This is a genomic window from Kitasatospora sp. P5_F3 (genome assembly GCF_054049135.1).
This window is the reverse complement of sequence record NZ_JBFUMY010000021.1, coordinates 1-51,477: the sequence shown is the minus strand read 5'-3', so window position 1 is coordinate 51,477 and position 51,477 is coordinate 1. Positions and strand designations below refer to the sequence as shown.

Here is a 51,477-nt window from a genome sequence, read left to right as displayed (position 1 = left end):
GAGTTCTTCACCGCGGTGACGAACTCCTCCGCCCCCGCCTTCCCCGTCCGCCCCAGGTCGAAGCCGTCCTGCGCACCGAAGCCCTGGTTGACGGTCTGCGCGATCAGGTCACTGATCATCGCCTGCACCGCCGAGACCACCGGCTCCTTCAACGTCTCCAGGATCGCCTCCACCAGCGCRTCCCGAAGCTCCTTCAACAACCGCCGCACGATCATCTTCGTCGCCTGCACCGCACCCGCGGCACCCAACTCCGACAACCCCAACGTGAACGGCGCAGCCGCCTGCGCAGCGATGATCTCCACCGCCAGSAGCACCAACTGCGCGATCACCGCGATCTTGCACGCGATCACGATCATCGCCGCCGCRTCGAACGCCGCCGCGATCAGCCGCGACGCCGTCGCCGCRTCCGCCAGATACCCGTCACTGCCMCCGGCGGAGAACTTCTCCCACGCCACACCTGCGCGGACTCCATGAGCTTGTCCTCGTCCGCCTTCGGCCAGTCGAAGCCGAGCATCTCCAGGACCCACTCAACACTGTCCGGCAACATCAGCGACACTTCGTCAAACCCCCAGTAATGACGACCACTTCACGGCAACACGGAACCCAGCAAGAACGGCAGACGCCGAACGACGAACCCTCAGATCAGACGAACCCTCAGATCACCTGCGGCCGGTGCAACGCACCGATCCGGCCCCCGACCATCCCCTGCGAACCCTCCATCGTCCGGAACGAACCATCCGTCGCCGACTCGTTCGCCTCGTGACTGGCCGCCATACCCTGCAACTTCTGCCCGATCTCCCCGATCCGCGTCCCCAAAGAAGCCATCGACTCCTTCATCCCGTCCCGCAGACCCTCGTACACAACACCGAACTTCTCACCCAAGTCGTCGTCACCCCACGGCGGAGTATCACCCTTCTCCAGGGCCTCCAACTTCGCCGACAAATCCTTCACAGCAGCCGAGAAATCGTCACCGACCGCCGCCATACTCTTCCCCTCAGCCCGAAGACTGACCGGGTCCACCACGATCTGCTGCGACATCAAATCCCCCTGCTGCGACCAGAGCTGTCCCCTTGCTCGGCATCCCCGGCGCCAACTGAATGAGCAGCAACAGCATCGCCCATCTCATCATATGAGCGGTGGATTAGCTGTCCTCATAGCGTATCGACCTTGCAACAAGGCCAACACATCACGAACCGGCAGTGCTCGTCCTGGCCCCGGGCCGGGTGCGGGCGTGGGGGTGGGTGGCACCGGGTCGTTCGGAGGGAACGTCATGGCAGACTCCCGCTGGTGGTCTCGCCGGGCGCCTACCCGGCTCGGACCAGCTCACACAGCCGGCTTACGGGATGCCGAGCTCGAACAGCACGTACCCCGCGTACCACCCGCTGGCCACTGCCGTGACGCCGAACACGGCGACCAGCGAAGGCAGCGACACCCGCCGGAGGGCGACCGCGATCGGCAGGAAGAGCGGGAAGCAGGGCAGCAGGTAGCGGGAGGTGTTGCCGAAGATCTGGGCGCTGCCGAGCACCAGCACGACCGTGATCAGGGTGAAGACCAGCAGGAAGACCGGCACCCGCAGGCGGATCAGCAGGAACAGCAGGATCGGCAGCAGCACCACCAGCCCCAGCGCGATCATGTCCTCGGTCGGGTACGTGAAGGCGTACCCGCCCCGGCCGAGCAGGATGGTGCGCAGCACGTTGAAGGTGTGCTCGCCGTAGTCGAAGAAGTGCAGCCAGCCGCCCTTCTGGAGCTTGAAGTAGGCGCTCCAGTCGCCCATCCGCCAGTTCGCCCAGGCCAGGTAGCCGAAGATGCCGAGCGGGGCGATCAGGACGGCGGAGACCGGTCCGATCCAGCCGTCCTTGCGCCGGTACAGCGCGATCAGGGCGGCCACGCCGAGGGCGGCCACCAGGGCGGCGGCGGTGGGCCGGTTGAGACCGGCCATGAAGACGGTGACGCCGGCCGCCMGCCAGCGGCGCTCCAGCACGAAGTAGCAGGACCAGGCGGCCAGCGCGACGAAGAGCGAGTCGGAGTAGACCGCCCACTCGACGCCGGAGCCGGGGAAGACGGCCCAGACGGCGGCGGCGATCAGGCCCGTCCGCCGGTCGAACAGTCTGGCGGTCAGGGCGTAGATCCCGGCCGCGGCGACGAACGAGGCGACCACCGAGACCAGCATGCCCGCGCCGTAGGAGCCGAGGCCGGTGACGCTGGAGACCAGCTTCACCATGCCGGGGTAGAGCGGGAAGAAGGCGACCGAGTTCTGCTCGAACTCGAAGGGCGGCGGGCCGATCTTCACCAGCCGGGGGTCGTAGCCGTTCTCGGCGACCTGCCGGTACCACCAGCCGTCCCAGCCGGCCACCACGTCCCAGGGCCGCGCGCCACCGCCGAACCGGGGGTTCTTGGTCAGGTACTCTCCGGACCAGGTGAGCAGCCACATGAAGACGGTGAACCCGGTCAGCTTCAGCAGACCGAACAGGGCCAGCGCGGGGCCGTACTCCTCGGAGACACGGCGGAACCACTCACGGAGCGACTCCCGGGGGCGGTCCCCCGGCTCGGCCGGGCCCTTCCCGGAGTCCGGGTGCTCGTCCAGGTCGTCCAGCTCGGCCGGCTCGGTGCCGGGGATCGCGGTCAAGGGTCCTGGTCTCCTGACTGGCTGTGCGGCGGGGCGCGTGGCGTCGTGTCGGGCTCGTCAAACTTTCGGAAGCGTACGCCATCGACCGGAGGTCCAGACCAGTCCGGCGGCGGACCCGGGCGGTATCCGACCTACCCCCGGCAGGGGCTGGGTCACGAGGCCGTCCGCCGCTCGAACACCTCCGGCCGGGCGGTGTCCAGCGCCGTCGCGMCGGCGCCGAGCAGCACCGCCTCGTGGCCGAGCCGGCTCGGTACAAGCTTCGGCCGCAGCGGGGTGAGACCGTGCAGCGCCCGCTCCACCGGCTCCAGCAGCAGGTCGGCGCTGCAGCCGATGCCGCCGCCGAGCACCACCAGGTCGGGGTCGAGCACCGCCGAGACCAGCGCGACGGCGTACGCGAGGCGTTCGGCCTCGACCCGCACCACCTCGAGGGCGGCGGGCACCCCGTCCCGGGCCGCCTCGAAGACCTGTTCCGCCGTCAGCGAGCCGGACAGGCCGAGCTCCTGGGCCGAACGCACCACCGCCTCGGCGCAGACGGTCTCCTCCAGGGTGGCCCGCTGCCCCGGCGCCGGGAGCGTACCGATCTCGCCGGCCGCGCCGTGCGCTCCGGCCAGCAGTTCGCCGTCCTTGACCACGCCGACCCCGAGGCCGGTGCCGACCAGCAGGTAGACGAAGACCCGGCCGCCCGCGCCGGCCCCGAAGGCGTACTCGCCCAGGGCGGCCAGGTTGGCGTCGTTGCCGACGGTGACGGTGGTGGCCAGGCCCTCGGCGATCCGGTCCAGCAGCCCGGGCCGCCCCCAGCCCGGCAGGTTCCCGGCGTAGCGGACGCTGCGCCGCTGCTCGTCCCAGACCCCCGGTGTGCCGACCACCGCGTGCACGATCCGGTCCGCCGTGAGTCCGGCCTCGGCGGTGGCCTCCTGGGCCGCCGCCACCACCGCGTCGGCCACCTCGTCCGCCGAGCGGCCGTGGTTGGGTACGTCCCGACGGGCGATCAGCTCTCCGGTCAGGTCCGCGACCGCGACCCTGAGTCGGCCCCGGCCGATGTCCACACCGAGCACGTGACCGGCCGCCGGATCCGGCTCGTAGAGCACGGCGGTCCGGCCGCGTTCGGGGGCGAAGAGGCCCGCCTCCCGGACCAGCCCGCCCTGCTCCAGAGTCGCCAGTGCCGCCGACACGGTGGGCTTGGACAGCCCGGTGTCCCGGGCCAGTTGGGCCCGGGAGGAGGGGCCGTCGGTACGCAGCCGTTCCAGCAGCAGCCACTCGTTGTTGCTGCGCAGCCGTTGCCGGTTCCACGGCTGGGCAGCGGCCTGCCCGCCCGGTCCGACGGGCAACTGGCGGCTCATGGCTTCCTCCGGTCCTGATCATTTCGATGCAGGACTAGGAAGTTACCTCACGCCCGGTCGGGCGACCGTCGGATCAGAGCGTGGTGAACCAGCCTCCGAGCAGTCGGGCGTCGGCGCTGTCGGGGTCGAGCGGCGGCAGTTGGCCCGCGTACGCCTCGGCGTCGTCCTGCGGCTGGTAGCCGAGCTTCCGGGCGCCGGAGAGATCCCACCAGGCGCGGGTGTTGGCGCTGATGCCGTTGACGACGGTGTGGCCGACGTCGGGTGCGGTGAGCGCGGCGTGCACCAGCCGGGCGCAGTCGGCGGGGCTGAGCCAGGTGGCGAGCGCGCGGGCCGAGCGGGGCTCGGGGAAGCAGGAGCCGATCCGGATCGACACCGTCTGCACGCCGTACTTGTCGGCATACAGCGAGGCGAGGCCCTCGCCGAAGACCTTGGACAGGCCGTAGTAGGTGTCCGGCCGGCTGGGGATGTCGGTACCGATCAGCTCGGACGAGTCGAGCGAGGGGTCGAGCGGGGTGTAGCCCACCGCGTGGTTGCTGCTCGCGTAGACCACCCGCCCGACGCCCTCGGCCCGGACGGCCTCGTACAGCTCGTAGCTGCCCTGGATGTTGGCGCCGAGGATGTTGGCGAAGCTGTCCTCCACCGAGATCCCGCCCAGGTGGACCACCGCGTCCACACCGCGCACGGCCTCCCGCACCGCCGCACCGTCCCGCAGGTCGAACACCAGCGAATCGGTGTCCGAAATCGGCCGCAGATCGGCGAGCCGCAGGGTGTGCCCGTAGCCGGGCAGCAGCTCGCGCAGCATCGTACCGACGCCACCGGCGGCTCCGGTCAGCAGAATGTGCATGAACGTCAACTCCTCTGTACGGCCGGGTGGTCACGGAACTCCTTGGCCAGTGCGGCCAGCAGCGGCTGCTGCCGGGCGGGCAGCAGGCCGAGGTGGTACAGGCTGAGCCGTTCGGCGCCCGCCGCCCGCAACCGCCGGACGTGGGCCGACAGTTCGGCCGGGTCGGCCGGGGGCAGCACGGTCACGTACGCGTCGACCGGGCGGCCGGACTCGGCCGCGCTGCGGACCAGGTCGGCACTGGCAGGGGTGGTCGGCCAGCACGGCACCAGCAGCGCGTCCACCTCGGCGGACGCGGCCGGGGTCAGGCCGGGCGACGGGCCGGTGGCCCAGGGGTCGGGGTGGGCGTGCAGGGTGACGGGCACTCCCGGAAGCAACTGCCGCACTGCCGACAGTACTTCACGGCGCAGCAGATCCGCCGACAGCTGCCGGGCCGCGAGCAGGGCGGCGGCGAGCGGCGCCGGCAGCCACTCGTCCCGCTCCACCGCGGCCCGCAGCCGCCCGGTCACGTCCCCGATGTCTCCCCAGCTCTGCCGGCAGCCGGAACAGCAGCACACCGACAGCGCCCGCAGCGCGGTCGGCGAGTACGCGCCGTCGGTCTTCTCGTGGCAGCCGAAGTGGCTCGCGCCCAGCTGCCCCGCCGACTCCAGCGAGACGCCGCGCAGCGCCCCGCCGGGCAGCCCGCGCAGCGCCTCGACGGCGAGCGTGACGCAGTGCTCCCGGACCTCGGGGCGGCTCGGGCAGAGCGCGTACGGGTAGCGCTCGCCGTAGCAGTTGAGCACCGTCAACTCCGGTGCCATCAGGCCGAGTCGACTGTTGTGCGCGAGCACCACCCAGGCGTTCACCGGGATGCCGGCCGCCGTCAGCGCCGCGATCGCCTCGCCGGCCGGATCGGGCTCGGTCAGCCAGTCCGGGGCGAGCGGCGCCAGCCGCCGCCCGGCCCAGGCCGACGGCCGGACCGGCCGGTAGAGCGCGGCGTACCGGGCGTCCACCAGCCGCCGGTGCGGGTGCTGCGGGGTGGCGGCCCGGGTGGAGTGGTAACTGACGGCGAGCGTCACGGCGTCCAGGCCGGCCTCCGACACCCGGCCGGCGAAGGCCGGGTCGCCGAGCACGTCCCACGGGAAGGCGTGGGCGGAGACGGTCACCACTTCGGCCGCCGCTTCTCGAAGGTCGGGTCGATGCTGCGCAGGTACGCGGTGTCGTCGCGCTCCCGGATGCCGCAGCGCAGGTAGTTCTCGTGCAGCCGGGCCAGCGCGTCGGGGTCGAGCCGGACGCCCAGGCCGGGGGCGTCGGGCACCCGGACGGCGCCGTCGACGATCCGCAGCGGTTCGGCGAGCACGTCCTCGCCGTACTGCCAGGGGGTGTGGGTGTCGGCGGCGTAGGTGAGTTCGGGCAGGGCGGCGCCGAGGTGGGTCATCGCGGCCAGACTGATGCCGAGGTGGCTGTTGGAGTGCATCGAGACCCCGACGCCCCAGGTGCGGCAGGTGGCGGCGAGTTCGGCCGAGCGGCGCAGCCCGCCCCAGTAGTGATGGTCGGCGAGCAGCACGCCCACCGCGCGCTGCCCGAAGCCCTCGGGCAGGTCGGCGGGGCTGACCACGCACATGTTGGTGGCCAGCGGCATCGCCGCGCCGCGGGCCACCTCGGCCATCCCGGGGATGCCGGGGGTGGGGTCCTCCAGGTACTCCAGCAGCCCGTCGGTCTCGGCCGCGACCCGGAGCGAAGTGGGCACCGTCCAGGCGGCGTTGGGGTCGATCCGGAGCGGGTGGGCGGGGAAGGCGGCGCGCAGTGCGTGGATCGCCTCGACCTCCTGCTCCGGCGGGAACACTCCACCCTTGAGCTTGATCGAGCCGAAGCCGTACCGCTCGACCAGCTGCCTGGCCTGGGCCACGACCCCGTCCGGGTCCAGCGCCGCGCCGTACTCGTCCTCGGCCGCGCCCGGGTGGCCCGCCCACTTGTAGAACAGATAGGCGGAGTACGGTACTTCGTCCCTGACCCGGCCGCCGAGCAGATCCACCACCGGGCGTCCGACGATCTGCCCCTGCAGGTCCAGGCAGGCCACCTCGAACGGGCTGAGCACCCGAAGCGCGGTCTTCTGCGGGGTGGAGCCACCGGTCAGGCCGTGCTTGTCCGGGGCGTCGGTATCACCGAGCACGGCCCGGATCCGGCGCAGCAGCCCGTTGGTGTCGAACGGGTCGAGCCCGGTCAGCGTCGGGGCGACCGCGCGCAGCAGCGCCAGGTGCGGCGCGTCCCCGTAGGTCTCCCCCAGACCCACCAGGCCGTCGCCGCACCGCAGTTCGACCACCGCCCGGAGGGCCCAGGGCTGGTGCGCCCCGGCCGAGTTGAGCAGCGGCGGGTCGGCGAAGGCGAGCGGTGTGATCACCACTTCCCGGATACGCATCATTCCGCCACGGTAGCCAGGGCGGCCCGGCCGCGCGCCAGAATGCGGCCCAGTTCCCGGACGTGTTCCGGCGAGGCGTCCACCAGCGGCGGCCGGACACTTCCCACCGCCAGACCGGCCAGCCGGGCCCCGGCCTTGACCAGCGCGACCGCGTACCCGGGGACCCGGTCGCGGAGCGCGACCAGCGGCAGGTAGAACTCGGCCAGCAGCAGCCAGACGGTGTCGTGGTCACCCCGCTCGACCGCCCGGTGGAAGGCGGTGGCCAGGTCGGGGGCGAAGCAGAGCACCGCCGAGGAGTAGCACTCCACGCCGATCGCCCGGTAGGCCTGGACCGAGAGTTCGGCGGTCGGCAGCCCGTTCAGGAAGCCGAACTCGGCGGCCCTGGGGTGTCCGCTGGTGCGGACGGCGGTGACCAGCCGGAGCATCGCGTCCACGTCGCCCCGGCCGTCCTTGATGCCGGTCACGGTCGGCAGATCGAGCAGCGCCAGGGCGGCGGCCTCGTCGAGTACGGCGTTGGCGCGCTGGTAGACCACCACCGGCAGGCCGGTCGCCGAGGCGACGTAGCGGACGTGCTCGACCAACCCGCCCGGAGTGGAGGTGACCAGGTAGGGCGGCAGCAGCAGCAGTCCGTCCGCACCGCACTCGGCGGCGACGAGGGCGAAGTCCCGGGCCATCCGAGGGCCGCCGCCGCAGCCTGCCACCACCGGCAGCCGGCCGTCGGCGACCCGGACCGCGGTGGCCACCAGGTCGCGGTACTCGTCCAGTGCCAGAGCGGTGAACTCGCCGGTGCCGCAGGCCACGAAGAGCGCGGCGGGCCCGGCGGCGACCTGCTGCTCCAGATGCTCGGCGAAGACCGCCAGGTCCACCTTGTCGTCGTCGGTGAACGGGGTCAGTGGAAACGACAGAAGGCCGTGCAGGCGCATGAAATCTCCTGATGAGAAAGGTGATTGAGGGTTAGCCCTTGACCGCGCCGGAGGTGAGCCCGCGCATGAACTGCCGCTGCATCGCCAGGAAGGCCAGCACACTCGGCAGCAGGGCGAGCAGCGCGGAGGCCAGCAGCACGCCGACGCCGACCTGTTCGTCGGCGCGCAGGGTGCGCAGCGCGAGCGGCAGGGTGAACTGCCTGGCGTCGGTGGCGACCAGCAGCGGCAGCATGTACTGGTCCCAGATCATGGTGAAGCCGAAGATGCCGATCACGCCGAGCGCGGGCTTGCACAGCGGCAGCACCACCGACCAGAAGATCCGCAGGTCACCGGCGCCGTCCAGCCGGGCGGCCTCCTCCAGCTCGAGCGGGATCTCCTTCATGAACTCGGCGGTCACCAGGATCGAGAACGCCCAGGCACCGACCGGGACGATCATGCCCCATAGGCTGCCGGTCAGCGAGAGGTCGGAGAGCACCAGCGAGAGCGGGATCGCCAGCACCTCCTCCGGAAGCATCATGGTGGACAGGATCAGCAGCAGCACCAGCCGCATCCCCGGGAACCGCTTACGGGCCAGTGCGTAGCCGGCCGAGATGCTCACCCCGACCTGGAGCAGCAGCCCACCACCCACCACCAGAAAGGAGTTGAGCAGGTAGCGCAGCACGTCCCGGTCGAAGGCGGCCCGGAAGTTGGCCAGCGTGAAGTCGGTCGGCAGCAGGGTGAGCGAGGTCGGGTCGCTGACCGGGCTGAACGCGCTGACCAGCAGAGCGAGCAGCGGGCCGGCGAAGACCAGTACCAGCAGCCCGTAGAGCACCAGCTTGCCGATCAGGGCGAGCGGACCGTTCCGGGTCTCCAGGCCCAGGGCGGTGTCGAGTTGACGGTTCTTCATGTCCCGGCCTTTCCGGAGTGCACGGCCCGGGCCCGGCCGAGCCTGACCAGCAGAGTGAGCAGCACCGAGACGCCGAGCAGCACCATCGACCCGGCCGCCGCCACGCCCAACTCCCCGCGCTCCAGCCCGAGTCGGTAGATCAGGGTCATCAGCACCTCGGTCGAGCCGTTCGGCCCGCCGTTGGTGAGCAGGAAGATCTCGGTGAAGACCCGCAGGCTGCGGATGGCCGCCAGGGTGAACAGGATGACGAAGGCCGGCCGCAGCGCGGGCAGCGTCACGTGCCAGACCCGCCGCCACACCCCCGCACCGTCGGCGGCGGCGGCCTCGTAGAGGGTGCGGTCCACCCCGGCGAGCGCGGCCAGGAAGATCATCATGTCGTACGGCGCACCGCGCCAGACCCCGACCGTCATGACCGACCAGAGCGCGCTGTCCGGGCTGTTGAGGAACTGCGAGGGCCCCACCCCGACCCAGCTCAACAGGCCGTTCACCATGCCGTCGGGCGCCGGGTAGTAGAGGATCCGCCAGACCTCGGCGACCACCGCCATCGCGGTGACGGTCGGCAGGAAGACCGCGGTGCGGACGATCCACAGCCGCCGCGCGGTGCCCTCCAGCACCAGCGCGAGGGCCAGACCGAGCAGCACCGAGCCGCCGGTCTGGCCGACCGCCAGCAGCAGGGTGTGCCAGATCGCGCTGAGGAACGCCTCGTCGGTGACCACCTGTTGGTAGTTGGCCCCGCCGACCCAGCGGTCCCCCAGGTAGGGCCGCACCTCGTGGAAACTCATCTCGACCGCCCGCCACATCGGCAGGAACTTGAAGAGCGCGAAGAGCACCAGCGCCGGGGCCAGGAACAGCCAGGGAGTGAGCCGGCCCCGGCGGTTGAGCCGGCTCCACCCGCCCGAGGGCCTCAGCCACATCAGGAGCCGGCCCCCTGCTTCGTCAGCTCTGCGGCGAAGGTGCCCGCCAGCTTGGTGAGCACCGCCTTGGGGTCGGAGCCGCAGTCGGCCACCATGCCGTTCAGCGCCTCGGCGGAGGCCTGCCGGAACGGGGTCCACTCCTTCACCACCGGCGCGTACCGGCCGGCCTCCCGGTAGACCTTGTCGAAGACCAGCCAGCGCTGGTCCTTGCGGACGGTCGCCAGGTCCACGCCCTTGTTGACGGGCAGTCGGACCACGTTGCCGTCGGTGTCACCCGCCATCCCGATGGTCTGCCCCTCGGCGGAGACCAGGAACTCGGCGTACTTCTGCTGCCCGGAGCGGTTCTTCGAACCGGCCATCAGGTAAGCGTTCTCCCCCTCGGCCAGCGAGACGCTCCGGCCACCCGGACCGGCGGGCAGCGCGATCACCTCGTACTTGTCCTTGCCGAGACTCTTGTCGAACCGCGCCATGTTGTACGGGCCGGTGAAGTAGATGCCGCCCTTGCCGGTCTCGAACAGCGGGTGCGCCTGGGTGGTCTCGGCGGTGGCCGCGCCCGGCACCACGCTCTTCGCGGTGCAGAACTGGTCCTTGAGCCGCTGCGCCGCCAGCACCGAGGCCGGGTCGGCGATCGCGGGCGTCTTCCCGTCCTTGGCGAAGTAGTCGCCACCCGCCGACCACAGGAAGCTGGAGAAGTACCAGTCCAGGTAGCCGCGCTTGGTGGAGCCGGGGACCACGTAGCCGTAGCTGTCGGCCTTGCCGTTGCCGTCCGGATCCCGGGTGGTGAACGCGCCTGCCAGCGCGTCGAGTTCGTCCCAGCTGGTGGGCTGCGGCAGACCGAGCTTCTCCCGCCAGTCCTTGCGGATGAAGAGCCCGAAGGTCTGCGCCGAGAACGGGACGCCGTAGTACTTGCCGTCGGTCCCCTTGGCCGCGTCCCAGGACGCGGGTATCAGCTGGTCGCCGCCCTTGGTGGCCGACCGGTCGACCTCGCGGACCAGGCCCTGCTTGACCAGGGTGCCGAGCTGGGCGGTGTCGTTGACGATCAGGTCCGGCAGCTTCTTCTGCGCCGCGGCCTGCTGCAGCTTGGTCTCGAAGTCGTCGAACAGCGCGGTGACGTGGACCGGCACGCCGGTCAACTCGGTGAACTTCGCGGCCAGTTGCTGGTGGGTCTTCTCGGTGTTGGAGCCCGGGGGCTTGCGCACCCAGATCTCCAGCGGCGACTTGTCGTCGGTGGCGCCCGGGCTGTCGCCGGAGCCGCACGCGGTCAGGGTGGAGAGGGCCACGGCGGCGGCCAGAACGGCCGCAAGGGTGGCTGCGGATCTGCGGAGCATCGAAGTCCTGTCTACGTATATGGACAGAATCTGAGAGTGTGGCAGCGCTGCAAGGGAAAGTTAGCGTCCGTTACTATGGCGGTCAACACTCCTGCGGCACTTATCTGGATGGTGGACATGCCCGCTGCCCAACCGGACGCCTCGACGGTCAAGTCGGCCGAGCGCACCGTGCGCATCCTGGAGGCACTCGCCGCCTCCCCCGACCGACTGACCGTCAGCGAGCTGCAGGAACGCCTCGGTTACCCCCGCAGCAGCCTGCACGCCCTGATCCGGACCCTGCGCGAACTCAAGTGGGTGGAGGCCGACGACAGCGGCTCCTCCTTCGGCGTCGGGCCGCACGCGCTGCTCTCCGGCACCGCCTACCTGGACCGCGACCCGGCGCTGCCGTACGCCAACGAGGCCCTGGAGGACCTCCGGGCCGAGACCGGCTACACCGTGCACTTCGCCCGCCGGGACGACGCCTACGTGCTCTACCTGGCCAGCCGGGAGGCCCGCGACACAGTCCGGCTGGTGTCCCGGGTCGGCCGGCGCCTGCCGGCTCATCTCACCGCCCTGGGGCAGGCGTTGCTCGCCGAGCTGACCACCGCCGAGGTGGACGCGATACTGCCGGCCGAGCTCACCGCGCTCACCCCGCACACCGTCACCGACCGCGCCGCACTGCACGCCGAACTGGCCCGCACCCGGGACCGGGGCTGGGCGCTGGAACGCGAACAGGGCACCCCGGGGGTCAGCTGCCTCTCCGCCCCCGTGCACTACCGGATTCCCGCCACCGACGCGATCAGCTGCTCGATGCCGGTCGCCGCCGCCACCGAGCAGGAGGTGGCACGCGTCGCGAAGGCGGTGGTGTCCCACACCACCGCCCTCGCCAGTACGCTCCGCCGTCACGGCATCAGATAGCCGGCCGGCGTCCCCGTCGCGCTACGGCGTGACGGGGACGTTGGTCAGGCCGCTCACCGCCCTGGTGACGGTGTTGGAGGCGTAGACCACGTTGGGCCGGGCCGAACAGCTCGACGCCGAGGTGATCTTGATGGCGTAGGCCCCCACCCCGCCCAGGTCCGAGGAGTTGTTCCGCCACACGTTGCCGCAGCCGTTCGGGAAGGACGGCGTGCTGCTCGGGTTGTGCGTCTCGTACCCGTTGGCGAAGGTGCCCGGTGCGGCGAAGCTTCCGGTGTTGCCCTCGATCAGGTAGTCGATGCCCTTGACGTCGATCCAGGAGTCGGCCGAGTTCTGCCCGCTGATCCCGCGCCCGTCGAAGGTGTTGCCCCGGATGATCCCGGCGTACGTGCCCTCCTTGACGTCGATCGGCTCGGCCGCGATGTACGGGCCGATCCGGTTGTTCTCCACCAGCACCCGGTCGGAACGGTCCGCCCCGCCGGTGTTGCCGTGGCAGCCCCAGTTCGAGCCCGCCGAACCGAGGTAGACCCCTTCGCCGTACCCGGGCTGGACCAGCCCGGTGTACTCGATCACCGAGTTGCGGATCACCCCGTCGGCCGAGGACCGGCGGAAGTGCACCCCCTCCTCCTCGACGTGGTGGACGTACACCCCGTCCACCGTGACGTGGTGTGAACTGTCCAGCACCACACCCTTCTTGGAGTCCTTCACGGTGAAGCCGGTCAGGTTCCAGTACGGCGCCCCGGCCAGCCAGAGGCCGTAACCCGGGTCCCAGCCGGCCGTCGGCTCCGGACAGGCGGGCGGGTCACCCGAAGGCCCGTCGTTGACCAGCACGGCCGTCCGCGGCCCGGTCAGCGTGATCCGCTGCGCCGCCGTGCCGGGCCGGGTGACGGCGAACGCTCCGTGGTACTCGCCCGGCGCCAGCCGGATGGTCTGGCCCGGCGCAGCCGCCGCCAGCGCACCGCTCAGCTGGGCGGCGGTCGAGACGTCGACCACCGGACCGGGCGGTGTCGTGGGCGTCGGGGTCGGGGACGGCGTGGGCGATGCCGTGGCCGTCGGGCTCGGGCTCGGCGTCGGACTAGGGGTGGTCGAACCCCCGCCGCAGGGAGCCCCGTTGACAGTGCAGTTCAGCGGCAGCCCGAGCCCGCTCGCGTTGAAGCCGAAGCTCTCGGTGGCTCCGACCGCGATGCTCCCGTTGTAGCTGACGTTGACGAACCTGTAGTGCTGACCGCTCTGCGTCCTGGTGGACGACCAACTGCTGGAGACCGAAGTCCCGGACGGCAGATCGAACTCCACCGTCCAACTCGTCGAAGCGGCATCCCCGTTGTTGGCGATCACCACGTCGGCTCCGTAGCCGCTGCTCCACACCGACCCCTGCACCACCTTGGCGGTCAGCTTCGGCGCCGCCGCGTGCGCGGGCAGCGCCAGCAGGCTCGCGGCGGCCAACGCGGCGGCGGTGAAGCCGCCCAGTACTGTTCTGCGCATCCGTACGGCTCCCATCAGCGGGCGGTGAGGTTGGACGGCAGGCCGAGACCGGCGGCGTTGAAGCCGAAGCTCTCCTCCTGGCCGGGCGCGATGGCGCCGTTGTAGCTGACGTTGACGAACCTGTAGTGCTGACCGCTCTGCGTCCTGGTGGACGACCAGCTGCTGGAGACCGAAGTCCCGGACGGCAGGTCGAACTCCACCGTCCAACTCGTGCTCTTGACCGCACAGTTGTTCTTGACGAAGACGTCCATGCCGTACCCGCTGCTCCAGCTCGACCCCTTGACCGTCCGCGCGGTCAGGCAGCCGGCACCGGTCGGCGACGGGCTGACGGTCGGGCTCGGGCTGGGACTCGGGCTCGGGCTCGGGCTCGGGCTCGGGCTCTGGCTCTGGCTCTGGCTCGGCGAGGGTGAAGGAGTGGCCCCGTTCACCGACTTGAGGAAGAGCGAGGCCCCCGCATCCGTCCGGGTCGCGTCCACCCCGTGCCCGCCGGTGAAGTCCAGCTGCTCCCGCCCGGCCCAGTCCGGGATCGGCGTGCCCCCGGAGTCCAGGTGCTGCCAGGCCGTACCGTTCCAGCCGAACTGGTAGATCCGCTGACGGTCGGCGTAGTACGGGGTGTACGCCGCCCCGGCGGTCGCCTGCTTGGTCATGGTGTTGTTGAAGAAGACGTTGTGCGGCCCGCTGGAGCCGGACCACTTCACCGCCTTCTTGCCCGCGCCCCACCAGATCGGGAACCAGGTGGAGGCGTCCGGCCCTCCCCCGCCCTCCTCGCCGCAGTTGGAGCGGCAGTTGGCGGACCGGTGCTCGTACGGCACGGTCACCGTGTTGAACTCGATCAGGTTGTTCCGCTCCCACCCGCCGTGCAGGTTGATGTCGGAGTCGAAGTCGTTGCCGATCACCACGTTGCCGGAGGCGGACCACTGGAAGGTGAAGTGCCGCAGGTTGCGCGAGGTGTTGCCCGCGTACAGCGAGTCCCAGACCCGGGAGCCCCTGAAGTACCCGTTGCCGCCCTTGCCCTTGTTCCAGGAGCCGTCCAGCTGGTTGTTCACGATCTGCAGGTGGTACGCCTCCTCGGTGACGATCGGGTGCGACCCGGTCATCTCGGTCCGGATGCCCCGGACCCAGGAGTTGGCGGCCCACTTGAAGACGATGCCGTGCATCTCGTCGGCGGGCGACATGTTGCCGTAGTTGTGCACCGCATCCGCGGCGTTCAGCCCCGGCATGTCCTGGGTGAGCGCGAAGTTCTCGAAGCCGACCCCGAGCACCGGGTCCACGATCGGCGCGGCCTTGGAGTCGTAGACCGCACCGTCGATCGCGGCCGAGCCGTCCGAGGTCGAGGTGACCGGGACGTCGTACTCCAGCGGCTTGTCCAGCGTGATGGTCCGGTTGGTGGTGTCGACGGCGGTGACGGTGAAGATCTGCTGCCGCATATGGATGTTCTGCAGCGTGCCGTCGGCCGGCTGGATGTCCTGCTGGGCGTAGAACTTCAGCGAGTTGGCGGCCCGGATGTTGACCAGTCCGCCGACCTGGAGGTTGGTCAGTGCGCCGCTGGTCGCCAGCGGCACCACGGTGTCGCCTGTCCTGGCCGCGAACCCGGCACCGCCGGTCTTCTCCCGAAGCTTCAGGCCCGCCTTCCAGTGCACGTTGACCGTGCCCTCGAAGAGGTCCTTCCGGTTGGCCGGCGCCGCCGCGTACTCACTGGCGTAGGCGCTGTTCACGCCGCGCGACTGCACCCGGAACAGCCCGCGTCCCGGCCAGATCCAGCCGCCCTTGGCCGAGCCCGAGGTCATCCCGTCCTCGTCCCAGTCCGAACCGTCCGGCGTCAGCGCGTCGTACCGGGTGTCGGCGTCCGGCCGGAACACGATCCGGCTGCCGCCGGCTCCGCTGCCCGCGCCACGGATCGTCAAGTAGTCGGCATCGACGCCGAGTTGCCGGGAGACCTGGAGCACACCGGTCGGCAGGGTGATCAGCGAGAGCTTGGTGTAGCTCGCGCTCGGCGAGCAGGCGGTCCGGATCTGGTCGATGGCGGACTGCAGGCCCGCCGAGTCGTCCACCCCGTCGTCGGGGCGCACCCCAAGCGCGGCCAGCTCGGCCGGGGTGATCTGACAGGCGGCATCCGGGTTGGTGTCGGCCGCACCGGGCAGGTCCGCGCCGCCCCGGTAGCCCGCCTTGGACCAGTCGTACAGACCGGTCACGGGCGCTCGGCGGTTGGCCTTCGAGAGGTCCAGCGAGCTGCTGGACTGTTCCTGAACTCCGTTGGGTGACATGCCATTTGCTTCGACGGCGAACCCGCCGGCAGCCAGCAGCACCGTCGCCGCGCAGGCGAGCGCGACGAGATTTCGTGGGGACAACGTACCTCCAGAGCAGTGGGGGGAGAGGCAGCCGCCCATCATGGTGCTGACAGGTATCCAGCAGGTCAATAGTTATCCTAAATTACGTATCCCTTCCACATATGTGGACGCGATGATCCCACTCGATCTGACACACCATCAGACCCCCGTCCCAGCACTAGGATCGGAGCATGTCGACTCTCGCTGACTCGCCACTGTCGCTCTGGTCCAAGGACTCCGTACTGTCGATCGGCTCGGTGGGCTCGGTGCTCTCCGTCGGGTCCGTCGGCTCCGTGCTGTCCGTCGGCTCGGTCGGCAGCGTGCTCTCGCTTGGCTCGATCGGCTCCGCGCTCTCGCTGATCTCGGCCGGGTCCTGGCTGAGCACCGGCTCGCTGCTGTCCGCCCAGTCGCGCTGGTCGGTGCTCTCCTGGCGCTCCAACGGCGGCTTCCTCGCCGCCGGCGTGGTGGCGGCCGCCGCCGGAGCCGTCCTGGTGGCGGGACACCGGCCGTCGACCACCCGCCGACCCTCCTGAACGCGGCGTCCGATTTCCGCCGGTCGACCGTCCGGCCACCGGGCAGACTGGGTCAGGTACGAACACCCCGATCCCTGGGAGAGACCGTGATCACCGTCTGGACCACCCTCGAGAGCCCGCTCGGCGACCTGCTGCTGGTCGGCGAGGAGTCCGCCACCGCCAAGGGCGGCACGGCGCTCGCCTCGGTGTCGATGACGACGGGGCAGCGGAACGCGGCTGTCGTACAGCCCGACTGGGTCGAGAAGGCCGAGGCCTTCGCCGAGGTGGCCGAGCAGCTGCGGGCGTACTTCGCGGGCGAGTCGACCTCCTTCGACCTGGAGTTCACCGGGCACGGCACCGACTTCCAGCGCCGGGTGTGGGCCGCCCTGGAGCAGGTCCCGCACGGTCACACCGTCACCTACGGCGAGCTGGCCGAGCGGGCGGGGCTCCCCCGCAAGTCGGCCCGCGCCGTCGGGACGGCCAACGGGTCGAACCCGCTGCTGGTGATCCGGCCCTGCCACCGGGTGATCGGGGCGGACGGTTCGCTCACCGGCTACGCGGGCGGGCTGGAGCGCAAGCAGCAGCTGCTGGAGCTGGAGGGCCGCGCCTGACCCGCTCCCGTTCGGGCCAGCCCGGCGGGCGGGCGGCGGCGGCGCCTGCGATCTTCGGAGCAGGAGACTGCTGACGAAGCCTCAGGGAGACACCATGTGGGACGCATCCGCCACGCTGCCGGCGCCCGGCCGTGAGTGGCTTCCGGCGCTGGACGTGCCGGAACCGAAGCAACAGAGCCGACTCACCGTGTTCTTCCGGCTCCTGCTGCTGATCCCGCAGTTCATCGTGGTCTGGCTGCTCTCGATCGTGGCCTTCTTCGTCATGGTGATCGGCTGGTTCGGGGCATTGTTCACCGCCCGCCTGCCGGAGTTCGCGGCCCGCTTCCTGACCGACTACGTCGCGTACACCACCCGGGTGGAGGCGTACGCAATGCTGCTGGTCGACACCTACCCGCCGTTCCGGTTCGACGCCCCCGAGTACCCCGTCCGGATCGAGGTCCGCCCCGGTGAGCTGAACCGGCTCGCGGTCTTCTTCCGCATCATCCTGCTCATCCCGGCGGCGATCATCCAGGCCGTGCTGATGGTCGGCTGGTGGACGGTCTCGTTCATCAGCTGGCTGGTGGTGCTGTTCCTGGGACGGATGCCGCGCCCGCTCTTCGAGGCGACCGCGGCCATCGTCCGCTACCGGTACCGGTACCAGGCGTACTACCTGATGCTCACCTCCGCCTACCCCAAGGGCCTGTTCGGCGAGACCGCCATCGACACCCCCGTCGGCGGCGCCCCGGTCTCCGCGACCCGGCCGCTGGTGCTCAGCAGCGGGGGGCGCGGCCTGCTGGTGGTGTTCATCGTCATCGGTGTCCTGTCGTATGTCGCCAGCTCGGTCACCACCACGGTGACCTCGGACGACGACGACACCGTCCGGTACTCCCGGCCGGTCACCTCCACCTACTGACCGGCCGTCACCCCCGGCCCAGCCAGGCCAGCGCGACGGTCACCAGCGCGGTGACGCCCGTGCTCAGGGTCGGCTCGATCACCGGCGCGAAGTGCGGCGAGTGGTTGGACGGGATGTCCTGGGCCACCCGGCCGGCCGCCTCGGCGCGGGCGTACTCGGCCGGGTCGGTGCCACCGAACAGCCAGTAGCAGGTCGGCACCCCGGCGGCCGCGCCGAACGCGCCGACGTCCTCGCTGCCGGTCACCGGGCCCGGGTCCGCCACGCACCGCTCCCCCAGCTGCGCCACCAGCGCCGCCCTGGCCCGGTCCGCCGCGGCCTGGTCGTTGACCAGCACCGGGAAGCTGTCCAGGGGCGTGAACGCGGGCTCCCGGGTCGCCCCGGAGGCGGCCGCCTCGGCCCTGACGATCCGTTCGACCCCGGCCAGCAGGGCCGTCCTGACCTCCGGCGTGTAGCTGCGGATGTTGACTCTCAGCTCGGCCTCGGCCGGGATGATGTTGTCCTTGGTCCCGGCGTGCAGCGAGCCGACCGTGACCACGGCGGTCTCGGTCGCCGCGATCTCCCGCGACACCAGGGTCTGCAGGCGCAGCACGGTCGCGGCGGCCATCACCACCGGGTCGATCGACGACTCCGGCCGCGAGCCGTGCGCGCCCTTGCCGAACATCCTGATCCGCAGCGCGTCGGTGGCCGCGAACGCCGGTCCCGCGTGCAGCCCCACCATCCCGGCCGGGTACGGGGCGACGTGCTGCCCGAGCACCACGTCCGGGCGGCCGAACCGCTCGAACAGGCCGTCGTCCACCATCGCCCGCGCGCCCGTCCCGGTCTCCTCGGCCGGCTGGAACACCGCCAGCACCGTCCCCGACCAGGCGTCGAGCGACCGGGCCAGCAGCCCCAGCGCCCCGACCAGGCAGGTCACGTGCATGTCGTGGCCGCAGGCGTGCATCACCGGCACCTCCCGGCCGTCCGGGTCCACCCCGGTGGCGGTCGAGGCGTACGGCAGCCCGGTCTCCTCGCGGACCGGCAGCCCGTCGAAGTCGGCCCGCAGCAGCACGGTCGGCCCGGCGCCGTTCCGCAGCACCCCGACCACCCCGGTCCCGCCGACCCCGGTGGTGACCTGGCAGCCGAGCTTCTCCACCCGGCGGGCGATCTCGGCGGCGGTCCGGTGCTCGGCCGAGGAGAGCTCCGGGTTGGCGTGCAACTCGCGGTAGAAGGAGGCGAGTTCGGACAGTTCGGCGCCGTCCAGTCCGTTCAGTACCGTTCGCGTCGTGCCCTCGCCCATGACCGTGTGCCCCTCAGCGCTCGTCCGATCCCCCGCCGCACTCCTTCCACTCCCGCACCACCCGTAACCGGCCGAAGGCCCCGGACCCCTCGGTCGGGGGTCTCCGGGGTCAGAACGTCACGGACTCGCCGAGCGGAACCCGGGCGTACTCGGTGCCGCCCTTGAAGTCCATCCAGCCGTCGAAGTTCCCCCGGCCGAGCTCGCTGAGGAAGGCGTCGTGGATCGGGAACGCCCGGACCGGCTTCACCGCCCGGACGAAGTCCAGTGCCTCGCCCAGCTTGAGCCACGGCGCAGCGGCGGGTACCAGCAGCGTGGTCACCGGCTGCTCCGGGACGAACAGCGAGTCGCCGGGGTGGTAGACATCGCCGTCCACCACGAAGCCGACGTTCGCGCAGCCGGGCAGGCCGTCGTAGATCTCGGCATGGGCCCCGCCCACCACGTCGACGGTGAACCCGGCCGCGGTGAACCGCTGCCCCACCTCGACGACGACCGCCGAGTCACCCAGCTCCGGGAGCTGCTCGGCGGCCTGCCGCGGCAGGTGCACCCGGAGCGCCGGGTTCTGCTCCCGGGCCGCCACCAGCTTGGCGATGTCGATGTGGTCGGCGTGCTCGTGGGTCACCAGCACGTCCGAGACCGAGTCCAGGGCTTCGGCCTCGGAGAACGTACCCGGGTCGATCACCAGCACTCGGCCGTCGGTCTCCAGGCGCACACAGGCGTGGCCGTACTTGATCAGACGCATCCGGCCACTATGTCAGCGGACCGCCCCGGCCCGCCGGAGGTTTTCCGGAGCCGCACCACAGCCGCAATTCAGTGGCGGCGCTCCGAGCGGAACCTGGCCGCCAACTCCTCGGTGCCACCGGGTCAGTCGTCCTTGGCACGCCCAGCTCACTGAGCAACAGCTTCAGCTCGGTCTTGCCGATCCCGCCGACCCCGAAACTGTCCCGTGAGCGACCTCACAGCAGCCCCGTGAGGCGGCTCACAGGCTCACGCACGCCATATCTCCGCTGTGGCAGACTCGTCGGCATGAAGGGCAGTCAGGCAACCAGGACGGTGCGCGCGGCGGTGTTCGCCGCGCTCGTCGTGCCGCTTGCCGCCCTCGGCCAGGTCGTGCTGACCGGGCAGCCGCTGCCGGTCTCGGTGATGGCGCTCGCGGGCGTGGCCGCCTTCCTGGTGGCGTTCGCCGTCCTCCGCTCGGGGTGGGGCTTCGGCCGGATCCTCGCGGTCCTGCTCCCCACCCAGCTCGCCGTCGGCGTGCTGTTCGACCTCGGCCAGCTCACCTGCGCCGTGCCGGGCGGCACCCGGCCACTGGCCGGCTTCGAGCCGCTGGTCTGCTCCGGCGGTTCGATCGGCGAGTTCCTGCTCAGCCCGGGCAGCACGCCCGCGCCGCTGGCGGGGCTGCCGGTGCTCTTCGGCCACCTGCTGGTCGCCCTGCTGGCCGCTCTGGCGCTGCGCCACAGCGAGGCCGCACTGACCGGGCAGGCCACCACCTCCCGACTGCTCGGCGAACTGCTCGCCGGTGCCTGGCGGTTCCTCCGCCTGCCGGCCCCGCGCCCGGCCCGTCCGGTGCTGCGGCTGCCCATCCCCGAGTCGAGCCGGGCCCGGATCCCGGCCGACGACATCCTGCTCCGGCCCGCCCTGCGGCGTGGCCCGCCGGTGTTCGCACCGGCCTGCTGAAGTACACCTCGCGTAGGCCGTCCGACCGCCCTGGGCCCTTTGCCGCCCGGGCGTCCCGCCTCCCCCCAGGTACCCGCGCGCCTTCGGCGTGCGCAGCGACAGGATTCGACACCGTCATGAGCAGCAACCAGCAGAAGAAGCAGTCCGCCACCTCCCGTCTCAAGGAGGAGCGCGCCCGCGAGGTGCAGGCCGAGAAGCGCCGTCGCCGGGTGGTGATCGGCGTCTCCTCCGTCGCCGTACTGGCCCTGGTCGGCGGCGTGGCCTTCGCCGTGAGCGGCAACAGCGGTGACGGCGCCGCCGACAGCGCGGCCGCCGGCCCGCTCGTCGTCCCGGCGAACGTCTCGGGCGCCGACGGCACCCTGGTCACCTACGGCAAGGCCGACGCCCCGCACACCCTCAAGGTCTACGAGGACTTCCGCTGCCCGGTCTGCGAGCAGCTGGAGAGCAGCGCGGGCAAGACCATGCAGCAGCTCGCGGACGACGGCACATACAAGATCGAGTACCAGCTCGCCACCTTCCTGGACAAGAACCTCGGCGGCAAGGGCTCCAAGACCGCGCTCAACGCGGCGGGTGCGGCGCTCAACGAAGGCGTGGACAAGTTCAAGGCCTTCCACGACGTGCTCTACGCCAACCAGCCCGACGAGCGCAAGGACGGCTTCGGCGACGTCAACACCATCCTCGACCTCGCCGGCCAGGTCCCCGGCCTGAAGACCGACGCCTTCGTCAAGGCGGTCAAGGAGGGCACCTACCTGCCCTGGGCCGCCAAGGTCTCCACCGCCTTCGACAACAGCGGCGTCAGCGGCACCCCGACCGTCCAGCTCGACGGCAAGCAGCTGAACGTCTTCCCCGGCAACCAGCCGATCACCGGTGACGCCTTCAAGGCCCTGGTCCAGCAGACCACGGGGGCGAAGTGACCACCCCCGTCGCGGCCGGCAGACGGCTCGGCTGGCTGTTCGTCGTCACGGGCCTGCTCGGGCTGTTCGCCTCGGCCGTGCTGACCCTGGACAAGATCAAGCTGCTGGAGGACCCGTCCTACGTCCCCAGCTGCAGCATCAACCCGATCATCAGCTGCGGCTCGGTGATGCTCAGCGACCAGGCCTCGGTCTTCGGCTTCCCCAACTCGCTGATCGGCCTGGCCGCCTTCGCCGTGGTGGTCGCCGTCGGCGCGGGCATCCTGGCCGGAGCGGTGTACGCACGCCGGTTCTGGCTCGGGCTCCAGCTCGGCACCCTGTTCGGGATCGGCTTCGTCACCTGGCTGATGACGCAGACCCTGTACTCGATCGGCGCGCTCTGCCCGTACTGCATGGTGGTCTGGGCGGCGATGATCCCGCTGTTCTGGTACACCACGCTGCACAACCTGAAGTCCGGCGTGATCCGCACCCCGGGTGCCCTGCGCCCGGTCGTCCGGGAGGCGGCCCGCTACCACTGGGCGGTCCCCGTCCTCTGGTACGCGGTGATCGCGGTCCTGATCCTGCAGCGGTTCTGGTACTACTGGCAGACCCTGGTCTGACCTGCGTTCAGGGGCCCGGCCGGGCCCCTGAACGGCTGTCAGCGCGTCCGGAGCACACGCGGCAGCTGCTCGGCGACGCCGTCGGCGAGCCCCTCGAACGCGGGGCGCAGGAAGGGTGCCGCAAGCCGGGCCAGGCCCTTGAACCGCAGGTGGGCTTGGTAGACCACCACCGTCCGACCGTCCCAGGGGCGGACGGTGATGTCGTCCGTGGCGGTCACCGTGCGGTTCTCCCCGACGAACACCAGCCGGTCGTCCTCGTACCGTTCGAGCCGGTAGGTCAACCGGGTGCGACGGCCCCGGAAGCGGGAGACGTTGATCCACCGGCTGCCCCGGACCACCGCGCCGTCGTCCACCCGGACGCAGCTCTCGGTACCCGGGTCCCACTCCGGGGCGTGGCCGAAGTCCGCCAGGTACCGCAGGACCTCGTCGGCGGGCCGGTCCACGGTGATGCTGCGCTCCACACTGACCATCGGGTGCTCCTTCCGGCGCTGCGGCGCGCTGCCGACCGCCGACCGGTATTCGGGGCGGACCGGCGATCGGATGGGACGGGTCAGTCGGTCAGCAGCCGTCCGATCCGGTCCAGGGCCGCCGCCAGGTCGCGCGGGCGCAGCAGGCCCGGCCCCGGTGGGGTGCCGGTCCAGCCCGGGCCCGCCGTCAGGACCACCGGCCGGCTCCGGGCGCCGCGCCCGCCCCAGGCGGTCTCGGCGGTCCGGCGGGCCAGCACCCGGTCGGCGGTGGGCCTGCTCTGTGACCAGATCATCACGGCGGCCGGACCGGTCCGGCGGACCGCCTCCAGCAGCGCCTCGGCCGGCACGGAGGGGCCGAACATCCGGTACGGCAGGCCCAGTTCGGCCAGTCCGGCGGCAACCGCCTCCAGCGGGAGGGTGTGCTGCTCGCCGGGCATCCCGGCCAGCAGCACGGGCGGCCCCTGCGGTGCCTGCCCGGGCCGGTCGGCGACCCGGCGCAGCGCGGTGGAGACGTGCCAGGAGAGCAGGTGCTCCACCTCGACGTACCGCTCGCCCTCGGCGGCCCACTTCCGGCCGGCGGCGCGCAGGGCGGGCATCATCACCTCGGTCCAGGCGGTCACCGCGCCGAGCCCTTCGGTCGCCTGACGCAGGATCAGCGAGACCTCGGCGGTGTCCAGCCGCACGGCCGCCCGGGCCAGGCCCCGGCACTCGGGCCGGACCTGACCGACCGGCAGTGCGTTGCTGCCCCCGGGCGCCGTCCGGCCGCCGGGCTCCTCGGGCTCCGGCACCAGGGGTGCCGCGCCGCGCGCGAGCCTGGCCGCCTCGCCGGGCGGCACCCCACGGGCCGTCAGCCGGCACATCGCCTCCAGCACCGCGACGTCCGCCGGGCTCCAGCGCCGGTGGTGTCCTGACTCCCGCTCGGCCGGGCCGATGCCGTAACGGCGTTCCCAGGAGCGCACGGTGGTCGGCGAGACGCCGAGGCGCCGGGCCACCCCGCCGGTGGTCAGGCTGGCTTCGGCGAGCGGCGGGACGCCGGTGGGTTCGGGCACGGTTGGGAGCGTACGGCCGCCTGCGGCGGGGCCGCCCACCGGCTCGCCCTGCGCACCGGTCACGGTCACCATCCGGCGATCCGGCCGGCCGCGAACCCCGCACAGCTGAGCACCGGCAGGCCGATCACCAGCAGCGGGGCCCAGTCCGGCCAGGCGGTGTGCAGCTCCACGGACTCGGGGGTGGAGATGGCGGGGCAGGTGGACGCCTCGCACTCGGGGGTCACGCCGGCGGGCGGGCCGGTCGGGGCGGGGGTGGGGGTCATGACTTCCTCCGGGGACAGTCCGCTCAGCGGCACTGGAGGCGGGCGAGCTGACGGAAGGTCAGGGCCGTCGCCACCGCGGCCAGCACGGCCGGCACCACGGCGAACAGGGCACCGGCGGCGGCGCACAGGGCCGAGGCCACGGCGAGGGTCGCGAGTACGGCGACGGCCAACACGAGCATCCGCGGCCGCCGGGCGAGCCGTCGCAGGCGCCCGGGATTACGGCCCAGCCGCCGGTCGAGCACCGGGTCGGTCCGGCGCAGGGTCTCCTCGATCCGGGCGAGGAGCAACTGTTCGTGCGCCGTCAGCGGAGCGGTCACGACGTTCACCTCCTGGGGCGACCGCACTCGGGCGGCGCCGTGCCGAAGTGGTGTGCGGGGACCGGACCCGGTCCGGGCGCCGGTGGCCGGGAGCCGAGCAGGCCCGCCACCGACAGGGCGCCCCAGCCGACCGAGACGCCGAGCGCCATCAGGCGGTGCCGTCGGCCGGGCAGGGTGCCGGAGAGCAGCGCCGCGTCACCGAAGTCCGAGGCGATCCGGAGCAAGGTGGCGGTGCGCAGACTGCGGTCATCCGGTGCCAGCAGCATGGCCAGGCCGCAGGCCGCGTCCCGCAGGGCCAGCGGCCGGAGGCAGGTGGCGGTGGACGGGGGCACAGAGCCGTCCGGGTCGGCCAGTCCGGACGGCCCGGCCAGCAGGCCGGGCCGGGCCGTGACCGCCAGGCCGTACAGCGCGGTCGCGGCGCCGATCGCCCGGAGCAGAGGTCGGTGCATGAGGGGACTCCTGGTGTGGACGGTGGACGGTCAGCCGAGGCTGCGCCTGGTGGTGGTCGCCAGGGGAGCCGGGGCGGTCGCGTGCGGGTGCCGGGCCTGCCAGTACGGGTTGTCGCGCGGCAGCCTGGAGCTGACCCGGCCGTACATCCCGAAGGTGGCGATGACGAAGCCCATCACGAAGCTGAAGATCACGTTGGAGATCCCGAAGGCCAGGAAGTTGGCGCCGGAGTCCAGCAGCGTGAGGTTGACGAAACCGCTGAGCACGAAGAGGGTGCCGACCACGATGTTGATCGTCGACGCCGTGTTGCCGCCGATCACCGCACCGGTGATCAGCACCGCCGCGGTGACGATCGAGACCAGGCTCAGCAGGCCGTTGCTGGAGAGCCCGGCGACGTGCTCGCCGTTGGTGCTGAAGAAGGCCAGCCCGTCCGCCAGGCCGAGGCAGCCGAATACCAGCAGCGCGGCACCACAGAGTCCGGCTCCGTACCGGTAGACCCGGGCCAGCCGGTGGTCGAGGGGAAGTTCGTCGCGAAGGTCCATGAGCTCGCTCCGTTCGGTGCGGGAGGCCGATGCCACTGTCCCCACCGTCGGCCCCCGGGGCGGGCCGGGCGACTCGCAGCGTTCCCGCGTCGCTTGGCCCGGGTGTGGCACCTGCTCAGACCGTTCGCCGCCGGAGCGCGACCGGACGGCCCGGCACCCGCCGCGCCTCGGCGGTCAGGGCGTCCCGCATCCGGATCAGCCCGTCCCTGGTCCGGGTCTTGACCGTGCCGAGCGGGGTGCCGAGCAGCTCGGCGATCTGCGCCTGCGAGTAGCCGCCGTAGTAGGCCAGGGCGATCGACTGGCGCTGCACCTCCGTGAGCCCTCGCAGGCAGCGCCTGACCAGCTCCTGGTCCGCCCGGGCCTCCACCCGCTCGGCCACCTCGTCGTACGGACGGGTGTACGCGGCGGCGGCCTCCCGACGGTCCCGGTCGGCGGCGGCCTGCGCGGCGCGGACCCGGTCGACGGCGCGTCGGTGCGCGATGGTCAGCACCCACGGCAGGACCTGGCCGCGCTCGGGCCGGTAGCGGGCGGCGCCGCGCCAGATCTCCAGCAGCACCTCCTGGGTGACCTCCTCGGCCTGGGCGCGGTCCAGCACCACCTGCCGCACCACGCCGAACACCGGCCCGGCGATCACGTCGTAGAGCCTCCCGAACGCCGCTTCGTCGCCGAGGGCGACCCGGTGCAGCAGTGCACGCAGGCCCTCGCCCGGTGCTCCGGCCTCCGGTTGGCCGCCCTGGCCGGTCTGATCTTCGGAGCCTCGCTGGTGCCATGGTGCAGTCACCCCTTCACGGTGCGCGCCGGGGCAGGCGGGCGGAAACTCGCAGCGTTGCTGCATCGTTCCGGGCGCCCGTCATTCCGGCAGGCGCCCCCGGTGGCGGGGCCGGGTCAGGTCGGCCATCGGATCACGACGGCGTGCCAGCACCTGTTCGGGGCTGAACTCCAGCTCCTCGGGGCGACGGCAGTCCCGAACGGCCGTCCAGCTCACCGGAGTCGAGACCAGCGGGCGGTCACCGGCCCGGATCGAGTACGGGGCGACGGTGGTCTTGGCGCTGGTGTTCTGCGACCAGTCGACGAAAACCTTGTTGCGGCGCAGCGACTTGTCCATCCGGTCGACCACCAGCGCCGGGTCGGCCTGCCGCAGCCGCATCGCCAGCTGCCTGGCGTAGCCGGTGGCGGCCCGCTCCGGGGTGGGTTGCAGCGGTACCAGCAGGTGCAGACCCTTCGAACCCGAGGTCTTGGCCCAGGCCGTCAGCCCGTCCGCCGCCAGCGCCCGGCGGGCGGCCAGCGCGACGGTGCAGCACTCCACGATCGAGGCGCCCGGGCCCGGGTCCAGGTCGATGATCAGGCGGTCGTGCTCGGCGGGCTCCAACTGCCACTGCGGGACGTGCAGTTCGAGCGCCCCGAGGTTGGCCGCCCAGACCAGCGTGGGTAGGTCGGCCACCACGACATGACGGAGCGTCTCCTCGCGGTGCTCGACATCAAGCGTGGTCAGCCAGTCCGGCGACCCGGCGGGTACCCGCTTGGCCCAGAACCGCTGCCCCTGGACGCCTTCGGGGAAGCGCAGGAAGGAGGCGGGCCGCCCGGCCAGGTGCGGCAGCAGCCGGGGCGCGATGCTCGCGTAGTAGTGCACGGCGGCGGCCTTGGTCCAGCCGGTCTCGGGGTAGAGCACCTTCTCCAGGTGGGTCAGCCGCAGCCGCCGCCCCTCCACCTCCGTCAGCGTCACCTCGGGCATTACCGCCGCCTCGGGACTCGCCGGGTGTCCGCCCAGGTGCGCAGCTGCTTCGCGGTCCAGGTGGTGACGACCCGCTCGGCGCCGATGCCCGCAGCCGCCGCCCGGGCACAGCCGTACGGCTGCCAGGCCAGCTGCCCGGGGGCGTGCGCGTCGGTGTCGATCGAGAACAGGCAGCCCGCCTCGACCGCGAGCGCGATCAGCCGGGACGGCGGATCGCGGCGCTCGGGGCGGCAGTTGATCTCGACGGCGGCGCCCGCCTCGGCGCAGGCCGCGAAGACCCGCTCGGCGTCGAACCGGGACTCGGGGCGCGGCTTGTCGCCGAGCAGCCGCCCGGTGCAGTGGCCGAGGATGTCCAGCCGGGGATTGCGCACCGCGTTCAGCAGCCGACGGGTCATCAGCAGCGGGTCCATCCGCAGTTTGGAGTGCACCGAGCCGACCACCAGGTCCACCCGGTCGAGCAGTTCGTCCTCCTGGTCGAGCGAGCCGTCGTCGAGGATGTCGCACTCGATCCCGGTGAGCAGCTCGAACGGGGCCAGCCGGGTGTTCAGTTCGGCCACCACGTCGAGCTGCCGGCGCAGCCGTTCGGGACTCAGTCCGTGCGCGACGGTCAGCCGGGGCGAGTGGTCGGTGAGCACCGCCCACTTGTGGCCGAGCTCGATCGCGGTCCGGGCCATGGTCTCGATCGGGACCTGGCCGTCGGACCAGTCGGAGTGCAGGTGGCAGTCGCCACGCAGCGCGGCGAGCAACTCCTCGCCGCCGGTGGCCAGCGGTTCGTCGGCCCTGGTCTCCAGCTCGGCCAGGTAGACCGGGGTCCGGCCGGCCACCGCCTCGGCGATCACCTTCGCGGTGGTCGGGCCGATCCCGGGCAGCCGGCTCGCCCCGGCGGCCAGCGCGGCCGGATCGGGGTGCTCGGCCAGGTGCGCCCGGGCTGCGGCGGCGGCCTGCCGGAAGGCGCGCACCCGGTACTCGGTCGCGTGCTCGCGCTCCAGCAGGTAGGCGATCCGCTCCAGTGCACGGACGGGGTCCATACGGCTGCTGGTCCCCCGTCCGGCCCGACCGGAAACCGGTTTGACAGCTCCTGAACCGGTTTGCCCGGTTTCCGCCGCCCGCACGGGGGCACTCGGTAGAACGAGGGGATAACACCAAGGAGGAGGAACGATGCTGCACTCCGACACCCGCACGGGAGGCATCCCGGCCACCGACCTGGAGACGGACATCCTGCTCCACGAGCTGGAGCAGCTGCACCGCACCCGGCACGAGACCTTCCTGTACGGCTCCGAAGAGGCCCTCTACCGGCACACCCTCCGCTCCGGGCAGCTGGAGGCGGAGTACCTGCGCCGCTTCCCCTACCGCCACGTCGCCCCGGGCCGGACCAGGACCGGCGCCCGGGCCCGGGAGGCCGCCACCCGGATCGCCGAGCATCCTGCGTAACCGTCCCCAGGAGGCACCCCATGCCGATCGCGACCGTCAACCCGGCCACGGGCGAGACCCTGGAGACCTTCGACCCACTGGACCAGGACGCCGTCGAACTGGCCCTGGCCAAGGCGGCGAACGCCTTCCGGACGTACCGCACCACCAGCTTCGAGGAGCGCGCGGAGCTGCTCCGCCGGGCGGCCGGGCTGCTGGACACCGAGCGCGAGCAGATCGCCCGGACAGTGACCACCGAGATGGGCAAGCCCCTGACCCAGGCCAGGGCGGAGGCGGCCAAGTGCGCGAAGGCACTGCGCTGGTACGCCGACCACGGCGCCGCGCTGATCGCCGACGAGTACCCGAACGACCTGGACGTGGCCGACTCCGGGGCCGCGCTGGCGTACGTCAGGTACCGCCCGCTCGGGGCCGTGCTGGCGGTGATGCCGTGGAACTTCCCGCTCTGGCAGGTGGTCCGGTTCCTGGCGCCCGCCCTGATGGCGGGCAACGTGGCACTGCTCAAGCACGCCTCCAACGTGCCCCGCACCGCGCTCGCGCTGGCCGACCTGTTCCGCCGGGCCGGGGCGGCCGAGGGGTGCTTCCAGTCGCTGCTGGTCGGCTCGGACGCCGTACCGCAGCTGATCGCCGACCCGCGGGTGGCCGCCGTGACGCTGACCGGCAGCGAGGGCGCGGGCCGGGCGGTCGGCGCGGCGGCCGGGGACGCACTCAAGAAGAGCGTGCTGGAACTCGGCGGCAGCGATCCCTTCCTGGTGCTGCCGAGCGCCGATCTGACAGCCGCGGTGAGCACCGCCGTCCGGGCCAGGATCCAGAACAACGGCCAGTCCTGCATCGCCGCCAAGCGCTTCATCGTGCACGAGCAGGTCTACCCGCAGTTCGCGGCTGCCTTCGCGGAGGCGATGCGGGCGCTGCGGGTCGGCGACCCGATGGACCCGTCCACCGACCTGGGCCCACTGGCGACCCGTCAGGGCCGGGACGAGCTGGCCGCACTGGTCGCCGACGCACTGGCCCACGGCGCGATCGCCGAGACCGGTGGCACCCAGGCGGCCCTGCCGTCCGCCGGCTGGTACTACCCGCCCACCGTGCTCACCGGCGTGACACCGGCGATGCGGGTGCACCGGGAGGAGACCTTCGGGCCGGTCGCGGTGCTGTACCGGGTACAGAGCCTGGAGCAGGCCGTCGAACTGGCCAACGCGACACCGTACGGCCTGAGTTCGAACATCTGGACCACCGACCCCGGTGAACGTGACTACTGCCTGCGGGAGTTGGAGGCGGGCGGGATCTTCTTCAACGGGATGACCGCCTCGCACCCGGCGCTGCCGTTCGGCGGCGTCAAGCACTCGGGGTACGGCCGCGAGCTGGCCGGCCACGGCATCCGGGAGTTCTGCAACGTCACCACGGTCTGGCTGGGCAACACCTGATCAGGAGACCGCCTTCAGCCTCCGCTTGCCGGCCGTTGTTGAGGCGGTGGCCTGCTGGACGGCCCGCTGGAGCTCGTCCCGGGTCATCGTGGAGCGGTGCGGGATCTTCAACTCGCTTGCCTTCTCGTACAGTTGCGCCTTGGTGAGATCGTCGAGACCCTGCTTCTCCTGCTTCCCCCCGCCGCCCGCCGCCTCCATGCTCCGGTTCAGCGCATCCATCAGGTCGACGACGTTGGTGGCCACCATCGGGCTCTCCGGCCGGACGATCTCCTTGCCCTCCACCTTGGCCTCGACCAGCTCCCGCACCCGGTCCTCGTACTCGTCCCGGTAGGCCTTCGGGTCCCAGTCCATCGCGAGCATCTCGACCAGCTGCTCGGCCGCCTTCAACTCCCGTTCCTGGACGGTCGCGTCGGCCTCCGGCAGGTTGTCCACCTCCTGGCGCGGGTCCCGGATCTCGTCGGCGAAGTGCATGGTGTGCAGGGTCAGCGTGTCGCCCTCGGCGTGCACGGCGGTCAGGTACTCCCGGCCGCGCATCGAGAACTTGGCGATCCCGGCCTTGCCGGTCCGGCCGAGCGCCTCCCGCAGCAGGGCGTAGACCTTGGTGTACTCCTTGCCCTTCGGGCCCAGGTAGTAGGTCTTGTCGAACAGGATCGGCTCCACCTCGCCGAGCTCGACGAAGCCGATGATCTCGATCGTGCGGGACCGCCCGGGCGCCAGCTCGTCCAGCTCGTGCGGCTCGACCACCACGTACTCGCCCTCGGACAGCTCGTAGCCCTTGACCACGTCGGAGTACTCCACCTCCTCCCCGGTGCGCTCGTTCACCCGCTGGTTGCGCACCCGGTCCGAGGTGCCGCGCTGGAGCTGGCGAAACCGCACCGAGTGGTCCTCGGTGGCCGAGTACAGCGCCACCGGCACCGTGACCAGCCCGAAGCTCAACGTCCCCGACCACATCGCCCTGGCCATCCGGGCCTCCTCAGCGCGTACCGACCCCCGTGCCTCCAGCTTCGCTGCCCGGACCCCGGATTCCCACTCGGACGTGGCGACCGAGTACGGCGAGGAACGCCACGGTGAGCGGATCGGGCTCCGGCCGGCAGTACGCGGCCAGGGTGCGGCGCACCGGCGGCTCGGGGCGCAGCACCCGACCATCGAAGCCGGGCGGCAGCAGGTCGGCCGGGACCAGTGCCGGGCCGAGCCCGGCCGCGGCGAGCAACGGGGCGGCGGCGGTCTGCTCGGTCCGCACGGCGGCCCGGGGGCGAAAACCGGCCGCTGCGCAGACCTGGTCGAGCAGCTCGGCCAGGCCGTTGCCGTGGGCGTAGTGCACCCAGTCCCGGTCGGCGAAGTCGGCGAGCGCCGCCCGGTCCACCCCCGGACCCACCGCCGGGTCGTTCCCGGCCAGCACCAGCAGGAACTCCTCCGTGCCCAACTCCCGGACGGGACCGTCCCATTCACGCGGCACCGGCCCGATCGCGAGATCCGCCCGGCCCGCCGTCATGGCCGCCGTCAGCGCCTCGGCGTGCGGGAACTCCAGCAGCCGGACCCGGACCCCGGGGTGCTGCTCGCGCCAGGCCCGCAACACCGGAGGCAGCACCCCGAGAGTGACCGAGTAGACCACCGCGAGCTGGAGCTCACCGCCGTCAAGACCGGCGGCCCGGCGGGCGGCCGACCTGGCCCGCTCGGCCTCGGCCAGCGCGGCCCTGGCGTGCGGCAGCATCGCCCGCCCCATCGGGGTGAGCCGGACGGCCCTCGGCAGCCGCTCCAGCAGCCGCCCGCCGGCGTCCCGCTCCAGTGCCTGCACCTGGTGCGAGAGCGCGGGCTGCGAGACGTGCAGCAGCTCGGCGGCCCGGGTGAACGAACCGGTGTCCACGACGGTGACCAGGTACTCGAGCTGACGAAGCGTTGCCATGCAGAGAGTCTATGGCTGGCGAAACAACCATGTCTTGGACATATGGCAGGCCGTGGACCAGGCTCGGAGGCACCAACCGGAACGGACAAGGACATCACTCATGAGCAAGGACTCCCTCGACGGACGCCGCCTGGTCGTGGTCGGCGCGGGCTCGAACATCGGGCGCGCGATCGCCAGGACCGCCTCGGCCGCCGGAGCCGACCTGGTGCTGGCCGGGCCGGACGCCGGCCGGCTCCGGGCCACCGCCGACGAGCTGGCCGGCCCCGCCCTGATCCAGCCGGTCGACCTGGCCGACGAGGGTTCGATCGCCGCGCTCGCCGAGCGGGTCGGCCCGTTCGACCACCTGGTGTCCACCGCCGCGATGCCCGCCAACGGCCCGGTCGCCACCCTCGAACTGGCCGATGTGCAGCGGGCGTTCGCGGCCAAGGTGATCGGCCCGCTGCTGCTCGCCAAGCACCTGGCGGGCCAGGTCGACGAAGGCGGCTCGTTCGTCTTCTTCTCCGGCGTGGCCGCCTGGCGCCCCGTGCCGGAGCGCGTCGTGATGGCCACCACCAACGGCGCGCTGGCCTTCCTGGTCGAGGCCCTGGCCGTGGAACTGGCACCCGTCCGGGTGAACGCGGTCTCCCCCGGCATCGTCGACTCCGGAGCCTGGGACGGCCTGGCCGCACGCAAGGACCAGTTCCTGCGCGGCGTCGCCGAGCGCAACCCCGCCCGCCGGGTGGGCAGCCCGGACGACCTGGTCCAGGCCGTGCTGTACGCGATCGGCAATCCGTACGTGACCGGCACCGTGCTGCACGTGGACGGTGGTCACCGCCTGGTCTGACCTGCCGTCGGCCGTGGTCCTGACGCACTCTTGAGGGGTGACACTCCAACGGTTCAGCCCCATGCTGGCCACCCCGAGCGAACGCCGGACCTTCGGTCCCGGCTGGCTGCTGGAGCGCAAGCTCGACGGCATCCGGGCGATCGCCTACCGCGACGGCGACGACATCCGGCTGCTCTCCCGGAACGGGAAGTCGCTGGAGGCGGGCTACCCCGAGCTGGTCGAGGCGCTCGCCGCCCAGCCCGTCCGCCGGTTCGTGCTGGACGGCGAGATCGTCGCGCTGGACCACGGCCGGACCAGCTTCGAGCTGCTCCAGCGCCGGATGCAGCTGCACGACCCGGTCCGGGCCAGGGCCAGCGGGGTGACCGTCACGTACTACCTGTTCGACCTGCTCCAGCTGGAGAACTACGACACCACCGGGCTGCCGCTGCGCGAGCGCAAGGAGGTGCTCCGCCGGGCGGTGCACTACGGCGGGCCGCTGCGGTACACCATGCACCGGGAGGTCGAGGGCCCGGTGCCGCTCGCCGACGCCTGCGCCCGGGGCTGGGAAGGGCTGATCGCCAAGCGCGCGGAGGGGCCGTACCTGCAGCGCCGCTCCCCCGACTGGCTCAAGCTCAAGTGCTCGGCCGCCCAGGAGCTGGTGGTCGGCGGCTTCACCGACCCGGCGGGCACCCGGGCCGGCTTCGGCGCCCTGCTGCTCGGCCACTACGAGGGCCCGCTGCTGCGCTACGCGGGCAAGGTCGGCACCGGCTTCGACACCGCCACCCTGCTGCGGCTGCGGACCCGAATGGACGAGCTCGCCCGCCCGGCCTCCCCGTTCGCCGACCCGGTCCCCGAACGGCACTCGCACTGGGTCGCCCCCGAGCTGGTCGCCGAGCTCGCCTTCACCGGCTGGACCAGGGACGGACGGCTGCGCCACCCGCGCTTCCTGGGCCTGCGCGAGGACAAGTCGGCCCGCGAGGTGATCCGCGAGCACAGCGCCGGCTGAACCACCGCCGACCTGCTGCCGAGACCCCGGGGGCCGACCGCGCGACACTTGAGGCATGAACGACATCTTCCACCCCCCGGTCGTGGTCCGGGCCCCCACCAGCGGCGCCCGGCCGTACCGGCGGGTGGAGATCTACGGCAACCCGGTCGGCAAGGCCACCAGCGAGCAGGACGTGGCCGAGTTCATCCGCCGGGCGGGCGTGGCCGACCCCGACCTGGACGACCCCGACCTGGTGGCCTGGGTCGGCGGCGACCGGACGGCCTGGGCCGCCGAGTAGCGAGTCGGCGCCGTCGGTGTTCGAGTAGGAATCGGCCGCGGGGCCGACCGCCGGCCGACTGGTACGCGAGTACCTCAAGGAGGCCCTTCCCCATGCCCGAAGCAAGCGTCCCGTACACCACCAACAACGCCGGCGTCCCGGTCGAGAGCGACTCGGATTCGCTGACCGCAGGTCCGGTCGGCCCGATCCTGCTGCACGACCATTACCTGATCGAGAAGATGGCCCAGTTCAACCGCGAACGGGTGCCGGAGCGGGTGGTGCACGCCAAGGGGGCGGGGGCGTACGGATTCTTCCAAGTCACCCAGGACGTCAGCCGGTTCACCAAGGCCGACCTCTTCCAGCCGGGCAAGAAGACCGACATGCTGGCCCGGTTCTCCACCGTCGCGGGCGAGATGGGTTCACCCGACACCTGGCGCGACCCGCGCGGGTTCGCGCTGAAGTTCTACACCGAGCAGGGCAACTACGACCTGGTCGGCAACAACACCCCGGTCTTCTTCGTCCGGGACACGATCAAGTTCCAGGACTTCATCCGCTCGCAGAAGCGCCGCCCGGACAACGGGCTGCGCGACAACGACATGCAGTGGGACTTCTGGACGCTCTCCCCGGAGTCCGCGCACATGGTCACCTGGCTGATGGGCGACCGTGGCATCCCGAAGAGCTACCGCCACATGAACGGCTACGGCTCGCACACCTACAGCTGGGTCAACGCGAGCGGCGAACGCTACTGGGTCAAGTACCACTTCAAGACCGACCAGGGCATCGACTTCCTCACCCAGGCCGAGGCCGACCGGCTGGCCGGTGTCGACCCGGACTGCCACCGGCGCGACCTCTACGAGTCGATCGAGAACGGCAAGCCGCCGTCCTGGACGCTGTACGTCCAGGTCATGCCCTTCGACGAGGCGTGGGACTACCGGTTCAACCCCTTCGACCTGACCAAGGTGTGGCCGCACGCCGACTACCCGCTGCACGAGGTCGGCCGGATGACCCTCAACCGGAACCCGGACGACTACTTCATCCACATCGAGCAGGCCGCCTTCGAGCCCGCCAACCTGGTGCCCGGCATCGGGGTCTCCCCCGACAAGATGCTGCTCGGCCGGATCTTCTCCTACCCGGACACCCACCGGTACCGGATCGGCCCCAACTACGCGCAGCTGCCGCCGAACCGGCCGCACGTGCCGGTGCACTCGTACGCCAAGGACGGGCCGATGCGCTTCGACGCAGCGCGCACCGCGCGGCCGTACGCGCCGAACTCCTACGGCGGGCCGGCCGCACAGCCGGAGCTGTGGGGCGAGCCGCTCGGCTGGGACGTCCAGGGGAAGATGGTCCGCGAGGCGTACCCGCTGCACCGCGAGGACGACGACTGGGGGCAGGCCGGGACGATGGTCCGGACGGTGCTGGACGACGCGGCGCGCGAGCGGCTGGTGTCGAACGTCAGCGGCCATCTGCTGGCCGGGGTCTCCGCGCCCGTGCTGGAGCGGGCGCTGCAGTACTGGCGCAACATCGACAAGGACCTCGGCGACCGGATCGCCGCCAAGGTCAACGGGCAGTAGTCGCAACCGTCGGCCGCTCCGGGTCCGCCCGGGGCGGCCGTCGTGCTGCGCGGGGAGCGTTGACAGGGGCGGGGAGCGTTGACAGCGGCGGGGCGGCGGGCAATGCTAAGCAAGCGCTTAGTCACCAGTCCGGCTCTCCCGTGAGGACCTCCCTTGAGCGATGACCACGCCGACCCGCCCGGCCTCGACCTCGACCGGCTGCGGGCCCACCTGGACACCGCACTGCCCGGTCTGGTGCACGGGCCGCTGCGGGCCGAACTCTTCGAGGGCGGGCGGTCCAACCTCACCTACCGGGTGACCGACGGCACCGGCAGCTGGGTGCTCCGGCGGCCGCCGCTCGGGCACGTCCTGGCCACCGCGCACGACATGGCCCGCGAATACCGGGTGCTGGCCGCGCTCGGCCCGACCGCCGTACCGGTGCCCGAGGTGCTGCTGCTGGTCGAGGACCCGGAGGTGCTCGGCGCGCCCTGGTACCTGATGGAGCACGTGGCGGGCACCCCGCACCGGGACCCGGCGGTGCTGGCCGCGCTCGGCGAGCAGCGGGTGTACGGGCTCGGCCTGCGCCTGGTGGAGACCCTGGTGGCGCTGCACGCGGTGGACCCGGCGGCCGTCGGGCTGGCGGACTTCGGCCGCCCCGAAGGCTTCCTGGAGCGTCAGCTCCGGCGCTGGGAACGGCAGTTGGAGGCATCCCGGAGCCGCGAGGTGCCCGGCATCGCCGAGTTGCGGCAGGCACTCACCGAGACCCTGCCGGTCTCCCCCGCCCCAAGTCTGGTGCACGGCGACTACCGCCTGGACAACGTGCTGATCGGCCCGGACGACGAGATCACCGCCGTGCTGGACTGGGAGATGTCCACCCTCGGCGACCCGCTCACCGACCTCGGGCTGCTGGTGATGTACACCGAACTGGCCCGCCAGTACGACGGGATACTGCCCGGCGCCGCCCTCGCCCCGGGCTTCCCCTGCACCGCCGAGCTGGTCGGCCGGTACGCCGCGAGCTCGGGCCGGGACGTCTCGGCGCTCGGCTGGTACGTCGGCTTCGCCTCGTTCAAGCTCGCCGTGGTGCTGGAGGGCATCCACTACCGGTACAGCCAGGGCCGCACGGTCGGCCAGGGCTTCGACCGGGTGGGTGAACTCGTGCCGCTCTTCGTACAGTTCGGCCTCACCTCGCTGAAGGAGCGCTGACCGTGGACTTCTCCTACGACGCCCGGACCGAGGAGCTGCGCGAGCAGCTGCTGGCCTTCCTGGACGAGGCTGTCTACCCGGCCGAGCCCGTGCTGGCGGCCCAACTCGCCGACCCCGCCCGGCCCGAGTGGTCGATCCCGCCGGTGGTGCGCGAGCTCCAGGCGCAGGCGCGTTCGCGCGGGCTGTGGAATCTCTTCCTCCCTGGCGAACTCGGTGCCGGCCTGACCAACCTCCAGTACGCGCCGCTGGCCGAACTCACCGGCCGATCCGTGCTGTTGGCCCCGGCCGCGCTCAACTGCGCGGCGCCGGACACCGGGAACATGGAGCTGCTGGCCCAGTTCGGCGACGAGGCCCAGCGCAAGCAGTGGCTGGAGCCGCTGCTGAACGCCGAGATCCGCTCCGCCTTCGCGATGACCGAGCCGGAGGTGGCCTCCTCGGACGCCACCAACATCACCACCCGGATCGAGCGGGACGGCGACGACTACCTGGTCACCGGCCGCAAGTGGTACATCACCGGGGCGATGAACCCGGACTGCAAGGTCCTGATCGTGATGGGCAAGACCGACCCGACCGCCGAACCCCGCCGGCAGCAGAGCATGATCCTGGTGCCGCGCGACACCCCCGGGGTGACCGTCCGGCGTGGGATGACCGTGTTCGGGTACGGCGACGCGGACCACGGCGGGCACGCCGAGATCCTGTTCGAGAACGTCCGGGTGCCGGCCACCAACCTGATCGGCCCGGAGGGCGCCGGCTTCGCGATCGCCCAGGCCCGGCTGGGCCCGGGGCGGATCCACCACTGCATGCGCGCGATCGGCATCGCCGAGCGGGCCTTGGAGCTGATGTGCCGTCGGGTCACCGAACGGGTCGCGTTCGGACGGCCGTTGGCCGAGCAGGGGGTGGTCCAGGAGTGGATCGCCGAGTCCCGGGTACGGATCGAGCAGGCCAGGCTGCTGGTGCTGAAGACCGCCTGGCTGATGGACACCGTCGGCAACCGGGGCGCGCACACCGAGATCCAGGCCATCAAGATCGCGGTGCCCGCGATGACCGAGTGGGTGCTCGACAAGGCCGTCCAGGCGCACGGCGCGGCCGGGGTCAGCCAGGACACCCCGCTGGCCCAACTCTGGGCGGGCAACCGGACCTTGCGGCTGGCGGACGGCCCGGACGAGGTGCACCGGCGGTCGCTGGCCCGCCGCGAGCTCAAGCGCTACCGGGAGGAATGAGATGGACGTGAAGGAACTGACCCGCGCACTGCTCGCCGAGCACGACCCGGCCACGACCGACCGCCTCGACTTCCTGCGGGCCCGGTTCGACGCCGGTCTGGCCTGGGTGCACTTCCCACCCGGCCTCGGCGGGCTCGGCGCCCCGCGATCCGAACAGGCCGTGGTGAATGCCGAGTTGGCGGCCGCCGGGGCACCCGACAACGACCCGCGCCGGATCGGCATCGGCCTCGGCATGGCCGCCCCGACCATCCTGCGGTACGGCACCGAGCAGCAGAAGCAGCGCTTCCTCCGCCCGCTCTGGACCGGCGAGGAGGTCTGGTGCCAGCTGTTCAGCGAGCCCGGCGCGGGCTCCGACCTGGCCGCGCTCGGCACCCGGGCGGTCCGGGACGGCGACGGCTGGGTGGTGGACGGCCAGAAGGTGTGGACGTCGATCGCGCACGCCGCCCGCTGGGCCATCCTGCTCGCCCGTACCGACCCGGACGTGCCGAAGCACCGGGGCATCAGCTACTTCGTCTGCGACATGACCGACCCGGGCGTGGAGGTCAGGCCGCTGCGCCAGCTCACCGGCGAGGCCGAGTTCAACGAGGTGTTCCTGACCGGCGTCCGGATCCCCGACGCGCACCGGATCGGCGCGGTCGGCGAGGGCTGGCAGGTCGCCCAGACCACGCTGAACAACGAGCGGGTGGCGATCGGCGGCCAGGCGACCCCGCGCGAGGGCGGCCTGATCGGCGTCGTCGCCGAGACCTGGCGGGCCCGGCCCGAACTCCGAAGCCATGAGCTGCACCAACGGCTGCTCAAGGGCTGGCTGGACGCCGAGGTGATCCGGCTGACCGGCGAGCGGCTGCGCCAGCAGCTGACCTCCGGCCAGCCGGGGCCCGAGGGCGCGGCGATGAAGCTCGCCTTTGCCCGTCTTGCCCAGGAACTCAGCGGCCTGGAGGTCGAGTTGCTCGGCGAACAGGGCCTCGGCTACGACGACTGGACGATGACCCGCCCCGAGGTGGTCGACTTCACCGGCCGCGAGGCCGGGTACCGCTACCTGCGCGCCAAGGGCAACTCGATCGAGGGCGGCAGCTCGGAGATCCTGCGCAACGTGATCGCCGAACGGGTGCTCGGTCTGCCCGCCGAACCCCGTACCGACAAGGACCTGCCGTGGAAGGATCTGCCCCGATGAGTGATCTGCTCTACTCGGAGATCGAGGAGGAACTCCGCTCCAGCATCCGGGACCTGCTCACCGACCACTGCCCGCCCTCGGCGATCCTGGCCCGCTGCGAGGGCCCCGAACCGTACGACCAGCCGCTCTGGCGCAGCCTGGCGGTCGGGCTCGGCGTGGCCGGGCTCCAGGTGCCGGAGTCGCTGGGCGGTGCCGGCGCCTCGCTGCGCGAAGTGGCGGTGGTGCTGGAGGAGTTGGGGCGCTCGGTGGCACCGGTGCCGTACTTCGGCAGCTCGGTGCTCGGCCTCACCGCGCTGCTCGCCTGCGAGGACCGCGAGCTGCTGCCCGCAGTCGCCTCCGGCTCCCTGACCGCCACGCTGGCGGTACCGTTCTCCACTGCTCCGGGCGCACCACTTCCCGCCGTCTCGACCGGCCCCGGCGGCACCCTCACCGGCCGGATCACCTCGGTGGCGGACGCCCTGCCGGCCGACGTCCTGCTGGTCCCGGCCGACGGCGGCCTGTACGCGGTCGAGACCGCCACGGTCACCCGGCGCACCTCGCTCGACCTCACCCGGCAGCTCGCCGACGTGACCCTCGACGGCACCCCTGCCCGGCAGTTGGCGTCCGACGACGGGCCGGTCCGGCAGGCGCTGCTGACCGGCGCCGGGCTGCTCGCCTCCGAACAGCTCGGCCTCGCCGAGTGGTGTCTGAGCACCACCGTCGGCTATCTGAAGGAGCGTCGGCAGTTCGGCCGCCAGGTCGGATCCTTCCAGGCCCTCAAGCACCGCCTGGCCGACCTCTGGCTGGAGACCGTCGGGGGCAGGGCGGTGGCCCGCTACGCGGCCGACTCGCTTGCCACCGGCAGCCCCGACACGGCGATCGCGGTGGCCGTCGCCCAGGCGCACTGCGGCGCACTCGCCGTCCGGGCCGCCGAGGAGTGCGTCCAACTGCACGGCGGCATCGGCATGACCTGGGAACACCCGGCCCACCTCTACCTCAAGCGCGCCAAGGCCGACCAACTCGCCCTCGGCACCCCAGGGCACCACCGCAACACCCTGGCCGCGCTGGCGGACCTGGCGGTCCCGTCGACCTGAGTGGTGATCAGTCCCTCATGACGTCAGAGCGGTCGGCACCGCCGACCGCTTCGGCGGTTCGCAGCGCGCGCCACTCGCGCGGCGACACCCCGTACGCGGCGCGGAAGACCCGGCTGAAATGTGCCGGGTTGACGAACCCCCAGCGCTGCGCGACCGCCGACACCGTTGGCGCGGTCCGGCTCCGCCTGGCCAACTCCCCTGCGCAGGCGGCCAGTCGGCACTGCTGGATGAGCCGGCTCACCGTGACTCCTTCTCCTTCGAAGAGCCGGTGCAGGTACCGCACCGACAGGTGGTGCGCGCGGGCGATGGTCTCGGGTGACAGCTCCGGATCGCCCAGGTGGCGGTCGATGTGGTCACGGACCCGCTGGACCAGATGGCCGTTCGAGGCGCTGGGGTCGGCGGCCGTCGGTCCGGCGAGTTGGGCGACGAGCGTGACGATCAGGTCGGCGACACTGCCGGCCAGCCGGTCCCCGACCGAGGCGGGGTAGGAGGACGCGGAGGCGGCGAGGGTGCCGAGAAAGGGCAGCAGGACGGACCCGACCCCCTCGGTCGGGTGGACGGCCGCCCCCGCCACCTGCCGGAGGTCGGACTCCGGCACGCCGAGCAGCCTGCGCGGCAACTGGAACACGTGGGAGCGGAAGTGCTCCGGGAAGTCGAAGGAGTACGGCCGCGCGGTGTCGTACAGCACCAGGCCACCCTCGGCCACGTCCGTCCGGCGCCCGTCCTGCACCAGCACGGCCCGACCGGTCGCCTGCACGCCCAACGCCACCTGCGGCTCCGGCTGCGGCGACCGGGCGATCAGGCCGGCCGTGCGGGACACCCGCGTCGCGTCCGCCTCCATCGTGGACACCCGTAGGTAGCCGAGCAGGTGCGACTGCAGACGTCCCTCGAACGGCTGCCCGGCCCGTGGCAGCACCTCCACCGGCACCAGCGTCCGCGACACCGCCTTCTCCCAGAACGCCGCCTTCTCCTCCTCCGCGACCGTAGCGGTCGTCAACGACAAGCTCACCTGACTGCCCCTCTCGGCCGAATCCCTGCACTTCAGCCTGGTCCGTCCGGCGGGGGGCGCGCTAAGTCATCTGACTGCCACTCTGCCGAGCTGGGGGCAGCCGTGCGCGGTCGGACCAGACCTGGTGCGCGGGCAGCAAAGGGACCGGTCAGCGCGCTTCGAGGGCATGGGCGAGCGCGGCTCGCGAGGTGATGCCGAGCTTCGGAAAGATCTTGTAGAGGTGCGCCCCGACGGTACGGGGCGACAGCCGGAGCGCGTTGCCGATCTCCTTGTTGCTCAGACCGGTCGCGGCGAGCCGGGCGACGCGCAGTTCCTGGCCGGTCAGCCCCGTGACGGCGACCGCGACCGTCCGGCCCGGCGCCGGTGCCGGTGCCGGTGCCATCGGATCGCCCGCGGCCCGGAGCTCCTCCTCGCACCGTTGCGCCCAAGGGCCGGCCTGGAGCCTGTGGAAGGCCTGTCGGGCCGCGTGCAGGACGTCCCGTGCCTCGGCGCGGTGCCGGCGGCGGAGCCAGGAGCCGTGGGCCAGCCGCAGGCGGGCGAGTTCGAAGACCCACTGCTCGGCGCCCGGCACGGCGTACGCCTCGCGGTAGGCGGCGTCGGCCTCGTCGTCCGCCGCCACCAGGGCGGCGGCCGCGGCCAGCACGAAGACGTGGTGGCCGCAGAGTTCGGCGGATCGCTCGGCCTGCACCGCGGAGACGTACCCACGCGCCTCGTGGCGTCGGCCCGTGTGCACGGCGGCATCCACGAGGTCGAAGGTCAACGCGTGGGACCAGGACAGCCGCCCGGACGGGGTGACCTCGGAGAAGTCCGCGTACGCCTGCTCGTGGCGTCCGTGGGCCAGTGCGGCCAGGCCCCGAAGATGGGTGAGCCGGTCCAGGACGAACCGCATCCGGGCGCGCGTGGCGGCCGGCCTGACGAGCCGTTCGATCTCCCGGAGCCCTTCCTCGTCGCCCCGGCCGGCCAGGAAGTGGGCGTAGTAGTGACGGAACATCAGCGCGTTGCAGTGGTAGCCGAGGTCCTCCGCCGCCTCGGCCTCGCGCAGGCAGTCGACTGCCAGGTCCCAGCGGCCGCGCAGGAAGTCCTGGTAGCACTTGGCCTTCGCCACCGAACCCTGGGTGGCATAGCCGTGCAGTCCGCTGAAGCGCTGCCACAGGTCATCGCCGCCGGTGTCGACGGCGGAGGCCGTCCAGAGCAGGAGCCAGGCCGCTCCCGCCCCCTGCTCCTCGGTCATCCCTTCGGCCAGCGCCCGCAGTTCCCCGGCGACGGTCCCGGACGGATCGGTCCAGGCGCGATGGCAGAGCCTGCCCGGATCCGAGACGTTCTCCCGGTGCCGGCTCAGGGCCTCCCAGGCCCGGGGATCGTCCGTGTAGGTGGCGGCGAGCAGCAGCTTGAAGTAGACCTGTTCGGCCAGCCCTCCGAGCGGGTCGGCGCCAGGTGCCGTCAGGGCGTCGAGGGCCGCGGGCAGCAGGGCGGAGGAGGATTCGAAGTCGATCCGGTGGCTCTGGTCGACGTACACCACCGCGTACGCGAACAGCGGGGCGATGTCCGGGGGCACCGGGGCTCGCTTCAACTCCTCCACCAGCGTGGCAGTGTGGCGCAGTTGTCCGCCCCGGGCCGCCATCACGGCGGCCCAGGTGAGCCGGCGAGCCCGCTCGGCGGGGTCGGTGCTGAGCGCGGCGGCCCGGTCGAGCAGGAGCGCCCCCTCCGCGTCGCCGCCCCGGCGGGCGAGCCGACTGCCGGCCTCGTGCAGGCGGGCCGCGAGGGCGTCGTCCGGGAGCAGCGCGGCCGAGGCCTCGTGCACCAGGCGTCGGGGATCGTCCGGCGCGAGGAGTCCGGCGAGGGTGCGGTGGGCCTCGCGCCGCGCGGACTCCGAGGCCGTCGAGATCACGGCCGTACGGACCAGCGGGTGCCGGAAGACCAGCCGTCCGGCCCGGTCGAGCCGGGCCAGACCGCCGGCCTCGATCTGCTCCAGGGCCTCCTCCGCGTCACCGCCCGCCACCTCGGCCGGCCACCCGCCGCTGCCACCGTCCTTGCCCGGGGCGAGCGCCGCCAGCAGGAGGACGCGACCGGCCGTCGGGGTCAGCGCGGCCAGCCGCTCGGCGTACATCCGCTCCAACCGCCGCCCCAGGGGCAGGCGTTCGGGCAGCGGCACTACGCCACGCTGCTGCTCGTCGCGCAGCTGCCGTGGCAGCTCCACGAGCGCCAGCGGATTGCCGACCGCCTCCCCGAGGAGCCGGTCGGCGGCCGTGGCGGCGAGCTTCGGGTAGCGCCGCAGCAGCAGTGCGGCCGCGTCCGGGCCGGACAGCGCCCCCACCTCGACGGGCTCCGTGGGCCAGCCCTCCGCCGCCGCGCCCTCCGGGCGGCTCGCGCCGATCATCACCAGCGGCAGTTCCGCACAGCGTCGCCGAAGGAAGGCGAACACGGTCGCGCTCGACGAGTCGATCCAGTGCAGGTCGTCCAGGAGGAGCAGCAGCGGGCCGAGCCGCGCCGCCTCGTCGAGCAGCGTGAGCGTGGCCGCCCCGACGGCGAAGCCGCTCGGCGGTGTGCCCGCACGGCTGCCGAGAGCGCTCTCCAGTGCGTCACGCTGATGGGTTGTCAGGGCACGCGAACGCTGGAGCAGCGGCCAGACGGCCTGGTGCAGGGCCCCGAAGGCGAACTCGGTCTCCGCCTCGGCGCCGACCACCCGCAGGACGGTGAAGCCGCGCTCGCGCGCCCGGTGCCCGGCCCACTCCAGCAGCGCGCTCTTGCCGATACCGGCCTCCCCGCGCAGCAGGACGGTCGAGCCGCCCGCGCCGCTCGCGGCCCGCTCCAGGGCTGCCTCGATCAGGTCCGTCTCCCGCTGACGCCCGACCAGAACCGGGCCCTGCGTGTCACGTCCCATGCTCGTCCCTCGGGTCACCCGTCTCCCGGGGGCGGTCCGCACTCGCTCTCCGGGCGCTGTCGCGCGGCGCTCGTCGGAGCTCGTTCGTCCAGCAGTCGCCCGTACCGGGCGTCCTCGAAGGCTATCGCGCGTCAGCAGCCTCCGGCACCAGGCGCATTGCCGGGGCGGTGTCAGGTGCCGTACCGCTCCGGCGGGCGGCGCCGGTCGTTCAGAGCCGCACCAGCGGGGTGTCCACCAGGTGCTCGGCCAGGAACCACACCTGCGCCTCGCCCGTCCGGACGACCTGGGAGACCAGCAGGTCGTCCGTACCGTCGTCGCCGAGCTCCGCCGCCCGACGTGCGGCGTCGCGGGCGTCGACGAGGATCGTCTCGTGCGCCGACAGGAGCCGCGACAGCATCGCCGGCACCTCCTCGACACCGTCCGGCGGACGCGGGATCGACGTGATCTCCGCGACGTGCCGGGGGTCGCCGACGGCGACTCCGCCGAGGGCCTGGATCCGCTCGGCGAGCACGTCCACCAGCGCCAGTTGCTCGTCCGCGTGCTTGTCCAGCAGCAGGTGCAGCTGGTAGAAGGTCGCCCCCCGCACCAGCCAGTGGTGCTTCTTGTAGAGCGTGTAGAGGATCCGGGTGTCCGCGAGTGCCCGGTTGAGCCGCTGGCAGGAGTAGAGGCGCGCATCGCGGGAGAGGCCGAGGGGTACCTGGGTGACGGTGCCGAACTCCTGGATCTCCTTGCCCTTCTGATGCAGCAACGGCTGGCTGCCGCCGCTGGTGCCGGGGTGGTCGGACTCGGTCATCGGAACTCCTTGGGGTTTTCGTGCTCGGTCGGCTCGACCCACGCTAGGGACGCACGACAGACGGGTTTGTTCCCGGGCGCACCGGCGGTTGCCCCTCAGCGCCCGCTGCCCGGGCCCGCCACTCCCGGGGCGTGACGCCGTGAACGGCGCGGAAGACGCGGCTGAAATGGGCCGGGCTGACGAAGCCCCAGCGCCGGGCGACGGACGACACGGTCGGTGCGGTGGAGGCCCGCCGGGACAGGTCGTGCGCGCACATCTCCAGGCGGCGGCGCTGGATCCAGCGGGCCACGGTGGTCTCCTCGTCCTGGAAGAGCTTGTGGAGGTAGCGCACCGAGACGTGGTGAGCGGCGGCGATCCGCTCGGGCGAGAGCGACGGTTCGCCGAGGTGGCACATCATGTAGTCCTTGACCCGCGCGAGCACGGGCGGTGCCGTCCGCGGCGCTGCCGCGTCCAGGGCGCCGCTGTGCTCCTGGATCAGCAGGGTCAACAGGTCGATGGCCGTGTCGGCGAGCCGACCCGCCGTCCGGGGGTCGAGGCTCCCGGCTTCCCGGGCCAGCTCCCGCAGGTACGTGGCGACGAGTCCGACGGATCCGGACCCCGGCGCGAACACCGTGGTGGTGGATGCCCTGAGGGCCTCGTCGTGGACGGGCAGGGCGCTTCGCGGCAGGTGGAACGCCGTGAAGTCGAAGGCGGTCGGGAACTCCATGGTGAGCGGGCGGCCGGCCTCGGACAGGACGAACTCGCCCGGGTTGAGCGTGCTCTCCCGCCCGTCCCGGGCGACGGTCGCGCTGCCCTGGTGCTGCATCGCGAGCGCCACCCAGCCCTCACCGCCGATGGCGACCGTCCGCCGGCTCGGACCTGCGGTCCGTGCACCGGCCGACACCCGCGAGATCCGCACGGCGCCCAGGTGGTCACTGCTGCCGAACGCGACCGCCTGATCGATCTGGGTCGGCACAGGGGCTCCCTTCGCCGGTGGCGGGTCTGTTCTCGAACGTGCCACCGCGCCCTGGAGCGGGCGGAGGCACTGCTGGTCACCGGTCGGCCTGGCTTCACCCCTGCTGACCTGGCACTATCTTCACCGAGGTCCGGGTGGCAAGGCTTCTGTCAGATGACCGGTCCCGACGGGTGAACGACGAACAGGGGTGGGCATGGGCAGCGTCCCTGAGGCGGCGTCAGCTTCGGAGATCCTCGGCCGGGAGCGTGAACTGGCCCGGATCACGGGCGTGCTCGACGCCGCCGACGGCCGGCACGGCGTCGGCGCGCAGGTACTCGTGCTGACCGCCGAACCGGGCGGGGGCAAGAGCACGCTCGTCGACCGGGCGGCCGCCACGGCGGCGGACCGGGGGTTCCAGGTGCTGCGGACCCGCGGCGGCGAGGGCGAGGAAGCGTTCGGGTTCGCCGGGCTGCACCAGCTCCTGCGTCCGCTGCTGGGGGCGACCGACCGGCTGCCCGCGCCGCAGCGGGACGTGCTGCTGGCGGCCTTCGGCCAGGCGTCGCCGGACGGCGGTCCGCAGCTCGACCCGCTGCTGCTCCGCTACGCCGCGCTGAGCCTGCTGTCGGACGCCGCCACCGACCGGCGGTTGCTGCTGCTCGTCGATGACGCCCAGTGGCTCGACCTCGGCACCGTGGACGTCCTCGCCTTCGTCGCCCGTCGGCTGGACGGCGAGGCGATCGCCGTCCTGGTGGCCGCCCGCGAGGAGGGCCTGCCCGTCCAGTTCGACCGGGAGTTCGCCACCGCGGCCCTCACCCCACTGGACCGCGCGGACGCGGGACTGCTGCTCGACCGCCTGCCACAGCCGCCGCGCGGCCGGGCCCGCCTGCGGATCCTGGAACAGGCGGGCGGCAATCCGCTGGCGTTGATCGAGCTGGCCAGGGCAGTCGCCCGGGAGCCCGCCGGGCAGGCGGCGGACGCTGCGGAGTCGCTGCCTCTGACCACCCGTCTGGAACGCGTCTTCGCGGCCGACCTGGCGGGTCTGCCGCAGCAGACCCGCCAGGTGCTGCTGCTGGCCGCCGCGGCTGGCACCACGCAGTTCGCCGAAGTCCTGCGGGCTACACCCGAGGCCGGCGACCCGCAGGTCTGGCTGCCCGCCGAACGCGCCGGGCTGGTGCGGCTGGAGCCCGGCCAGGTCCGGCTGCGCCACCCGCTGGTGCGTTCCGCCGTCTACCAGGCAGCGGCCTTCGAGGAACGACGCGCTACCCACCTGGCGCTCGCCGCCACTCTGCCGGACGACCCGGACCGCCGCGCCTGGCACCTCGCCGCGGCCTCGCTCGGACCGGACGAGGAGACGGCCCGAGCCTTGGCCGAGAGCGCGGACCGGGCTCGCGGGCGCGGCGGGTACGCGGCCGCGGCGGCCATCCTCGAACGCGCGGCCGCGCTCACCCCCGACGGGAACCTACGGGCGAGGCGGCTGCTGGAAGCCGCCACCATGGCGATGTACGGCGGCTGCCCGCAGTGGGTGGGCGAGCTCGCCGTCAAGGTCTGCGCCGTCGCGGACGACCCCGAGGTGCTCGCCGAGGCGTCCATGCGGGCCGGGTGGGCCCTCGCCGTGACCACCCGGCACGAGGAGTCGCTGCGGTTCCTGGTGCCCGTCGCTCGGTCCATGGCCGGCCAGGCCCCGGAGCTGGCCCTGGGCGCCCTGAGCACGGCGGCCACCCCGGCCTACAACTTCGGGTCCGCCTTCCACCGCGCGGAGCTGCGCCGAATCGCGGAGCTGATACCGCCTCAGGAGGACGAGACGGGACGGCTCTGGCTGCGGGCCGGCACCGAACCCTTCACCGATCGCCCGTGGGCGCTGTCCGCCCTCCGCCGGGAACTGGCCGAGGAAGCCGAGGAGTCGCTGTCGTACCTGACCGCGGTCGGCGCCGCCGCCTGGATCCTCGACGAGACCGCGACGGCCGTACGGATCCTCGGCCGGACGATGGACCACCTGCGCCGCACTCCCACCGCCGGCGGCAACGCGGTCGTCGCGCAGGCGCTGGCGCTGGCGCTGTTCGAGAGCGGCGCGTGGTCCGCGGCCAGGTCCACCGCACAGGAGGCCTACCGGCTGGCCGTCGAGGTGGGATCGGACAACGTCGCGGTGGGGTCGCCGATCCTCCAGGGCACCCTGCTCGCGCTGCACGGCGACGTGGCCGGCGCGCGCGGACTGATCGGGTCCGCCGTGGCCCGCGTGGACCTGTCCGGCTCGCCCAGTCTGCACGTGCGCGCCTGCCACGCGCTCGGCCTGGCCGCTTCCGTCGAGGGGGACCACGGCGCGGCGTACCAGCATCTGCGCGGCGTCTTCTCCCGTGACCTCCGGCCCGCCCCCGTGCACTACCACGCGTCCTTCTACTACCTCGGCGACCTCGCCGCGGCTGCCGTCCGCGCCGGTCGGACGGACGACGCCCGCGCCGTCCTGGAGAGCGCTGTCGGCACCCTCGGCGAGCACCGGTCCGCGCGCCTGGCCGCGGTGGTGCACCGGGCGACCGCGCTGCTCGGCGAACCGGACGACGCGGAGGGCCACTTCCGGGCCGCGCTCGCCGACCCGGCCGGGGAACAGTGGTCCTTCGAACGGGCGCTGGTCCGACTGGAGTTCGGCGAGTGGCTGCGCCGGCAGCGACGGGCCATCGAGGCACGCACCGAGCTGGGCACCGCGCTCGGCATCTTCGAGCGGCTCGACGCCCGTCCCTGGGCCGAGCGGGCCACCTCGGAACTGCGGGCCTCCGGTGTGCCGACCACCCGCACCGAGAGCGCGGGCCGCACGGCCGACCTGACGCCGCAGCAGCTGGAGATCGCCCGCGCGGCCGCCGCCGGTCTGACCAACCGTGAGATCGGCGCCAAGCTGCTGCTCTCACCGCGCACCGTCGGCTTCCACCTGCACAAGACGTTTCCCAAACTGGGCATCACCACGCGGGCCCAACTGAACGACGCGCTGGGTGATGCCCGGTCAACCTGACGGTACGGGCCGCCTCGGAGGACTGCGCAGACAGGCCAGCGGCGGGACACTCTCGGACAGAGCGACCTCGGCGGACGCCTCTACGGTGACGACATCGCCCGCGCGGCGATCACTCGAACCCCTCTGAGGAGACGCACATGACGCACGAGTACCCGGTCCAGCCCGTACTGGAGGCTGCGGCCGCCGAGTTCGCGCAGGCGACGGCCGAGTCGCCGTACCTGTTCGAGCTGACGCCGGCCGAGGGCCGCAAGGCGGTCGACGAGGTCCAGTCGGGCGAGATCGAACTGCCGGCGGTGGACGAGGAGTGGATCACCGTGCAGGGCGGTCCGACGGGCAGCGTCCGGGTCCGGATCGTGAAGCCGGCCGGGTCCACCGGCATCCTCCCGGTGATCCTCTACATCCACGGCGCGGGCTGGGTCTTCGGCAACGCGCACACCCACGACCGCCTGGTGCGCGAGCTGGCGGTCGGAGCGGGCGCCGCCGTGGTGTTCCCCGAGTACTCGCTCTCGCCCGAGGCCCGCTACCCGGTGGCGATCGAGCAGAACTACGCCGTCGCCCGGTGGATCGTCCAGGAGGGCGCCGGCAAGGCGCTGGACGGTACCCGACTGGCGGTCGCGGGTGACTCGGTCGGCGGAAACATGAGCGCCGCGCTGACCCTGATGGCGAAGGAGCGCGGCGATGTGACGCTGCGTCAGCAGGTGCTGTTCTACCCGGTGATGGACGCGGCCTTCGACACCGGCTCCTACCACCAGTTCGCCACCGGCTACTTCCTGCGCCGGGACGGCATGCAGTGGTTCTGGGACCAGTACACGACCGACCGGGACCAGCGCGCCGAGATCACCGCCTCCCCCCTGCGCGCGACCACCGAGCAGCTGGCCGGGCTGCCCGCCGCGCTGGTGATCACGGGTGAGGCCGACGTGCTGCGGGACGAGGGCGAGGCGTACGCGGCGAAGCTGCGCGCGGCCGGCGTGCCCGTCACCGCCGTGCGCTTCCAGGGCGTCATCCACGACTTCGTGATGCTCAACGCCCTGCGCGGGACGTACGCGGCGGAGGCGGCGATCGCCCTCGCGGTCCGGACGCTGCACGACGCGCTGCACGCCGCCTGACAGCCGTCCGCCCTTACCACTTCAAGGAGTTCAGCATGTCCACCTCCCCGACCGTCGTGCTGGTGCACGGTGCGTTCGCCGACGCCTCCAGCTACGCCCGGGTCATCCCCGAACTGCTCGCCGCCGGCCTCGACGTGGTGGCCCCCGCCGTCCCCAACCGGAGCCTGCTCGGCGACAGCGCCTACCTCGCCTCGGTGGTCCGACAGATCCCCGGCCCCGTGGTCCTGGTCGGCCACTCGTACGGCGGCGCGGTGATCACCGTCGCGGGCGCCGAGGAGAACGTCAAGGCCCTGGTCTACCTGGCCGGTTACGCCCTGGAGGAGGGCGAGAGCCTCGGCCGGCTGCAGGGCCGGTTCCCGGACTCGGATCTCGCCGCCGCGCTCGTCTACACGCCGTTCCCGCTCGACGGCCCGGCCGGGGCCGGGACCGACGTCTCGGTCGATCCCGACCGGTTCCCCGCCGTCTTCGCCGCCGACGTCGACCCGGACCTCGCGCGGGTCCTCGCCGTCTCCCAACGCCCGCTCGCCGCCCAGGCGTTCGCGGAGGACGCACCGGTGGCCGCCTGGCGGACCAAGCCCTCCTGGGGCCTGGTGGCGGCTGCGGACCACACCATCAACCCCGACGTCCAGCGCTACGGCTACCAGCGGGCGGGGATGACCACGGTCGAGGTCGGCTCCTCGCACCTGGTGATGCTGGCCCACCCGAAGGAGGTCGCCGAGTTGATCGGCGAAGCCGTGCGCGCCGCGACCGCCTGACCGCCCGTCACCCACCGCGCCCTGCCGCCGCCGGTCCGAGCGGCGGCAGGGTCCGTGCGCCACACGCCGTCGCCGATCCCGCCGCTGTCGCCCGGCTGGTCCTCCGGGCCGCCCGCTGACCGAGGGCGGGGCGGGTGGCACGCCCCCCGCCACCCGCCCTCACCCGACCTGCTCTCAGTGAACTCGGCCGCGCGCCTTGAGCGGGGTGGCCGGCAGCAGCGGCGCGGGCACCGGTGCGCCGTCGTACCCGCGCACGGTGCCGAAGCGGTCGCCGGAGGTCCAGTCGGCCCGGGCCCTGGCGATCTCCTCGCCGGTCCGGCCGACGAAGTTCCACCACATGACGAGCTTCTCCTCGAAGGGCTCGCCACCGAGCAGCAGCAGCGAGCCGTCGGCCAGGGCGTGCAGCGGCAACTCGCTTCGCCCGCTGCCGAGATAGAGCATCGAGCCGGGCTCCAGCCGGACTCCGTCCACCTCGGTCAGACCGGACATGGTGAGCACGGCGTACTCGAAGCCGGGCTCCAGCGGAAGCCGGTGCCGCGCACCCTCACGGAGCGTCAGATCGGCGCCCACCAGCGGGGTGTACGTGGTGCCAGGGGAGGTGGCGCCGTCCAGGGTGCCGAGGATGACGGTGGCGTGCAGGCCGGCCGCGTCCACGGTGGGCAGGGCGGCGTGGTGCTCGAAGGCGGGAGCGGTGTGCCGGTGGCTGTCGGGGAGGGCGGC

50 protein-coding genes and 1 pseudogene are annotated in these 51,477 nt (G+C 72.4%); 20 read left to right on the top strand and 31 right to left on the bottom strand.

Going from position 1 to position 51,477, the window contains the following annotated elements; genetic code table 11:
- The 11 genes and pseudogenes from ACXJMZ_RS15665 to ACXJMZ_RS15615 form a co-directional block, all read right to left on the bottom strand.
- Nucleotides 1-455 (bottom strand): annotated as a pseudogene (locus ACXJMZ_RS15665) (PE-PGRS family protein); the annotation flags it as partial.
- Nucleotides 456-654: 199 nt separating this feature from the next.
- Entirely contained in the window at nucleotides 655-1,038 is a 384-nt protein-coding gene (locus tag ACXJMZ_RS15660) for a WXG100 family type VII secretion target (protein ID WP_457030639.1), read from the bottom strand.
- A 298-nt stretch (nucleotides 1,039-1,336) separates the two neighbouring features.
- Nucleotides 1,337-2,626 (bottom strand): glycosyltransferase family 39 protein, encoded by a 1,290-nt coding sequence (locus ACXJMZ_RS15655; protein WP_457030638.1) that lies wholly within the window; start codon nucleotides 2,624-2,626, stop codon nucleotides 1,337-1,339.
- 152 nt (nucleotides 2,627-2,778) lie between these two features.
- Complete coding sequence (locus tag ACXJMZ_RS15650; protein WP_457030637.1) at nucleotides 2,779-3,966, bottom strand: ROK family protein; 1,188 nt, start codon at nucleotides 3,964-3,966, stop codon at nucleotides 2,779-2,781.
- 73 nt (nucleotides 3,967-4,039) lie between these two features.
- Complete coding sequence (locus ACXJMZ_RS15645; RefSeq protein ID WP_457030636.1) at nucleotides 4,040-4,810, bottom strand: NAD-dependent epimerase/dehydratase family protein; 771 nt, start codon at nucleotides 4,808-4,810, stop codon at nucleotides 4,040-4,042.
- 5 nt (nucleotides 4,811-4,815) lie between these two features.
- A complete protein-coding gene (locus ACXJMZ_RS15640) occupies nucleotides 4,816-5,955 on the bottom strand; it encodes a hypothetical protein (RefSeq protein ID WP_457030635.1) in 1,140 nt (379 codons plus the stop codon).
- A complete protein-coding gene (locus tag ACXJMZ_RS15635) occupies nucleotides 5,949-7,205 on the bottom strand; it encodes a glucarate dehydratase family protein (protein ID WP_457030643.1) in 1,257 nt (418 codons plus the stop codon). Before ACXJMZ_RS15635 ends, ACXJMZ_RS15640 begins: the two co-directional genes overlap by 7 nt.
- Nucleotides 7,205-8,128, bottom strand: a complete 924-nt coding sequence (locus ACXJMZ_RS15630; RefSeq protein WP_457030634.1) for a 5-dehydro-4-deoxyglucarate dehydratase — start codon at nucleotides 8,126-8,128, stop codon at nucleotides 7,205-7,207. Before ACXJMZ_RS15630 ends, ACXJMZ_RS15635 begins: the two co-directional genes overlap by 1 nt.
- A gap of 31 nt (nucleotides 8,129-8,159) precedes the next feature.
- Nucleotides 8,160-9,014: a carbohydrate ABC transporter permease gene (locus tag ACXJMZ_RS15625; RefSeq protein ID WP_457030633.1), complete on the bottom strand. Its 855-nt coding sequence runs from the start codon at nucleotides 9,012-9,014 to the stop codon at nucleotides 8,160-8,162.
- Nucleotides 9,011-9,928, bottom strand: a complete 918-nt coding sequence (locus ACXJMZ_RS15620) for a carbohydrate ABC transporter permease (protein ID WP_457030632.1) — start codon at nucleotides 9,926-9,928, stop codon at nucleotides 9,011-9,013. The genes ACXJMZ_RS15625 and ACXJMZ_RS15620 overlap by 4 nt, the downstream gene beginning before the upstream one ends.
- The gene (locus ACXJMZ_RS15615; RefSeq protein WP_457030631.1) at nucleotides 9,928-11,256 is read right to left on the bottom strand and encodes a sugar ABC transporter substrate-binding protein; all 1,329 of its coding nucleotides are present in this window, start codon (nucleotides 11,254-11,256) and stop codon (nucleotides 9,928-9,930) included. The genes ACXJMZ_RS15620 and ACXJMZ_RS15615 overlap by 1 nt, the downstream gene beginning before the upstream one ends.
- A 117-nt stretch (nucleotides 11,257-11,373) precedes the next feature.
- On the opposite strand from ACXJMZ_RS15615, the gene ACXJMZ_RS15610 reads away from it, so the two are divergent.
- Nucleotides 11,374-12,153: an IclR family transcriptional regulator gene (locus ACXJMZ_RS15610; protein ID WP_457030630.1), complete on the top strand. Its 780-nt coding sequence runs from the start codon at nucleotides 11,374-11,376 to the stop codon at nucleotides 12,151-12,153.
- 21 nt (nucleotides 12,154-12,174) lie between these two features.
- On the opposite strand, the gene ACXJMZ_RS15605 is transcribed toward ACXJMZ_RS15610, so the two are convergent.
- Together ACXJMZ_RS15605 and ACXJMZ_RS15600 are read right to left on the bottom strand one after the other, a co-directional pair.
- Nucleotides 12,175-13,632, bottom strand: coding sequence for a cellulose binding domain-containing protein (locus ACXJMZ_RS15605; RefSeq protein WP_457030629.1), 1,458 nt, complete (start codon nucleotides 13,630-13,632; stop codon nucleotides 12,175-12,177).
- 14 nt (nucleotides 13,633-13,646) lie between these two features.
- Nucleotides 13,647-15,980 (bottom strand): cellulose binding domain-containing protein, encoded by a 2,334-nt coding sequence (locus ACXJMZ_RS15600; RefSeq protein WP_457030628.1) that lies wholly within the window; start codon nucleotides 15,978-15,980, stop codon nucleotides 13,647-13,649.
- Nucleotides 15,981-16,150: 170 nt separating this feature from the next.
- Between ACXJMZ_RS15600 and ACXJMZ_RS15595 the strand changes: the two genes are divergently transcribed.
- The 3 genes from ACXJMZ_RS15595 (at nucleotide 16,151) to ACXJMZ_RS15585 (ending at nucleotide 17,974) form a co-directional block, all read left to right on the top strand.
- Complete coding sequence (locus ACXJMZ_RS15595; protein WP_457030627.1) at nucleotides 16,151-16,492, top strand: hypothetical protein; 342 nt, start codon at nucleotides 16,151-16,153, stop codon at nucleotides 16,490-16,492.
- Nucleotides 16,493-16,581: 89 nt separating this feature from the next.
- Complete coding sequence (locus tag ACXJMZ_RS15590; protein WP_457030642.1) at nucleotides 16,582-17,082, top strand: methylated-DNA--[protein]-cysteine S-methyltransferase; 501 nt, start codon at nucleotides 16,582-16,584, stop codon at nucleotides 17,080-17,082.
- 94 nt (nucleotides 17,083-17,176) lie between these two features.
- Nucleotides 17,177-17,974: a DUF4389 domain-containing protein gene (locus ACXJMZ_RS15585; protein WP_457030626.1), complete on the top strand. Its 798-nt coding sequence runs from the start codon at nucleotides 17,177-17,179 to the stop codon at nucleotides 17,972-17,974.
- A 7-nt stretch (nucleotides 17,975-17,981) separates the two neighbouring features.
- Here ACXJMZ_RS15585 and ACXJMZ_RS15580 read toward each other — a convergent pair whose 3' ends face one another.
- Entirely contained in the window at nucleotides 17,982-19,250 is a 1,269-nt protein-coding gene (locus ACXJMZ_RS15580) for an amidohydrolase (RefSeq protein ID WP_457030625.1), read from the bottom strand.
- A 109-nt stretch (nucleotides 19,251-19,359) separates the two neighbouring features.
- The gene (locus ACXJMZ_RS15575) at nucleotides 19,360-19,989 is read right to left on the bottom strand and encodes an MBL fold metallo-hydrolase (protein WP_457030624.1); all 630 of its coding nucleotides are present in this window, start codon (nucleotides 19,987-19,989) and stop codon (nucleotides 19,360-19,362) included.
- Between the two features lie 284 nt (nucleotides 19,990-20,273).
- Between ACXJMZ_RS15575 and ACXJMZ_RS15570 the strand changes: the two genes are divergently transcribed.
- The 3 genes from ACXJMZ_RS15570 (at nucleotide 20,274) to ACXJMZ_RS15560 (ending at nucleotide 22,434) form a co-directional block, all read left to right on the top strand.
- Entirely contained in the window at nucleotides 20,274-20,924 is a 651-nt protein-coding gene (locus ACXJMZ_RS15570; protein WP_157531395.1) for a hypothetical protein, read from the top strand.
- Between the two features lie 116 nt (nucleotides 20,925-21,040).
- The gene (locus tag ACXJMZ_RS15565) at nucleotides 21,041-21,838 is read left to right on the top strand and encodes a thioredoxin domain-containing protein (RefSeq protein ID WP_457030623.1); all 798 of its coding nucleotides are present in this window, start codon (nucleotides 21,041-21,043) and stop codon (nucleotides 21,836-21,838) included.
- Nucleotides 21,835-22,434 (top strand): vitamin K epoxide reductase family protein, encoded by a 600-nt coding sequence (locus tag ACXJMZ_RS15560; protein WP_457030622.1) that lies wholly within the window; start codon nucleotides 21,835-21,837, stop codon nucleotides 22,432-22,434. The genes ACXJMZ_RS15565 and ACXJMZ_RS15560 overlap by 4 nt, the downstream gene beginning before the upstream one ends.
- Before the next feature lie 38 nt (nucleotides 22,435-22,472).
- On the opposite strand, the gene ACXJMZ_RS15555 is transcribed toward ACXJMZ_RS15560, so the two are convergent.
- The 9 genes from ACXJMZ_RS15555 to ACXJMZ_RS15515 form a co-directional block, all read right to left on the bottom strand.
- The gene (locus tag ACXJMZ_RS15555) at nucleotides 22,473-22,904 is read right to left on the bottom strand and encodes an SRPBCC family protein (RefSeq protein WP_457030621.1); all 432 of its coding nucleotides are present in this window, start codon (nucleotides 22,902-22,904) and stop codon (nucleotides 22,473-22,475) included.
- Between the two features lie 80 nt (nucleotides 22,905-22,984).
- Nucleotides 22,985-24,022, bottom strand: coding sequence for a MerR family transcriptional regulator (locus tag ACXJMZ_RS15550; RefSeq protein ID WP_457030620.1), 1,038 nt, complete (start codon nucleotides 24,020-24,022; stop codon nucleotides 22,985-22,987).
- The gene (locus ACXJMZ_RS15545) at nucleotides 24,016-24,213 is read right to left on the bottom strand and encodes a hypothetical protein (protein ID WP_457030619.1); all 198 of its coding nucleotides are present in this window, start codon (nucleotides 24,211-24,213) and stop codon (nucleotides 24,016-24,018) included. Before ACXJMZ_RS15545 ends, ACXJMZ_RS15550 begins: the two co-directional genes overlap by 7 nt.
- A gap of 23 nt (nucleotides 24,214-24,236) precedes the next feature.
- Entirely contained in the window at nucleotides 24,237-24,530 is a 294-nt protein-coding gene (locus ACXJMZ_RS15540; RefSeq protein WP_457030618.1) for a DUF3040 domain-containing protein, read from the bottom strand.
- A gap of 5 nt (nucleotides 24,531-24,535) precedes the next feature.
- Complete coding sequence (locus ACXJMZ_RS15535; protein ID WP_457030617.1) at nucleotides 24,536-24,979, bottom strand: hypothetical protein; 444 nt, start codon at nucleotides 24,977-24,979, stop codon at nucleotides 24,536-24,538.
- Nucleotides 24,980-25,009: 30 nt separating this feature from the next.
- Complete coding sequence (locus ACXJMZ_RS15530) at nucleotides 25,010-25,519, bottom strand: DUF4383 domain-containing protein (protein ID WP_457030616.1); 510 nt, start codon at nucleotides 25,517-25,519, stop codon at nucleotides 25,010-25,012.
- A 115-nt stretch (nucleotides 25,520-25,634) separates the two neighbouring features.
- On the bottom strand, nucleotides 25,635-26,216 hold the full coding sequence (gene sigK, locus ACXJMZ_RS15525) for an ECF RNA polymerase sigma factor SigK (protein WP_457030641.1): 582 nt from the start codon (nucleotides 26,214-26,216) through the stop codon (nucleotides 25,635-25,637).
- A 153-nt stretch (nucleotides 26,217-26,369) separates the two neighbouring features.
- Nucleotides 26,370-27,251 (bottom strand): non-homologous end-joining DNA ligase, encoded by an 882-nt coding sequence (ligD, locus tag ACXJMZ_RS15520; RefSeq protein WP_457030615.1) that lies wholly within the window; start codon nucleotides 27,249-27,251, stop codon nucleotides 26,370-26,372.
- Nucleotides 27,251-28,279 carry a PHP domain-containing protein gene (locus ACXJMZ_RS15515; protein WP_457030614.1) on the bottom strand — a complete coding sequence of 343 codons (1,029 nt, stop codon included), beginning with the start codon at nucleotides 28,277-28,279 and terminating at the stop codon, nucleotides 27,251-27,253. The genes ligD (ACXJMZ_RS15520) and ACXJMZ_RS15515 overlap by 1 nt, the downstream gene beginning before the upstream one ends.
- Before the next feature lie 130 nt (nucleotides 28,280-28,409).
- On the opposite strand from ACXJMZ_RS15515, the gene ACXJMZ_RS15510 reads away from it, so the two are divergent.
- A complete protein-coding gene (locus tag ACXJMZ_RS15510; protein ID WP_457030613.1) occupies nucleotides 28,410-28,682 on the top strand; it encodes a DUF6158 family protein in 273 nt (90 codons plus the stop codon).
- Nucleotides 28,683-28,702: 20 nt separating this feature from the next.
- Nucleotides 28,703-30,097: an NADP-dependent succinic semialdehyde dehydrogenase gene (locus ACXJMZ_RS15505; RefSeq protein ID WP_457030612.1), complete on the top strand. Its 1,395-nt coding sequence runs from the start codon at nucleotides 28,703-28,705 to the stop codon at nucleotides 30,095-30,097.
- Here the strand turns inward: ACXJMZ_RS15505 and ku are convergent, their stop codons facing one another.
- Both ku and ACXJMZ_RS15495 read right to left on the bottom strand, forming a co-directional pair.
- Entirely contained in the window at nucleotides 30,098-31,060 is a 963-nt protein-coding gene (gene ku / locus ACXJMZ_RS15500; RefSeq protein ID WP_457030611.1) for a non-homologous end joining protein Ku, read from the bottom strand. It abuts the gene before it with no gap.
- A 10-nt stretch (nucleotides 31,061-31,070) separates the two neighbouring features.
- Complete coding sequence (locus ACXJMZ_RS15495; RefSeq protein WP_457030610.1) at nucleotides 31,071-32,000, bottom strand: LysR substrate-binding domain-containing protein; 930 nt, start codon at nucleotides 31,998-32,000, stop codon at nucleotides 31,071-31,073.
- Between the two features lie 100 nt (nucleotides 32,001-32,100).
- On the opposite strand from ACXJMZ_RS15495, the gene ACXJMZ_RS15490 reads away from it, so the two are divergent.
- The 8 genes from ACXJMZ_RS15490 (at nucleotide 32,101) to ACXJMZ_RS15455 (ending at nucleotide 40,281) form a co-directional block, all read left to right on the top strand.
- Nucleotides 32,101-32,823: an SDR family oxidoreductase gene (locus tag ACXJMZ_RS15490; RefSeq protein WP_457030609.1), complete on the top strand. Its 723-nt coding sequence runs from the start codon at nucleotides 32,101-32,103 to the stop codon at nucleotides 32,821-32,823.
- 61 nt (nucleotides 32,824-32,884) lie between these two features.
- Nucleotides 32,885-33,808, top strand: coding sequence for a non-homologous end-joining DNA ligase (ligD, locus tag ACXJMZ_RS15485; RefSeq protein ID WP_457030640.1), 924 nt, complete (start codon nucleotides 32,885-32,887; stop codon nucleotides 33,806-33,808).
- A 55-nt stretch (nucleotides 33,809-33,863) separates the two neighbouring features.
- Nucleotides 33,864-34,085, top strand: coding sequence for a hypothetical protein (locus tag ACXJMZ_RS15480; protein ID WP_457030608.1), 222 nt, complete (start codon nucleotides 33,864-33,866; stop codon nucleotides 34,083-34,085).
- A 92-nt stretch (nucleotides 34,086-34,177) separates the two neighbouring features.
- Nucleotides 34,178-35,635 (top strand): catalase, encoded by a 1,458-nt coding sequence (locus ACXJMZ_RS15475; protein ID WP_457030607.1) that lies wholly within the window; start codon nucleotides 34,178-34,180, stop codon nucleotides 35,633-35,635.
- Nucleotides 35,636-35,788: 153 nt separating this feature from the next.
- Nucleotides 35,789-36,817, top strand: coding sequence for a phosphotransferase family protein (locus ACXJMZ_RS15470; protein ID WP_457030606.1), 1,029 nt, complete (start codon nucleotides 35,789-35,791; stop codon nucleotides 36,815-36,817).
- Nucleotides 36,818-36,819: 2 nt separating this feature from the next.
- Entirely contained in the window at nucleotides 36,820-38,037 is a 1,218-nt protein-coding gene (locus ACXJMZ_RS15465) for an acyl-CoA dehydrogenase family protein (protein WP_457030605.1), read from the top strand.
- Between the two features lies 1 nt (nucleotide 38,038).
- A complete protein-coding gene (locus ACXJMZ_RS15460) occupies nucleotides 38,039-39,208 on the top strand; it encodes an acyl-CoA dehydrogenase family protein (RefSeq protein ID WP_457030604.1) in 1,170 nt (389 codons plus the stop codon).
- The gene (locus tag ACXJMZ_RS15455; RefSeq protein WP_457030603.1) at nucleotides 39,205-40,281 is read left to right on the top strand and encodes an acyl-CoA dehydrogenase family protein; all 1,077 of its coding nucleotides are present in this window, start codon (nucleotides 39,205-39,207) and stop codon (nucleotides 40,279-40,281) included. The genes ACXJMZ_RS15460 and ACXJMZ_RS15455 overlap by 4 nt, the downstream gene beginning before the upstream one ends.
- 7 nt (nucleotides 40,282-40,288) lie before the next feature.
- Here ACXJMZ_RS15455 and ACXJMZ_RS15450 read toward each other — a convergent pair whose 3' ends face one another.
- From ACXJMZ_RS15450 to ACXJMZ_RS15435, 4 genes are all read right to left on the bottom strand, one after another.
- Nucleotides 40,289-41,290 (bottom strand): AraC-like ligand-binding domain-containing protein, encoded by a 1,002-nt coding sequence (locus ACXJMZ_RS15450; RefSeq protein ID WP_457030602.1) that lies wholly within the window; start codon nucleotides 41,288-41,290, stop codon nucleotides 40,289-40,291.
- Between the two features lie 148 nt (nucleotides 41,291-41,438).
- Nucleotides 41,439-44,171: a BREX system ATP-binding domain-containing protein gene (locus ACXJMZ_RS15445; protein WP_457030601.1), complete on the bottom strand. Its 2,733-nt coding sequence runs from the start codon at nucleotides 44,169-44,171 to the stop codon at nucleotides 41,439-41,441.
- A gap of 208 nt (nucleotides 44,172-44,379) precedes the next feature.
- Nucleotides 44,380-44,964: a Dps family protein gene (locus tag ACXJMZ_RS15440; protein WP_457030600.1), complete on the bottom strand. Its 585-nt coding sequence runs from the start codon at nucleotides 44,962-44,964 to the stop codon at nucleotides 44,380-44,382.
- A gap of 43 nt (nucleotides 44,965-45,007) precedes the next feature.
- Entirely contained in the window at nucleotides 45,008-45,919 is a 912-nt protein-coding gene (locus ACXJMZ_RS15435) for a helix-turn-helix domain-containing protein (protein WP_457030599.1), read from the bottom strand.
- A 193-nt stretch (nucleotides 45,920-46,112) separates the two neighbouring features.
- Between ACXJMZ_RS15435 and ACXJMZ_RS15430 the strand changes: the two genes are divergently transcribed.
- The 3 genes from ACXJMZ_RS15430 (at nucleotide 46,113) to ACXJMZ_RS15420 (ending at nucleotide 50,757) form a co-directional block, all read left to right on the top strand.
- Nucleotides 46,113-48,896, top strand: coding sequence for an ATP-binding protein (locus ACXJMZ_RS15430; RefSeq protein WP_457030598.1), 2,784 nt, complete (start codon nucleotides 46,113-46,115; stop codon nucleotides 48,894-48,896).
- 137 nt (nucleotides 48,897-49,033) lie between these two features.
- Nucleotides 49,034-50,002, top strand: a complete 969-nt coding sequence (locus ACXJMZ_RS15425) for an alpha/beta hydrolase (protein WP_457030597.1) — start codon at nucleotides 49,034-49,036, stop codon at nucleotides 50,000-50,002.
- Between the two features lie 35 nt (nucleotides 50,003-50,037).
- Nucleotides 50,038-50,757 carry an alpha/beta fold hydrolase gene (locus ACXJMZ_RS15420; protein ID WP_457030596.1) on the top strand — a complete coding sequence of 240 codons (720 nt, stop codon included), beginning with the start codon at nucleotides 50,038-50,040 and terminating at the stop codon, nucleotides 50,755-50,757.
- 174 nt (nucleotides 50,758-50,931) lie between these two features.
- Here the strand turns inward: ACXJMZ_RS15420 and ACXJMZ_RS15415 are convergent.
- Nucleotides 50,932-51,477, bottom strand: a 546-nt coding sequence (locus ACXJMZ_RS15415) for a pirin family protein (protein ID WP_457030595.1), incomplete at its 5' end; no start/stop codon positions are given.

Bases quoted from the DNA above. Each gene is read 5' to 3' on its own strand.
- ACXJMZ_RS15660 (WP_457030639.1), bottom strand. From the start codon at position 1,038: ATGTCGCAGCAGATCGTGGTGGACCCGGTCAGTCTTCGGGCTGAGGGG.
- ACXJMZ_RS15645 (WP_457030636.1), bottom strand. From the start codon at position 4,810: ATGCACATTCTGCTGACCGGAGCCGCCGGTGGCGTCGGTACGATGCTG.
- ACXJMZ_RS15635 (WP_457030643.1), bottom strand. From the start codon at position 7,205: ATGCGTATCCGGGAAGTGGTGATCACACCGCTCGCCTTCGCCGACCCG.
- ACXJMZ_RS15630 (WP_457030634.1), bottom strand. From the start codon at position 8,128: ATGCGCCTGCACGGCCTTCTGTCGTTTCCACTGACCCCGTTCACCGAC.
- ACXJMZ_RS15625 (WP_457030633.1), bottom strand. From the start codon at position 9,014: ATGAAGAACCGTCAACTCGACACCGCCCTGGGCCTGGAGACCCGGAAC.
- ACXJMZ_RS15620 (WP_457030632.1), bottom strand. From the start codon at position 9,928: ATGTGGCTGAGGCCCTCGGGCGGGTGGAGCCGGCTCAACCGCCGGGGC.
- ACXJMZ_RS15615 (WP_457030631.1), bottom strand. From the start codon at position 11,256: ATGCTCCGCAGATCCGCAGCCACCCTTGCGGCCGTTCTGGCCGCCGCC.
- ACXJMZ_RS15610 (WP_457030630.1), top strand. From the start codon at position 11,374: ATGCCCGCTGCCCAACCGGACGCCTCGACGGTCAAGTCGGCCGAGCGC.
- ACXJMZ_RS15605 (WP_457030629.1), bottom strand. From the start codon at position 13,632: ATGCGCAGAACAGTACTGGGCGGCTTCACCGCCGCCGCGTTGGCCGCC.
- ACXJMZ_RS15595 (WP_457030627.1), top strand. From the start codon at position 16,151: ATGTCGACTCTCGCTGACTCGCCACTGTCGCTCTGGTCCAAGGACTCC.
- ACXJMZ_RS15585 (WP_457030626.1), top strand. From the start codon at position 17,177: ATGTGGGACGCATCCGCCACGCTGCCGGCGCCCGGCCGTGAGTGGCTT.
- ACXJMZ_RS15580 (WP_457030625.1), bottom strand. From the start codon at position 19,250: ATGGGCGAGGGCACGACGCGAACGGTACTGAACGGACTGGACGGCGCC.
- ACXJMZ_RS15575 (WP_457030624.1), bottom strand. From the start codon at position 19,989: ATGCGTCTGATCAAGTACGGCCACGCCTGTGTGCGCCTGGAGACCGAC.
- ACXJMZ_RS15570 (WP_157531395.1), top strand. From the start codon at position 20,274: ATGAAGGGCAGTCAGGCAACCAGGACGGTGCGCGCGGCGGTGTTCGCC.
- ACXJMZ_RS15565 (WP_457030623.1), top strand. From the start codon at position 21,041: ATGAGCAGCAACCAGCAGAAGAAGCAGTCCGCCACCTCCCGTCTCAAG.
- ACXJMZ_RS15555 (WP_457030621.1), bottom strand. From the start codon at position 22,904: ATGGTCAGTGTGGAGCGCAGCATCACCGTGGACCGGCCCGCCGACGAG.
- ACXJMZ_RS15550 (WP_457030620.1), bottom strand. From the start codon at position 24,022: ATGGTGACCGTGACCGGTGCGCAGGGCGAGCCGGTGGGCGGCCCCGCC.
- ACXJMZ_RS15545 (WP_457030619.1), bottom strand. From the start codon at position 24,213: ATGACCCCCACCCCCGCCCCGACCGGCCCGCCCGCCGGCGTGACCCCC.
- ACXJMZ_RS15535 (WP_457030617.1), bottom strand. From the start codon at position 24,979: ATGCACCGACCTCTGCTCCGGGCGATCGGCGCCGCGACCGCGCTGTAC.
- ACXJMZ_RS15530 (WP_457030616.1), bottom strand. From the start codon at position 25,519: ATGGACCTTCGCGACGAACTTCCCCTCGACCACCGGCTGGCCCGGGTC.
- ligD (WP_457030615.1), bottom strand. From the start codon at position 27,251: ATGCCCGAGGTGACGCTGACGGAGGTGGAGGGGCGGCGGCTGCGGCTG.
- ACXJMZ_RS15515 (WP_457030614.1), bottom strand. From the start codon at position 28,279: ATGGACCCCGTCCGTGCACTGGAGCGGATCGCCTACCTGCTGGAGCGC.
- ACXJMZ_RS15510 (WP_457030613.1), top strand. From the start codon at position 28,410: ATGCTGCACTCCGACACCCGCACGGGAGGCATCCCGGCCACCGACCTG.
- ACXJMZ_RS15505 (WP_457030612.1), top strand. From the start codon at position 28,703: ATGCCGATCGCGACCGTCAACCCGGCCACGGGCGAGACCCTGGAGACC.
- ku (WP_457030611.1), bottom strand. From the start codon at position 31,060: ATGGCCAGGGCGATGTGGTCGGGGACGTTGAGCTTCGGGCTGGTCACG.
- ACXJMZ_RS15495 (WP_457030610.1), bottom strand. From the start codon at position 32,000: ATGGCAACGCTTCGTCAGCTCGAGTACCTGGTCACCGTCGTGGACACC.
- ACXJMZ_RS15490 (WP_457030609.1), top strand. From the start codon at position 32,101: ATGAGCAAGGACTCCCTCGACGGACGCCGCCTGGTCGTGGTCGGCGCG.
- ligD (WP_457030640.1), top strand. From the start codon at position 32,885: ATGCTGGCCACCCCGAGCGAACGCCGGACCTTCGGTCCCGGCTGGCTG.
- ACXJMZ_RS15480 (WP_457030608.1), top strand. From the start codon at position 33,864: ATGAACGACATCTTCCACCCCCCGGTCGTGGTCCGGGCCCCCACCAGC.
- ACXJMZ_RS15475 (WP_457030607.1), top strand. From the start codon at position 34,178: ATGCCCGAAGCAAGCGTCCCGTACACCACCAACAACGCCGGCGTCCCG.
- ACXJMZ_RS15460 (WP_457030604.1), top strand. From the start codon at position 38,039: ATGGACGTGAAGGAACTGACCCGCGCACTGCTCGCCGAGCACGACCCG.
- ACXJMZ_RS15455 (WP_457030603.1), top strand. From the start codon at position 39,205: ATGAGTGATCTGCTCTACTCGGAGATCGAGGAGGAACTCCGCTCCAGC.
- ACXJMZ_RS15445 (WP_457030601.1), bottom strand. From the start codon at position 44,171: ATGGGACGTGACACGCAGGGCCCGGTTCTGGTCGGGCGTCAGCGGGAG.
- ACXJMZ_RS15440 (WP_457030600.1), bottom strand. From the start codon at position 44,964: ATGACCGAGTCCGACCACCCCGGCACCAGCGGCGGCAGCCAGCCGTTG.
- ACXJMZ_RS15430 (WP_457030598.1), top strand. From the start codon at position 46,113: ATGGGCAGCGTCCCTGAGGCGGCGTCAGCTTCGGAGATCCTCGGCCGG.
- ACXJMZ_RS15425 (WP_457030597.1), top strand. From the start codon at position 49,034: ATGACGCACGAGTACCCGGTCCAGCCCGTACTGGAGGCTGCGGCCGCC.
- ACXJMZ_RS15420 (WP_457030596.1), top strand. From the start codon at position 50,038: ATGTCCACCTCCCCGACCGTCGTGCTGGTGCACGGTGCGTTCGCCGAC.